The sequence below is a fragment of the Pseudomonas sp. P65(2024) genome (genome assembly GCF_057480955.1).
Window position 1 is genome coordinate 1 of record NZ_JBLIYX010000023.1, and the last position, 57,671, is coordinate 57,671.

The 57,671-nt window shown below is 66.1% G+C and carries 47 protein-coding genes and 1 pseudogene (1 of these 48 running past the window's edge); 29 read left to right on the forward strand and 19 right to left on the reverse strand.

The annotated features are described in order from the left end of the window. Positions 1-258 precede the first annotated feature (258 nt). The 5 genes from AC25MA_RS23520 to AC25MA_RS23540 all read left to right on the forward strand — a co-directional run bounded on the left by AC25MA_RS23520 (position 259) and on the right by AC25MA_RS23540 (position 6,753). Positions 259-1,485: an MFS transporter gene (locus AC25MA_RS23520; protein ID WP_186595759.1), complete on the forward strand. Its 1,227-nt coding sequence runs from the start codon at positions 259-261 to the stop codon at positions 1,483-1,485. A gap of 326 nt (positions 1,486-1,811) precedes the next feature. After that, a complete protein-coding gene (locus AC25MA_RS23525) occupies positions 1,812-3,419 on the forward strand; it encodes an ATP-binding cassette domain-containing protein (protein WP_486972445.1) in 1,608 nt (535 codons plus the stop codon). Between the two features lie 117 nt (positions 3,420-3,536). Continuing rightward, entirely contained in the window at positions 3,537-4,556 is a 1,020-nt protein-coding gene (locus AC25MA_RS23530) for a branched-chain amino acid aminotransferase (RefSeq protein WP_028690746.1), read from the forward strand. Between the two features lie 156 nt (positions 4,557-4,712). Further along, entirely contained in the window at positions 4,713-5,393 is a 681-nt protein-coding gene (locus tag AC25MA_RS23535) for a response regulator transcription factor (RefSeq protein WP_028690745.1), read from the forward strand. Beyond that, entirely contained in the window at positions 5,371-6,753 is a 1,383-nt protein-coding gene (locus tag AC25MA_RS23540; protein WP_028690744.1) for a sensor histidine kinase, read from the forward strand. The genes AC25MA_RS23535 and AC25MA_RS23540 overlap by 23 nt, the downstream gene beginning before the upstream one ends. A 70-nt stretch (positions 6,754-6,823) precedes the next feature. On the opposite strand, the gene cysS is transcribed toward AC25MA_RS23540, so the two are convergent. Both cysS and AC25MA_RS23550 read right to left on the reverse strand, forming a co-directional pair. Beyond that, positions 6,824-8,206, reverse strand: coding sequence for a cysteine--tRNA ligase (cysS, locus tag AC25MA_RS23545; protein WP_207851445.1), 1,383 nt, complete (start codon positions 8,204-8,206; stop codon positions 6,824-6,826). A gap of 9 nt (positions 8,207-8,215) precedes the next feature. Further along, positions 8,216-9,919: a glutamine--tRNA ligase/YqeY domain fusion protein gene (locus tag AC25MA_RS23550; protein ID WP_028690742.1), complete on the reverse strand. Its 1,704-nt coding sequence runs from the start codon at positions 9,917-9,919 to the stop codon at positions 8,216-8,218. Positions 9,920-10,167: 248 nt separating this feature from the next. Between AC25MA_RS23550 and AC25MA_RS23555 the strand changes: the two genes are divergently transcribed. Then, the gene (locus tag AC25MA_RS23555; protein ID WP_028690741.1) at positions 10,168-10,668 is read left to right on the forward strand and encodes a peptidylprolyl isomerase; all 501 of its coding nucleotides are present in this window, start codon (positions 10,168-10,170) and stop codon (positions 10,666-10,668) included. Continuing rightward, entirely contained in the window at positions 10,665-11,387 is a 723-nt protein-coding gene (locus AC25MA_RS23560; RefSeq protein ID WP_062360385.1) for a UDP-2,3-diacylglucosamine diphosphatase, read from the forward strand. The genes AC25MA_RS23555 and AC25MA_RS23560 overlap by 4 nt, the downstream gene beginning before the upstream one ends. Positions 11,388-11,474: 87 nt before the next feature. Here the strand turns inward: AC25MA_RS23560 and pvdQ are convergent, their stop codons facing one another. Beyond that, positions 11,475-13,781, reverse strand: coding sequence for a bifunctional acylase PvdQ (pvdQ, locus tag AC25MA_RS23565; protein ID WP_486972446.1), 2,307 nt, complete (start codon positions 13,779-13,781; stop codon positions 11,475-11,477). Between the two features lie 198 nt (positions 13,782-13,979). Here pvdQ and AC25MA_RS23570 point away from each other — a divergent pair, with 198 nt between their 5' ends. After that, positions 13,980-14,342, forward strand: a complete 363-nt coding sequence (locus tag AC25MA_RS23570) for a hypothetical protein (RefSeq protein WP_062363250.1) — start codon at positions 13,980-13,982, stop codon at positions 14,340-14,342. Between the two features lie 36 nt (positions 14,343-14,378). On the opposite strand, the gene AC25MA_RS23575 is transcribed toward AC25MA_RS23570, so the two are convergent. After that, positions 14,379-14,567, reverse strand: a complete 189-nt coding sequence (locus tag AC25MA_RS23575; RefSeq protein ID WP_011533313.1) for a hypothetical protein — start codon at positions 14,565-14,567, stop codon at positions 14,379-14,381. Positions 14,568-14,998: 431 nt separating this feature from the next. Between AC25MA_RS23575 and AC25MA_RS23580 the strand changes: the two genes are divergently transcribed. Then, the gene (locus AC25MA_RS23580; protein ID WP_069017617.1) at positions 14,999-15,379 is read left to right on the forward strand and encodes a Mor transcription activator family protein; all 381 of its coding nucleotides are present in this window, start codon (positions 14,999-15,001) and stop codon (positions 15,377-15,379) included. Positions 15,380-15,397: 18 nt separating this feature from the next. Here the strand turns inward: AC25MA_RS23580 and AC25MA_RS23585 are convergent, their stop codons facing one another. The 3 genes from AC25MA_RS23585 to AC25MA_RS23595 are packed head-to-tail and all read right to left on the reverse strand — an operon-like array spanning position 15,398 to position 21,515. After that, positions 15,398-19,072 carry a translocation/assembly module TamB domain-containing protein gene (locus AC25MA_RS23585; RefSeq protein WP_486972447.1) on the reverse strand — a complete coding sequence of 1,225 codons (3,675 nt, stop codon included), beginning with the start codon at positions 19,070-19,072 and terminating at the stop codon, positions 15,398-15,400. Beyond that, entirely contained in the window at positions 19,069-20,811 is a 1,743-nt protein-coding gene (locus AC25MA_RS23590; protein ID WP_486972448.1) for an autotransporter assembly complex protein TamA, read from the reverse strand. Before AC25MA_RS23590 ends, AC25MA_RS23585 begins: the two co-directional genes overlap by 4 nt. A 53-nt stretch (positions 20,812-20,864) precedes the next feature. Continuing rightward, positions 20,865-21,515, reverse strand: a complete 651-nt coding sequence (locus tag AC25MA_RS23595; RefSeq protein WP_028690734.1) for a GNAT family N-acetyltransferase — start codon at positions 21,513-21,515, stop codon at positions 20,865-20,867. Positions 21,516-21,679: 164 nt separating this feature from the next. On the opposite strand from AC25MA_RS23595, the gene xthA reads away from it, so the two are divergent. The 5 genes from xthA (at position 21,680) to AC25MA_RS23620 (ending at position 29,174) form a co-directional block, all read left to right on the forward strand. After that, the gene (gene xthA, locus AC25MA_RS23600) at positions 21,680-22,492 is read left to right on the forward strand and encodes an exodeoxyribonuclease III (protein ID WP_062363258.1); all 813 of its coding nucleotides are present in this window, start codon (positions 21,680-21,682) and stop codon (positions 22,490-22,492) included. 199 nt (positions 22,493-22,691) lie between these two features. Beyond that, a complete protein-coding gene (locus AC25MA_RS23605; protein ID WP_062363260.1) occupies positions 22,692-23,570 on the forward strand; it encodes a formylglycine-generating enzyme family protein in 879 nt (292 codons plus the stop codon). A gap of 130 nt (positions 23,571-23,700) precedes the next feature. Beyond that, positions 23,701-25,365 carry a cyclic peptide export ABC transporter gene (locus tag AC25MA_RS23610; protein WP_028690731.1) on the forward strand — a complete coding sequence of 555 codons (1,665 nt, stop codon included), beginning with the start codon at positions 23,701-23,703 and terminating at the stop codon, positions 25,363-25,365. Between the two features lie 226 nt (positions 25,366-25,591). Then, the gene (locus AC25MA_RS23615) at positions 25,592-28,036 is read left to right on the forward strand and encodes a TonB-dependent siderophore receptor (protein WP_486972449.1); all 2,445 of its coding nucleotides are present in this window, start codon (positions 25,592-25,594) and stop codon (positions 28,034-28,036) included. 130 nt (positions 28,037-28,166) lie between these two features. Then, positions 28,167-29,174, forward strand: a complete 1,008-nt coding sequence (locus AC25MA_RS23620; RefSeq protein WP_028690729.1) for a GlxA family transcriptional regulator — start codon at positions 28,167-28,169, stop codon at positions 29,172-29,174. Positions 29,175-29,209: 35 nt separating this feature from the next. Here AC25MA_RS23620 and AC25MA_RS23625 read toward each other — a convergent pair whose 3' ends face one another. Together AC25MA_RS23625 and AC25MA_RS23630 are read right to left on the reverse strand one after the other, a co-directional pair. Continuing rightward, entirely contained in the window at positions 29,210-29,725 is a 516-nt protein-coding gene (locus tag AC25MA_RS23625) for a thioredoxin family protein (protein WP_028690728.1), read from the reverse strand. Between the two features lie 19 nt (positions 29,726-29,744). After that, complete coding sequence (locus tag AC25MA_RS23630) at positions 29,745-30,020, reverse strand: DUF2790 domain-containing protein (RefSeq protein WP_028690727.1); 276 nt, start codon at positions 30,018-30,020, stop codon at positions 29,745-29,747. A 219-nt stretch (positions 30,021-30,239) separates the two neighbouring features. Between AC25MA_RS23630 and AC25MA_RS23635 the strand changes: the two genes are divergently transcribed. The 5 genes from AC25MA_RS23635 to AC25MA_RS23655 all read left to right on the forward strand — a co-directional run bounded on the left by AC25MA_RS23635 (position 30,240) and on the right by AC25MA_RS23655 (position 34,233). After that, positions 30,240-30,980 carry a response regulator gene (locus AC25MA_RS23635; protein WP_062363268.1) on the forward strand — a complete coding sequence of 247 codons (741 nt, stop codon included), beginning with the start codon at positions 30,240-30,242 and terminating at the stop codon, positions 30,978-30,980. Continuing rightward, positions 30,977-32,263 (forward strand): sensor histidine kinase, encoded by a 1,287-nt coding sequence (locus AC25MA_RS23640; protein WP_028690725.1) that lies wholly within the window; start codon positions 30,977-30,979, stop codon positions 32,261-32,263. The genes AC25MA_RS23635 and AC25MA_RS23640 overlap by 4 nt, the downstream gene beginning before the upstream one ends. A gap of 130 nt (positions 32,264-32,393) precedes the next feature. Next, positions 32,394-33,092, forward strand: a complete 699-nt coding sequence (locus AC25MA_RS23645; RefSeq protein ID WP_028690724.1) for an AzlC family ABC transporter permease — start codon at positions 32,394-32,396, stop codon at positions 33,090-33,092. Continuing rightward, the gene (locus tag AC25MA_RS23650; RefSeq protein WP_062363273.1) at positions 33,089-33,403 is read left to right on the forward strand and encodes an AzlD domain-containing protein; all 315 of its coding nucleotides are present in this window, start codon (positions 33,089-33,091) and stop codon (positions 33,401-33,403) included. The genes AC25MA_RS23645 and AC25MA_RS23650 overlap by 4 nt, the downstream gene beginning before the upstream one ends. Next, the gene (locus tag AC25MA_RS23655) at positions 33,400-34,233 is read left to right on the forward strand and encodes an AraC family transcriptional regulator (protein ID WP_028690722.1); all 834 of its coding nucleotides are present in this window, start codon (positions 33,400-33,402) and stop codon (positions 34,231-34,233) included. The genes AC25MA_RS23650 and AC25MA_RS23655 overlap by 4 nt, the downstream gene beginning before the upstream one ends. Here AC25MA_RS23655 and AC25MA_RS23660 read toward each other — a convergent pair. Next, a complete protein-coding gene (locus tag AC25MA_RS23660) occupies positions 34,193-35,002 on the reverse strand; it encodes an AraC family transcriptional regulator (protein WP_486972450.1) in 810 nt (269 codons plus the stop codon). The two genes, AC25MA_RS23655 and AC25MA_RS23660, sit on opposite strands and share 41 nt — an antisense overlap. 108 nt (positions 35,003-35,110) lie before the next feature. Here AC25MA_RS23660 and AC25MA_RS23665 point away from each other — a divergent pair, with 108 nt between their 5' ends. Together AC25MA_RS23665 and AC25MA_RS23670 are read left to right on the forward strand one after the other, a co-directional pair. Further along, positions 35,111-36,262, forward strand: coding sequence for an MFS transporter (locus AC25MA_RS23665; RefSeq protein WP_236179846.1), 1,152 nt, complete (start codon positions 35,111-35,113; stop codon positions 36,260-36,262). Positions 36,263-36,277: 15 nt separating this feature from the next. After that, positions 36,278-36,505 (forward strand): hypothetical protein, encoded by a 228-nt coding sequence (locus tag AC25MA_RS23670; protein ID WP_023630605.1) that lies wholly within the window; start codon positions 36,278-36,280, stop codon positions 36,503-36,505. A 77-nt stretch (positions 36,506-36,582) separates the two neighbouring features. On the opposite strand, the gene AC25MA_RS23675 is transcribed toward AC25MA_RS23670, so the two are convergent. From AC25MA_RS23675 to AC25MA_RS23695, 5 genes are all read right to left on the reverse strand, one after another. Continuing rightward, positions 36,583-37,065: a copper chaperone PCu(A)C gene (locus AC25MA_RS23675; RefSeq protein WP_028690720.1), complete on the reverse strand. Its 483-nt coding sequence runs from the start codon at positions 37,063-37,065 to the stop codon at positions 36,583-36,585. Further along, the gene (locus AC25MA_RS23680; protein ID WP_028690719.1) at positions 37,066-37,674 is read right to left on the reverse strand and encodes an SCO family protein; all 609 of its coding nucleotides are present in this window, start codon (positions 37,672-37,674) and stop codon (positions 37,066-37,068) included. 290 nt (positions 37,675-37,964) lie between these two features. Continuing rightward, positions 37,965-38,549: a Fe-S biogenesis protein NfuA gene (gene nfuA, locus AC25MA_RS23685; protein WP_023630602.1), complete on the reverse strand. Its 585-nt coding sequence runs from the start codon at positions 38,547-38,549 to the stop codon at positions 37,965-37,967. A 57-nt stretch (positions 38,550-38,606) separates the two neighbouring features. Further along, the gene (locus AC25MA_RS23690; protein WP_069017623.1) at positions 38,607-39,641 is read right to left on the reverse strand and encodes an acyltransferase family protein; all 1,035 of its coding nucleotides are present in this window, start codon (positions 39,639-39,641) and stop codon (positions 38,607-38,609) included. Between the two features lie 190 nt (positions 39,642-39,831). Then, positions 39,832-42,132 carry a fatty acid cis/trans isomerase gene (locus AC25MA_RS23695; RefSeq protein ID WP_486972451.1) on the reverse strand — a complete coding sequence of 767 codons (2,301 nt, stop codon included), beginning with the start codon at positions 42,130-42,132 and terminating at the stop codon, positions 39,832-39,834. Between the two features lie 174 nt (positions 42,133-42,306). Between AC25MA_RS23695 and metH the strand changes: the two genes are divergently transcribed. From metH to AC25MA_RS23715, 4 genes and pseudogenes are all read left to right on the forward strand, one after another. Further along, positions 42,307-46,014: a methionine synthase gene (metH, locus tag AC25MA_RS23700; protein ID WP_062363285.1), complete on the forward strand. Its 3,708-nt coding sequence runs from the start codon at positions 42,307-42,309 to the stop codon at positions 46,012-46,014. A gap of 44 nt (positions 46,015-46,058) precedes the next feature. Further along, a pseudogene (locus AC25MA_RS23705) lies at positions 46,059-46,247 on the forward strand (saccharopine dehydrogenase); the annotation flags it as partial. Positions 46,248-46,451: 204 nt separating this feature from the next. After that, positions 46,452-47,606, forward strand: a complete 1,155-nt coding sequence (locus tag AC25MA_RS23710; RefSeq protein WP_263157295.1) for a cysteine desulfurase family protein — start codon at positions 46,452-46,454, stop codon at positions 47,604-47,606. A gap of 276 nt (positions 47,607-47,882) precedes the next feature. Further along, positions 47,883-48,740, forward strand: coding sequence for a CAP domain-containing protein (locus AC25MA_RS23715; protein WP_088851617.1), 858 nt, complete (start codon positions 47,883-47,885; stop codon positions 48,738-48,740). 38 nt (positions 48,741-48,778) lie between these two features. On the opposite strand, the gene AC25MA_RS23720 is transcribed toward AC25MA_RS23715, so the two are convergent. Next, on the reverse strand, positions 48,779-49,780 hold the full coding sequence (locus tag AC25MA_RS23720; RefSeq protein ID WP_486972452.1) for a GlxA family transcriptional regulator: 1,002 nt from the start codon (positions 49,778-49,780) through the stop codon (positions 48,779-48,781). Positions 49,781-49,880: 100 nt separating this feature from the next. On the opposite strand from AC25MA_RS23720, the gene AC25MA_RS23725 reads away from it, so the two are divergent. Further along, positions 49,881-50,492: a LysE family translocator gene (locus AC25MA_RS23725; protein ID WP_280092936.1), complete on the forward strand. Its 612-nt coding sequence runs from the start codon at positions 49,881-49,883 to the stop codon at positions 50,490-50,492. Between the two features lie 12 nt (positions 50,493-50,504). Here AC25MA_RS23725 and AC25MA_RS23730 read toward each other — a convergent pair whose 3' ends face one another. Together AC25MA_RS23730 and AC25MA_RS23735 are read right to left on the reverse strand one after the other, a co-directional pair. Then, the gene (locus AC25MA_RS23730) at positions 50,505-51,701 is read right to left on the reverse strand and encodes an MFS transporter (protein ID WP_486972453.1); all 1,197 of its coding nucleotides are present in this window, start codon (positions 51,699-51,701) and stop codon (positions 50,505-50,507) included. A gap of 107 nt (positions 51,702-51,808) precedes the next feature. Continuing rightward, positions 51,809-52,708, reverse strand: coding sequence for a LysR family transcriptional regulator (locus AC25MA_RS23735; RefSeq protein ID WP_028690709.1), 900 nt, complete (start codon positions 52,706-52,708; stop codon positions 51,809-51,811). Between the two features lie 73 nt (positions 52,709-52,781). On the opposite strand from AC25MA_RS23735, the gene AC25MA_RS23740 reads away from it, so the two are divergent. Next, positions 52,782-53,111, forward strand: a complete 330-nt coding sequence (locus AC25MA_RS23740) for a cupin domain-containing protein (RefSeq protein ID WP_486972454.1) — start codon at positions 52,782-52,784, stop codon at positions 53,109-53,111. Here AC25MA_RS23740 and AC25MA_RS23745 read toward each other — a convergent pair. Further along, entirely contained in the window at positions 53,102-54,469 is a 1,368-nt protein-coding gene (locus tag AC25MA_RS23745; RefSeq protein WP_186595726.1) for an MATE family efflux transporter, read from the reverse strand. The genes AC25MA_RS23740 and AC25MA_RS23745 overlap by 10 nt on opposite strands. A 103-nt stretch (positions 54,470-54,572) precedes the next feature. Here AC25MA_RS23745 and AC25MA_RS23750 point away from each other — a divergent pair, with 103 nt between their 5' ends. Beyond that, positions 54,573-55,166: a TetR/AcrR family transcriptional regulator gene (locus AC25MA_RS23750; RefSeq protein WP_197866330.1), complete on the forward strand. Its 594-nt coding sequence runs from the start codon at positions 54,573-54,575 to the stop codon at positions 55,164-55,166. Positions 55,167-55,398: 232 nt separating this feature from the next. Further along, a protein-coding gene (locus AC25MA_RS23755) for a glucose/quinate/shikimate family membrane-bound PQQ-dependent dehydrogenase (RefSeq protein ID WP_069017630.1) crosses the window boundary here: on the forward strand, positions 55,399-57,671 show its 5' portion. 133 nt of this gene lie beyond the right edge of the window; only the first 2,273 of its 2,406 coding nucleotides appear in the window; it begins with the start codon at positions 55,399-55,401; its stop codon lies off the right edge, out of view.

Sequence of the window (57,671 nt, forward strand, 5' to 3'; positions counted from 1 at the left end):
TGGGGATTTTGGGCAGGTCACGCAAGGGTTTCTTTTTGGTTGGCATACATGCACCTCTTACTCATGTTATGCCCGAACACAAAATTTCTGACACCCTCGCCAAACGCTCTATCCCAGGCCACCCATCGATCCCACTGATGATTACTATCAAGCCGCCCGCCTGTCGAGCTGCAAAATCCACCCCCTATAATCGCCTCCCCGTTTTCCCCTCGCTGCAGCGCCTGTCCCAGGCGACAGTCCCCTATGGAATCCCGCACCATGCCAAGCCCCAATGCGTACCCCCACAGCCCACCCGAACACAGCCAGCAGAGCGTCCGTCAGCAGTGGCTGGCGATTCTCTCGGTCGCCGTGGGCGCCTTCGCCCTGGTGACCAGCGAGTTCCTGCCGGTGGGCGTGCTCAACGATGTCGCCTCTGATCTTGGCATCAGCGCCGGCCAGGCCGGCCTGATGGTGACCCTGCCCGGCATCATGGCGGCCCTGGCCGCGCCCTTGCTGTCGGTGGGCATCGGCGCCCTCGACAGACGCTACCTGCTGATCGCCCTGACCCTGATCATGATCGTCGCCAACGCGGTGGTGGCCTACGCCACCGACTTCGGCCTGCTGCTGTTCGGCCGGGTGCTGCTAGGCATCAGCATCGGTGGTTTCTGGGCGACCGCGATCGCCCTGAGCGGCCGCCTGGCGCCCAAGGGCGTGGGCGTGGCCCAGGCCACCTCGATCATCATGGTCGGCGTGACGTTGGCCACCGTGCTCGGTGTGCCCGTGGGCACCTGGTTGAGCGGGCTCATGGGCTGGCGCATGACCTTCCTGGTCACCGCACTGGTGGGCGTGCCGGTGCTGCTGGCGCAGGTCCTGCTGCTGCCGCGGCTCAACCCGGAGAAGGCCATCCGCATCAGCGACCTGCCGGCGCTGTTTATCAATCCGCAGGCGCGGGTCGGCCTGATCGCGGTGTTGCTGATCGGCCTGGCGCACTTTGCCGCCTACACCTACGTCGCGCCGTTCTTCAAGCACAACGCCGGCTTCGACGGGCCGATGATCGGCTCGCTGTTGCTGCTCTACGGCGTGGCCGGGGTGCTGGGCAATGTCTTCGCCGGTTTCGCCGCCAACCAGAGCGTGCGCTACACCCTGATGCTGGTTGCCTTGATGATCGGCGTCGGCACCGCGCTGTTCCCCTACTTCGCCACCAGCCTCACCGGCGCGGCGATGCTGATCGCGCTCTGGGGCTTCGCCTTCGGCGCCTTCCCCGCCTGCGCCAGCATCTGGATGTTCGTCGTGGCACCCAAGGATGTGGAACGCGGCATGCCGCTGTTCGTCGCCATGTTCCAGGTGATCATCGCCCTGGGCTCGTTCTTCGGTGGGCGGATCGTCGACCAGATGGGCAGCGCGGTGCTGTTCAGCCTGGCCACGGCGCTGGTGGGCTGCGGCTTTGTCACGGTGCTGGTGCTGGGACGCAGCGTCAGCAATCGCCTGGCGGCCCAACCTTCCTGAAATACCGATGTCGCGTGGGAGCGGGCCGGCGGTGTCCGCCCCACGTTTTATCAACTCTTTACACCGACGAGCCGCGAACCGGCAGCAACTTGATACGCAACTCAATTTCCTTGGCCGCATCTGCGGCGTATCGACCTGTTGCCGACGAAGAATTCCCTGCACGCTTGCGCAGGTGTTGCCCAGCGCTTTCTGCTGGGCTAGCCTTTACACCCAACTCCCCCTGCGAGGTGTTCGTCCAATGCGCCATTGATGCCGCCGTCTACCTGACGGCCAGTCTTCAGCCTCCGGCCCGTACCGGAGATGTCGCGGCATGAGTGGAGTTGTGCATGACGAGTTCGTCGATCCTGACGCTGGACAGCGTCACCCTGGTCCTGCCCGATGGCAGACCGCTTTTCACCGACCTCAACGAATCCTTCGACCTGCGCCACACCGGGCTGGTCGGGCGCAACGGCGTGGGCAAGAGCCTGCTTGGGCAACTGCTGGCCGGTCTGCGCAAGCCCAGTGAGGGATACTGCCTGCGCCTTGGCCGAGTCCATCATCTCGACCAGGAGGTGATCGCCAATAGCACCACCGTCGCTGACCTGGCCCAGGTGGGTAGTACGCTGCGCGCCCTCGAGCGGATCGAACGTGGCAGCCTCGACCCGGAGGACTTCGACGCGGTCGGCGAGCGCTGGGACATTCGGGCGCGATTACAGGCGCAACTGCAACACCATGGCCTGGGCCATCTCGACCCACACTACCCGGTAGAGCACCTGAGCGGCGGCCAGGCCATGCGCGTCGCGCTGCTCGGTGCCTGGCTGAGCGAGGCCGACTACCTGATTCTTGACGAGCCGAGCAACCACCTGGACAGCAGCGCCAGGACCCTGCTGCTGGACATGCTCCAGGGCTGGGACAAGGGCCTGCTGGTGATCAGCCACGACCGGGCGCTGCTCGGGCACATGGCACGTATCGTCGAACTGTCGCCCCTTGGCTTGCGCGCCTATGGCGGCGATTTCGGCTTCTACCGTCAGCAAAGCACCGCACAGGCCGAACGGGCCGCGCAGGCACTGCTGCGCCTCAAGCAGCAGCGCCAACGCCAGGTTCAGGCATTGCAACGTCAGCGTGAGAACTTCGAGCGGCACCAGGCCTGCGCCGGGCACCGGGCCAAGCAAGCGAACCAGGCGCAGATTCTGCTCGACCGACAGCAGCAGCGCAGCCAGGCCACCGCCGGGCGCCAGCGCCGCGAACTGCGGGATGCCAAGGCGGCCCTGGACGAACAAGTACGCCAGGCGGCGCGTCAGGTCGAACGCGAGGTGCCGATCGTGCTGCACGCCCCCACGCCGCAACGAAATGCCGGACGCGAGGTACTGGCGCTGGAAAGGTTGTACCTGCCACGGGGCACGACCACGGCGCTGGACCTGCGCCTGTGCCTGGGCCAGCGGCTGGGGGTGGTGGGCGACAACGGCAGCGGCAAGTCCACCCTGTTGCGGGTGCTGGCCGGTGAACTGGCGCCGCGCGCGGGCAGCCTGCGGTTGACCGGCGAAGTCGCCCTGCTCGACCAGCATGGCAGTTGCCTGGGGCCACGGCAGAGCGCCCTGGAACATCTGCGCGCCGCCAATCCACGCCTGCCGAGCGACGAACTGCGTCGTCGGCTGGCGCAGCTGGGCATCGACGCGGCACGCATCACCCTGCCCGGCGCCCTGCTCAGTGGTGGCGAACGGCTCAAGGTCGCGTTGGCTGCCGTGCTGTACCGGGAACGGCCATTGGACCTGCTGCTGCTCGACGAGCCGAACAACCACCTCGACCTGCCGTCACTCGAGGCGCTGGAGCACTTGTTGCACCAGTTCAAGGGGGCGTTGCTGGTGGTCTCGCATGACCAAGTGTTTCTTCAGTCCCTGGTACTGGAAGGCTGCCTGCATTTAAGTCCAGATAGTTTGTCGCCCACCACGCCCTGATGCTCGCCCGGCGGATTGTGTGACTGGCCGTTCCCGATCCGCGCCGGATGTATTATGGTGGCGGGGTGCGCATATAAAAGCAGCCCGCCGTGTTCGGGCCAGAGCAATGAGGGTGTCATGAGTAACGAAAGCATTAACTGGGACAAGCTGGGTTTCGACTACATCAAGACCGACAAGCGTTACCTGTCCGTATGGCGTAACGGCGAGTGGGACAAGGGCACCCTGACCGAAGACAACGTACTGCACATCAGTGAAGGCTCCACCGCCCTGCACTATGGCCAGCAGTGCTTCGAAGGCCTGAAGGCCTACCGCTGCAAGGACGGTTCGATCAACCTGTTCCGCCCCGACCAGAACGCCGCGCGCATGCAGCGCAGCTGCGACCGCCTGCTGATGCCACGGGTCTCGACCGAACAGTTCATCGAAGCCTGCAAGCAAGTGGTCAAGGCCAACGAAAAATTCGTTCCGCCGCACGGCAAGGGTGCGCTGTACCTGCGTCCGTTCGTGATCGGCACCGGTGACAACATCGGCGTGCGCACCGCCCCCGAGTTCATCTTCTCGGTCTTCGCCATCCCGGTTGGCTCCTACTTCAAAGGCGGCATGACCCCGCACAAGTTCCTGATCTCCGACTACGACCGTGCAGCCCCGCAAGGCACCGGCGCAGCCAAGGTCGGCGGCAACTACGCGGCCAGCCTGCAACCAGGCTACGAGGCCAAGAAAGCCGGCTTCGCCGACTGCATCTACCTCGATCCGTTGACCCACAAGAAGATCGAGGAAGTCGGCTCGGCCAACTTCTTCGGTATCACCGCCAACAACGAATTCGTCACGCCGAAATCGATCTCGGTATTGCCGGGCATCACCCGCCTGTCGCTGATGGAACTGGCCGAATCGCGCCTGGGCCTGAAAGTGATCGAAGGCGACGTGGAAATCGACAAGCTCGACCGCTTCGTCGAAGCCGGCGCCTGTGGCACTGCCGCGGTGATCACGCCGATCGGCGGCATCCAGTACAACGGCAAGCTGCACGTGTTCCACAGTGAAACCGAAGTCGGCCCGGTCACCCAGAAGCTCTACGCCGAGCTGACCGGCATCCAGAGCGGTGACGTCGAAGCCCCGGCGGGCTGGATCGTCAAGGTCGCCTGAGGCTTCAGCCTGCAGTGAAAACGGGGCATGCCAGCAATGGCATGCCCCGTTTTTCTTGGCTTTCACGGCCCTGGGCAGCCAGATGAATTTTTCTTAAATCGCCGGTTGTCTATTCTTTGGCACAATCAGGTCTCCACTCGCCGCCCAGGAACCAGCATGCCTCGCGTACTGACCATCGAAGACGACGCCGTCACCGCCCAGGAAATCGTCGCCGAACTGTCCAGCCACGGCCTGGAAGTCGACTGGGCCGACAATGGCCGCGAAGGTCTGGCCAAGGCCATCGCCGGCGGCTACGACCTGATCACCCTCGACCGCATGCTGCCCGAGGTCGATGGCCTGACCATCGTCACCACCCTGCGCAACCTGAAGATCGCAACGCCGATCCTGATGATCAGCGCCCTGTCGGACGTCGACGAACGCGTGCGCGGTCTGCGCGCCGGCGGCGACGACTACCTGACCAAGCCGTTCGCCTCCGACGAGATGGCCGCTCGGGTCGAGGTGCTGCTGCGCCGTAACAGCGTGCCGATGACCCAGACCCGCCTGCAGGTCGCCGACCTCGAGCTGGACCTGATCAGCCACGAGGCGCGCCGCGGCGAACAGGCGCTGAACCTGCTGCCCACCGAATACAAGCTGCTCGAGTACCTGATGCGCCACTCCGGCCAGGTGATCACCCGGATGATGATCTTCGAGGAGGTCTGGGGTTACCACTTCGACCCCGGCACCAACCTGATCGACGTGCACATCGGCCGCTTGCGCAAGAAGATCGACTCGCCCGGCCAGAGCCCGCTGATCCGTACCGTGCGGGGCTCCGGCTATGCCATTGCCGAACCCGTCTAAGGGCTGGAGCTCCTCCACCAGCCGCCTGCTGGCGCTGTACAGCTTCCTGTTCGTGGCCTGGAGCAGCATCCTCATGGGGGTGCTGTACTTCGAGGTCACCAGCTACCTGAACAAGCTCACCCGCCACTCCATGCTGCAGCGCCAGCACCTGTTCGCCCACATGAGCGGCAAGCAGCTGGACGACGCGCTGATCGCAAGCCAGGCCTTCGAGGAGCGCAGCTTCGACGCCTACGGCCTCTTCGACCCCCAGCTGAACCCGATTGGCGGACGCATCCGCACCATCCCGCCGGAGCTGGGCCTGGACGGCACGGTGCATGAGCTCAAGCGCTGCCTGGACGCCGACGATCCGCACCTGCCCCGCGATAGCTGCGATGCCGTGGCGATCAAGGTCCAGGACGGCCGCTGGCTGGTGCTGGTGCGCGACAACGGCTCGCTGTTCGTGGTCACCCGGATCATTCTCGACGCGCTGCTTTGGGGCATTTCCCTGACCCTGATTCCAGGCTTTGCCGGCTGGTACCTGCTGCGCCGCCGACCGCTCAAACGCATCCGGGCGATCCAGGCCCAAGCCGAACTTATCGTCGCCGGCGACCTGACCCACCGCCTGCCGGTGTCGGTGCGCCGCGATGAACTGGACATGCTGGCCGCCATCGTCAACGCGATGCTCGACCGCATCGAAAGGCTGATGCATGAGGTCAAGGGGGTCTGTGACAACATCGCCCACGACCTGCGCACGCCCCTGACCCGCCTGCGCGCGCAGCTCTATCGCATTCGCCAGCAGAGCGGCGCCGATTCTGCCGAAGGCGCGGCGCTGGACCAGGCGATCGGCGAGACCGACACGCTGATGGCTCGCTTCCGAGGCCTGCTGCGTATCAGCGAACTGGAAGACCGCCAACGCCGAGCCGGCTTCGTGCAACTCGACCCACAAGGCTTGCTGGTTGAACTGCACGACTTCTACCTGCCACTGGCCGAGGATGGCGGCATCCATCTGCAACTGAGCCAGCCCGCGCAACTGGCGGCCCTGCATGGCGATCGAGAATTGCTGTTCGAGGCCCTGGCCAACCTGGTGGGCAATGCGATCAAGTTCACCCCGCAAGGCGGCCAGGTGCGCATGGTCGCCAGCGAGGACGATCAAGGCGTGCACATTGCAGTCGAGGACAGCGGGCCGGGGATTCCGGCGGATGAGCGTGAGGCGGTGTTGAAGCGTTTCTACCGCAGCGAGGAAGGCCATCGCCACCCGGGGTTCGGGCTTGGGCTGTCGATCGTCGCGGCGATCGTCGACCTGCATGGGTTCGGCCTGGAGGTGGGGGCCAGTGAGCTGGGTGGGGCGAGATTGGTTCTGCACTGCACCAGCGCGGCCTGAAAAGCATCGCGGGGCAAGTCGTATCGGCGCTGCGCCGATGCGACTTGCCCCGCGACAGGGCTTGAGCCGATCAGTCAGCCAGGCGCCAGGTGGTGGTGCCCTTGCTGTCTTCCAGTACCACGCCCATGGCGGTCAGCTGGTCGCGGATGCGGTCGGACTCGGCCCAGTTCTTGTCGGTGCGCGCCTGCAGACGCGCCTGGATCAGCGCCTCCACTTCGGCAGCATCGACCTTGCCCTCGGCACCGGCACGCAGGAAGTCATCGGCCTCCAGCTGCAGCACGCCCAGCACATCCCCCAGCTCGCGCAGACGACCCGCCAGGCCAGCGGCGGCCTCAGGGTCGCTGTCGCGCAGTCGGTTGATCTCGCGCACCAGGTCGAACAGCACGGCGCAGGCTTCCGGCGTGCCGAAGTCGTCGTTCATCGCCACGGTGAAGCGCTCGACGAATGCCTCGCCGCCCTTGGCCTCGACCCGAGGGAGGCCGCGCAGCGCGTGGTAGAAGCGCTCGAGCGCGCCCTTGGCATCGCGCAGGCTGTCCTCGGAGTAGTTGATCGCGCTGCGGTAGTGGCTGGCCACCAGCAGGTAGCGCACCACTTCCGGGTGGTACTTGTCGAGCACGTCGCGGATGGTGAAGAAGTTGTTCAACGACTTGGACATCTTCTCGCCATTGATGCGGATCATGCCGCAGTGCATCCAGGCGTTGGCATACTGCTTGCCGGTAGCCGCCTCGCTCTGGGCAATCTCGTTCTCGTGGTGCGGGAACTCCAGGTCGCTGCCGCCGCCATGGATGTCGAAGCTCTCACCCAGGCAGCAGGTGGACATCACCGAGCACTCGATGTGCCAGCCCGGGCGGCCCGGGCCCCACGGCGAATCCCAGTAAGGCTCGCCGGGCTTGACGCCCTTCCACAAGACGAAGTCCAGCGGGTCCTGCTTGGCCTCGTCGACCTCGATGCGGGCACCGATGCGCAGGTCTTCGATCTTCTTGCGCGACAGCTTGCCGTAGCCGACGAACTTACCGACGCGGTAGTACACGTCGCCGTTGCCCGGCGCGTAGGCATAGCCCTTGTCGATCAGGGTCTGGATCATCGCGTGCATGCCGGGGATATGGTCGGTGGCACGGGGTTCCAGGTCCGGCGGCAGGATGCTCAGGCGGCGCTCGTCCTCGTGCATCGCGTCGATCATGCGGGCCGTCAGCGCGTCGAACGACTCGCCGTTTTCGTTGGCCCGGTTGATGATCTTGTCGTCGATGTCGGTGATGTTGCGCACATAGGTCAGCTCATAGCCGCTCTTGCGCAGCCAGCGGGTGACCAGGTCGAAGGCCACCATGCTGCGGCCGTGGCCCAGGTGGCAGTAGTCGTACACGGTCATGCCGCACACGTACATGCGCACCTTGTTGCCGTCCAGCGGCTTGAAAACTTCCTTGGTCTTGCTCAGCGTGTTGTAGATGGTAAGCACGAAGGTTCCTCAGCTGCCCCACGAATCGCGCAGGGTCACGGTCCGGTTGAATACCGGGCGACCCGGCTGGGAGTCTTTCAGGTCGGCGCAGAAGTAGCCTTCGCGCTCGAACTGGAAGCGGTCTTCTGGCTGGGCCTGGCCCAGGGAAGGTTCCGCGCGACAACCGCTGAGTACCTGCAGCGAATCGGGGTTGATGTTGTCGAGGAAGCTGCCGCCGTCTTCGGTCTTCTCCGGGTTGGCGGAGCGGAACAGGCGGTCGTACAGACGCACTTCGCACTCGACGCTGCCTTGCGCCGGCACCCAGTGGATCACACCCTTGACCTTGCGGCCCTCGGGGTTCTTGCCCAGGGTGTCCGGATCGTACGAGCAGCGCAGCTCGACGATGTTGCCGTCGGCATCCTTGATCGCCTCGTCGGCGCGGATCACGTAGCTGCCACGCAGGCGCACTTCACCGGCCGGCTCCAGGCGCTTGTAGCCCTTGGGCGGCGCTTCCATGAAGTCGTCGCGGTCGATGTACAGCTCGCGGGCGAACGGCAGCACGCGCACACCCATGTCTTCCTTCGGATGGCGCGGCAGTTCGAGTTGCTCGACCTGGTCCTCGGGATAGTTGGTGATCACCACCTTCAGCGGGCGCAGCACGCACATGGCGCGTGGCGCGGTACGGTCGAGGTCGTCGCGGATGCTGAATTCGAGCATCGCCATGTCGACCACGCCGTCGGAACGGTTGGTGCCGATCATCTCGCAGAAGTTGCGGATCGAGGCCGGGGTGTAGCCACGGCGGCGGTAGCCCGACAGGGTCGACATGCGCGGATCGTCCCAGGCCTCGACATGACCTTCGTCCACCAGCTGCTTGAGCTTGCGCTTGGACGTGATGGTGTAGTTCAGGTTCAGGCGGCTGAACTCGTACTGGCGCGGGTGCGCCGGCACCGGCAGCTTGTCCAGGAACCAGTCGTACAGCGGACGGTGGCTTTCGAACTCCAGGGTGCAGATCGAGTGGGTGATGCCTTCGATGGCGTCCGACTGACCGTGGGTGAAGTCGTAGTTGGGGTAGATGCACCACTTGTCACCGGTCTGGTGATGGTGGGCATGGCGAATGCGGTACAGGATCGGGTCGCGCAGGTTCATGTTCGGCGAAGCCATGTCGATCTTGGCGCGCAACACGCGCTCGCCGTCCTTGAACTCGCCGGCCTTCATGCGCGCGAACAGGTCCAGGTTCTCCTCGACGCTGCGCTCGCGGAACGGGCTGTTCTTGCCCGCCTCGGTCAGGCTGCCACGGTATTCCTTGGCCTGCTCGGGGGTCAGGTCGCAGACATAGGCGTTGCCGGACTTGATCAGCTCCACCGCCCAGGCATGCAGCTGCTCGAAGTAGTCCGAGGCATAGCGCACCGGGCCCGCCCACTCGAAGCCCAGCCACTTGACGTCACGCTGGATGGAGTCGATGTACTCCTGGTCTTCCTTGGCCGGGTTGGTGTCGTCGAAACGCAGGTGGCAGACGCCGCCGAACTCCTTGGCCAGGCCGAAGTTGACGCAGATCGACTTGGCGTGGCCGATGTGCAGGTAACCGTTGGGCTCCGGCGGGAAACGGGTGACGATGCTCTGGTGCTTGCCCGAGTCCAGGTCGGCCTGGACGATTGGCCGCAGGAAGTTCACAGGGACGGCGGGTGCGCCTTTGGCAGCGGCGTTTGGCGCGTTGTCGGCAGTGGGCTTGCTCATAGTGTCCTTGAATGCAGGTAGCCGGCCCGGGTAGGCCGATTGAATCAAAGGGCCTATCATAGCCGAAGCAGTCAAGCTGCTGACAGCCGGAGCACCGACAAAGTGGCGCGTTTTGTCGCCGCAGCGGTCTACAATCCGGCAGAATGTCGACCCAGTGGCGTGTGCCGCGGCTGCCTGATCCTGCGTCAGGTTATCCGAGCGCACCGCGCACCCTATTTCCCGAATGCCTTGAAAGAGCGAGTTTCAGCATGTCCAAAGTCAAACTGAGCACCAACCACGGCGATATCATCCTGCAATTGAATGCCGAAAAAGCCCCGCTGACCACTGAGAACTTCGTTCAATACGTCAAGGATGGCCACTACAATGGCACCGTGTTCCACCGCGTGATCAAGGGCTTCATGATCCAGGGTGGCGGCTTCGAGCCAGGCATGAGCCAGAAGAAGACCCGCGCCAGCATCCAGAACGAAGCCGACAATGGCCTGAAGAACGCCAAGTACAGCATCGCCATGGCCCGTACCATGGAGCCGCACTCGGCCTCCGCGCAGTTCTTCATCAACGCCTCCGACAACGACTTCCTCAACCACAGCGGCAAGAACGTTCAGGGCTGGGGCTACGCCGTGTTCGGTGAAGTGATCGAAGGCAAGGAAATCGTCGACGCCATCGAGAAAGTCGCCACCGGTTCCAAGGCCGGCCACCAGGACGTGCCGAAAGACGACGTGATCATCGAGAAAGCCGAGATCATTGAGTGATCCTGCTGATCTCCGATCTGCACCTGCAAGAAGAACGCCCGGACATCACCCGGGCGTTTCTTGATCTGCTCGACGGCCGCGCCCGTCACGCCAAGGCGCTGTACATCCTCGGCGACTTCTTCGAGGCCTGGATCGGCGACGATGCGATGACACCGTTCCAGCAGTCGATCTGCCAGGCCCTGCGCCGGCTGAGCGACAGCGGCACGGCGATCTACCTGATGCACGGCAACCGCGACTTCCTCATCGGCCAGGCGTTCTGCGACGCAGCCGGCTGCACCCTGCTGGCCGACCCCAGCGTGGTCGAGCTGGGTGGCGAGGCGGTGCTGCTGATGCACGGCGACACCCTGTGCACCCGCGACGTGGCCTACATGAAGCTGCGCCGTTACCTGCGCAACCCGCTGACCCTGTGGATCCTTCGGCACCTGCCGCTGGGCACGCGGCACAAGCTGGCGCGCAAGCTGCGCAGCGAAAGCAGTACCCAGGTGCGCATGAAGAGCACCGAGATCGTCGACGTCACTCCCGAGGAAGTGCCCAAGGTGATGGCCGCCCACGGCGTGCGCACCCTGGTCCACGGCCACACCCACCGGCCGGCGTTGCACAAGCTGGTGGTCGATGGCCAGCCGGCGCGGCGTATCGTGCTAGGGGACTGGGACCGCCGGGGCTGGGCGTTGCAGGTGGACGAACAGGGCTTCCAGCTGGCGCCGTTCGAGTTTTCCTGAGCGACCGCCCATGCGCGCTCCCTGTAGGAGCGGCCTTTCCGACCGGTCCGACGCCTCGGCAAGGCCGCTCCTACAAAGAGCCCGCAGTTACTGGGCGCTGACCACCCGCCCCTTATCCCGCTCACTGATCACATACCGTCGATACTGCGGATCAGCCTTGATCTGTGCCTCGGTGAACGGGATCGGCGCCAGTTGCTTGGCCGCGAAGGCCCGCGTCTGATCGGCGGCATGCGCCGATGCCTGCTCGCTCGACTGGGAGAACGCCAGCAATCCCTGAGCCTTTGGCCCCTGCTCGGTGAAGCTGACCACCTGCAGATAGCTCGAACCACTGACCACCAGGCGCTTGCCCGGCCCCACCGGCACACTGACCATCGCGTTGTAGACGCCCAGGCCCTGCGGACCACCAGGCACCGGCGTGCCATCGGCAGCCTGCTGGATCTGCCCCCAACGCTGATCAGCGGTGATGCCCGCCTCGCCCACCTTCGCCAGGGACGCCAACGCCGCCTCGCGCAGCAGCTTGCCTACCGCGGCCTGCTCCACCGCCAGGCCACGCGGCGTGTGCTGCGGGTCGGCCGGGTCGAACGGCACGCGCCAGCTTTGCGGGTGCTCGGCCAACGCGTCGGCAATGTTCATGAAATGGAGCAAACCGACTCCGCTGTCCAGATCGGCCTTGCCGTTCCAGTCGCGCAGGCTGGCGCACACTGATTCCAGATCCGCCTCCACGCCCTTGCACCACTGCAGCAGGTCCGGCAGCAGCAGGCTGGCCTGGTACACCTCGTCATCGAACACCATGCGCCGCAGCTCGGCGACACCCAGCTTGCCCCGGCCCTGCAGGCGCTGCAGGGCAAAACGGCTGCGCATGCCCAGGGGCTGGTCAGCACGACTCACCAGCGGCGAGAAGCCGGTCAACGGTTGGGCTGGGTTGGCCATCCATGCCGAATCGTTGGCGTGCTGCACATAGTCACGCCGCTCCAGGCTCGGCAGCAGGCTCGCCGGGAAGATCCCCGGTTGGGCGGCCTGCGCATCGACCTTCCACTGGCAGGCGCTGCGTGAGCCATCGAGCACCACCAGCGGGCCGGAAGCAGCCGGATTGCTGCACTGCGCCAGCAGCGCCTGGTCGACATAGGGCACCACCGACTGATTCAGGTACAGGGCCTGGCCAGCGGCATCCACCGCCAGGGTGTTGACCCAGGGGATACCCTGCAACCGCCCCACCGAGGCCTTGAGCGTTTCCAGGCTATCGGCGCGGTTGATCCGGTACCACTGCTGCAGGACCCGGGTATTGTCCAGGTTGGCGTCACGCAGGCTGTAGGCCGCCTGGTTGTCCCAGTCCAGCCGCCCTGGCCACTGCACCACCGGGCCGAACTTCGACAGGTGGATCGTGCGCTCCACCTCGCTCAGCGTGCCGTCCTTGCCCTTTACCATGACCTTGAGCTGTTTACGTTCGAGCGGCAGCGACTGGCCGTCAACCAGGTAACGGGTGGCGTCCTTGGGGTCCAGCTGCAGGCGGTAGAGGGTGAAATGCTTCGAGGTGTCGACAGTGTGGGTCCAGGCCAGGTGTCGGTTGAAGCCGATATTGACCACCGGCAGCCCCGGCAGGGCCGCGCCCATCACATCCAGCTGCCCGGGGATGGTCAGTTGCATCTGGTAGAAGCGCATCCCGCCGACCCAGGGGAAATGCGGGTTGGCCAGCAGCAGTCCGCGACCATTGGCCGAACGCTCGCTGCCCACCGCCACGGCGTTGCTGCCACGCTCGGCGGCGAACTGAGCCTGGCGCGCCAGGGCCACGCTGTAGTCGGCCACCGGGCGTTGCGCCGCCAGCTTCGGCGGGGTCGCGGCCACCACCGCCTCGACAAACTGACCGACACCGCCTTCGGCCAGCAGGCGCCGGGTCAGCTTGACCAAGTCACGGCTGCTGATAGGCCGCACCCAGTCTCCTGCCCCGCACTCGGCCGGCAGGCCTTCGGCGCGCCGCTCGCCCAGGGCACGGTTGTAGCCGCTGGCATAGCCGTCGAGCAGGTCGCGTACCGCCACCGGCTGCGCCTGCAGGAAGTCGTCCACTGCCTCTGGCTCGTTGAGCCAGGTGAAGAACAGATCGCTGGACAGGTTGTCGCGCTGCTCGACGGTTTTACCGTCGCCACCGAAATAACGCGAGCGCTCGCCATTGACCGTCAGCACCTCGCTGGCCAGCAGGCACAGGTTGTCCTGGGCGTACGCGTAGCCGATGCCGTAGCCCAAGCCGCGTTCGTCCTTGGCCAGGATATGCGGCACGCCAAAGCTGGTGCGGCGGATCTGCGCAGAGGCCTCATTGGCGACCTCCCGTGCCTGGACGGCCAGGCTGGAGGCAACCAGGGCGGCGGCAAGGCCCAGGCGAAACAGGGGAAGAGGGATCACAGGCACTCCTCGTGCTATCGGGGTCATCCCGAACAGACGAATGGCCAGATGAAAATTTTACGGTCGAAGCAAGGCTGCAACGTTCTCAACAGAACGTGTCAGATTTTTTCACCGAGGGTTGCAGTTTTGTCGATCTCATTCGTCTTTAGATGTGAGGCAACCATGATTTCGGGACAGTCCACGAAAAGGAGCATTCACATGTACAACCCGCAACAGTCGCTATCGGCGCCGCCCGCCCCTGGCCAGGCCGCCGCCCACCAGGAGGAACGCGTGGGCAACGAACAGATCCGCGAGCTGCTGCGCGCCTACGGCCTGCGCACCAGCCTGATCCGCCTGAAGGTCATCGACGCGCTGCACACCGCCGGGCGCAATGGCCGCAGCATCGGCGTGCGCGGGGTGCATGCGCAACTTGAGCAACTGGATATTCCACTTTCGTTCCTGAGTGTGCGCGAGGTGCTCAAGCGCCTGTGCAGCGAAGGCGTCATCAGCCTGGGCAGCGACAAGTGCTACAGCCTGAACCCCCAGGCCTGGGCCGTGCTCGAGCAACCCGCCTCGCGTTGAGCGCCTGGCCGGCAAGGATATGCCGGCCCGCCCGTTTCAGGGCTTGACCTTGCGCCGCAGGATACCGTTGATCACCACCACGACCACCGCGATGGCGATAGCGATGTACTGGAATGTCTGCTCGCTGATAGTGCCCTGCTTCTGCAGGTAGCTTAGGCCGAGCATGATCCCCAGGACCACCAGGATGATCAGGATCGAGTATTTGAGGCGCTGCACGTGGGTCATCGGTAATTCCTTGCGACATCGGGGACATGAGGCTCCAGCGGAGCCGACGCCATGATACCTCGCCCGCTTTACCCGCGCTGAAGTTCCTGCCCGCCGCCATTCCCGGCACGCCCCTCCTCCAGGCCCAACCGCATCGCCCCGGGATATGCCTTTGCGCCTACGCTTGGGTCATCCACCCAAACCGCCATCATGGAACCCCTTCACTAGACGGTTTGGGGCCTGCAGCCAAAGGGCGGAGGCGTTTCCTACTTCACGCTATCAGGTTACCTGCAAACAACAGGCAGCTGCGACTACAAGCTCCGGTCCGCTTCGCACCTAGCGACCCTTTCCGCTGCTGTTCGAAAATCGGACCACGCCACCCGTGGCCCACCACGCCGCAGCCATTCGGGCCTCGGCGCCTGCCAAACCTACATGACGGAAGGAACCATTTCGTGGAACAGCCAGACCTGAGCAATATCGACATCACCCAACTGCCTCAATCGCTGCAGGCGCTGATCGAGTGCGTAGGCCTGGACAGCGCCTACCGCCTGACCTGCGTATTCGGCGGCCGCCCCAAGTACATTCCCAAGCATCGTGACCGCAGCAAGCTGGCCGACGTGCTGCCAGCCAAAGCACTCGATGCGCTGATCGAGCGCTACGCCGGCCTGGCCCTGGAAATCCCCAAGCCCGATCACTTCCAGCGCCAGTTGCGCAACCAGCAGATCCAGAAGGAAAGCGCCAGCGGGCTGTCGCGCAGCCTGCTGGCCAACAAGTATGGTTTGAGCCTGCGGCAGATCGGCAACATTCGTCGCCAGGAGTGCCATGCCCGCTGAGCAGGCACTCCACCTGGTTTAGAAATCGCGCTTGTAGAAGATATCCAGCGAACTGGCCAGGCCGCTGGCGGCCTCGAGGTAGACCTTCTTGCTGAGTTTGTAGCGCAAGGCGATGGTGTTGGCGGGCTCGAACACGCCGACGCCATAGCGCAGGCTGAGCCGCTCGGTGAGGTTGCCGCTGGCCACCACGCTGGTCTTGTTGCCCGTGCCCTGGGTGTCGAGTTGGAAGTCGTCGATGCCCAGATTGGAAGCCAGGCCGCCGGTGAGGCCGGCACTGCCCATCAGGCCCAGGCCCAGCGCCGCCTCGGCGAGCATGTTGTTGTCCTCGCCGGAGCTGTTCAACGGACGGCCCAGCACCAGGTAGGACAATGCCTGCTCCTGGCTCATCGCCGGCTCCGAGAACACCTTGGTGGTCGGCTGCTCGGCACTGCCGCTCAGGCGGATGCCGGCAATCACGTCATCGACCTGGCGGATGGCCTCGATGTCCAGGTACGGCTGGTCGATGGGCCCGGCGAACAGTAAGCGAGCGCGGCGGATGGTCAGGTTCTGCCCGTATTGCCGGTAGCGCCCGTCAGCCAGGCTCAGTTCACCGCGCGTGTCGAGGTTATCGCCGATATGCACATGCCCCAGCAGGTTGGCGGTGAGGCCGAAGCCCTTGAACGACAGTTTTTCGCTGCCGACCTCGACATCGATGTCCATGGCCACCGCCATCGGCGGCGTGCCCTGTTCGGTCTGGTGACCGACGATCACCGTGTCATCCGAGACCTTGACCGTCGACGGCGGCAGTTCGCGCACGGTGATCTTGCCTTTGGGCACCAGCACCTTGCCGGTCACCGCCAGGCGCTCGTCCAGCAGACGGATGGTCAGGTCGGGCGCCACTTCCAGCGCTGCGTACGGCTCGACGCTGACCGGCAGCTGCTGGCCCTGCAGGCGCAGGTCCATGCCCAGCGCCTGTCCCCAGGTGAGGTGACCGGCCAATTGCCCACGGCCAGCGGCGCCGCTGCGCCAGTTGCCGTTCAACTGCACCTGCTCGCCGGCGATCAGTGCCTGCAGCGACAGGTCCTCGAGACTGATCGGCAGTTCCGCGCCGCTGACTTCGCCGCCGCTCAAGGCCAGGTTGCCATTGACCTGGGGTGCGAGCAGGCTGCCCGACAGGCGCCCGCTGCCGTTGAGCTGGCCGGCCAGACGCTCGACCATGGGCAGGAACGGGCGGATGACCGAGAGATCGAGCCCGGCCAGGCGGAAGTCGCCGGACAACGGCTTGTTGCGGCCCAGCGGGTCGATGCGGGCACTCAGGTTCACCTCGCCCAGGCGCTCGCCACGGAAATCCACGCGGGTGTCGACCCGGCGCGGCGCCAGGGTGCTGTCCAGGCGCAACACCTGGTAGGGGAAATCGATCCAGCGGTCCTTGTCGCGCACGCGCAGGGTACCGCCGCCGGCATCGATGCGGATGCTGCCCTTGGGTCCGCTGGCCGGGATATCGAGGTTGATGTCGGCGTTGAGCAGGCCCTGCCAGGCGAAGTCCTTGGGCAGCCACTGCGCCAGGCTATCCAGCGGGAACTGCTTGAGGTGGTAACGCAGGCGCGGCTCCGGCGCCAGGCGCTGGTCTTCGCCGCACAGGCTGGCCTGGCCGGAACGCCAGCAGTGGGCGCCAAAGTCGAGCTGGCCGCTGGCCAGGCGCTGCAGACGCGCCGGCGCCTGCAGCTGCCAATCCTGGCCGCCGGCCTGGATGCGACCGCTGGCCAGGCGACCCCGCCAGTCGCCCTTGCTCAAGGCGCCGTCCAGCGCCAGGTCGAGCTTGAGTTGCGGGCCGTCGAGCGCCAGCGTCGCAGCCTGCTGGCGGATATCGCCCTTGCCTTGCACGTCGAGGCTGCCCAGGGCGGTGTCCCCCAAACGGATCCCGCCGGCCTTGAGCGCCAGTTGGCCACGCTGGGCGTTGTCCAGCCGTGCGTCCAGGTCCACGCGCTGCACACGGTTGTCGGCCTGGCCCAGTTGCTGCCCCTGCAGGGCCAGGGTGCCCTGGGGCGCAGCCAGGGTTCCGGCCAAGTCCAGGCGGCCCTTGGCCTGCCCTTGCAGTTGAGGCCAGAGCTGACCCAGGCGCGGCAGGTCGAGGTCGATGCGCCCGGATAGGCGTTGCTGCAGACTGGCGCTGCCGGTGATGCGGTTGTCTCCCAGCTGTACCGCCAGTCTACCCAGGGTCCAGCGCTCGCCGGCGCCCTCGGCGTCTACCTTGACCAGCGCCGGCTGGCCACGCAAGCGGCCCTTGAGGTCCAGTTGCGCCTTGAGCGCCAACTGCTCGTGCTTGAGCTCGCCCTGGCTGCGCAGCGGACCGGCCAGGGTGCCCGGCAGCTCCGCCAGCCAATAGGCCGGATCCAGCGCCGACAATTGCAGGTCGACATCCCAGGCCAGGGTGTCGGCAAAGCGCAAGGCGACACTGCCCGCGGCCTTGCCCTGCCCCGCGCTGAGCAGCAGCTGCGGCAGGCGTACCTGGCCCAGGTCGCCCTCGAACGGGCTGGCCAGGGTGAAGGCCCCCGCCGGGCCGTCCAGATCGCCGTTGAACGCGCCCTTGTAGTTACCGCCGCGGTACTGCACCTGGGCGTTGAAACGCTTGAGGGTGACCTGGGGCGCCTGCTCCAGCGGATACAGGCGCAACCAGGGGAAGTCCAGCCAGTCGAGGCTGGCGTCGGCGCTCAGGTCCTGCTGCCAGTCGGCGCTGGCCTGCAGCTTGAGGCGCTGCGTGTCACTGGCATTGAGGTCAAGGGCATCGATTCGGGCGCCCTTGGCGTCCACCTTGCCGGCCAGCACCAGGCCCACCGGCCCTTGCTCGGCGGGCAAGGTGGCGGAGCCTGAGAGTTGATAACCCTTGAGCAGGTCGCCCTGGGCGTCAAGCTTGAGCTGGTCCAATTGCAGGGTGTCGGGCAACTCGCCGGCCGGCTTGAAAGCCTGCGAACGGATGCTCAGGCGGGCCGGCAAATGCTCGGCCAGGGCCTGCAATTCGCCGTTCAGCCGGGCGTCCAGGTAGCCGCTGCTGGTGGCCTCGATGACGAGGGTCTTCTGCAGCTCGCCCTTGGCGTTCAAGGCCAGTTGCCACGGCTTGCCATCCACCGTCGGCAGTTGCAGCGTGCCCTGCAGCTGCAGTGGCCAGTCACCCCGTGGCGTCAGGTCACCTTGAACGTCCAGGTGCAGATCGTCTCGGCGCAGTTGCAGGCTGTCCACCCGCAGCCCGCTGGCGGTCCAGTGGGCCGCCAGGCTCAGGTCGCCCAGCAGGTCGCTGCCATCCAGGCGCAACTGGCCAACCTTGACCTCGCCCAGCTCGATGGCCAGCGGCAGGTTCAATGCTGGCAATTGCAGCGGACCGCTGTCGGGCTGGTCTTCGCCCGGCGCAAAGGCCATGTCGATGCGCTCGGCCTGCAAGCGTTCGACGCACAGGGTCGCACGCAGCAGGCAGGCCGGCGACCAGGCCAACTGCGGCGCCAGCAGCTCGACCCGATCGTCGCCAGCAGACCAGCGCAACAGGCTGGCCTGCCAGTTGCCGCCAAGGCGGCCGGTAAAATCGCTGACCTCGAGCCCCGGCACCCGCGCCAGCGCCCAGCGGCTGCCCGCCTGGGTGCCGAGCACCAGCCCCAGCGCCAGGACGATCAGCACCAGCAGGCCCGCCAGTACCAGCAGGATCGGTTTGAACACACGCATCAAAGCTCGGGCCCCATGGAGAAGTGCAAGCGAAAACCACCGTCGTCATCCAGTGCGCGGGCCAGGTCCAGGCGCAGTGGCCCCACCGGCGACACCCAGCGCACGCCGATGCCGACGCCGGTCTTGAGGCTGGGAAACTCCAGCGAGTTGAACGAGTTGCCTTGGTCGACGAAGGTCGCCAGGCGCCACTTTTCCGCGATCGAGTACTGATACTCGGCACTGCCGGCCACCAGGTAGCGGCCGCCGATGCGGTCGCCCTGGTTGTTCTTCGGCGACAGCGACTGGTAGTCGTAGCCGCGCACGCTCTGGTCGCCACCGGCGAAGAAGCGCAGCGACGGCGGGATGTTCTGCTGGTAGCCGTTGGTGGCGCTGCCGCCGAACTGCACGCGACCCAGTAAACGATGGCGCTTGCCCAGCGTGGTCAGGCCCTTGAGCAGCACGTTGCCATGGATCAGGTTGGTATCCGAACCCAGGCCTTCCTTGGCCGCCTGCAGGTCGAACTGCAGGCGGTAGCCGTTGTGCGGATCGATGCGGTTGTCGCTGCGCAGGTACGAAAAGCTGACACCCGGCATCAACAGGTTGCTCAGCCCCGAGTCGTCGCCCAGGCGGTACTCCTCACGCTGGTACTTGAGCGAGATCACGCGCTGCCAGCCACTGGGCAGCTTGCTGTGCCACTCGGGGCCGACGGTGAGCAGCTTGCTCAAGGTGTCGGTACCGGAAATCTCCTCGTTCTGGTAGCCGCCAGCGAAGCGCAGCTTGTCGGTGAGCGGCGGATCCAGCGGGACGTCATACCACAGCCCGACGTTCTGCCGGGGCGCCGACAGTTCGGTTTCCCAGCCGTAGCTGTGGCCCTGCGGGTTCACCCAGTGACGGGTCCAGTTGGCCTTGCCACGCGGCCCGACGTCGGTGGAAAAGCCCAGGCCCAGGCCCAGGGTACGCGGCTTGCGGGTATCGAGGCGCACGTCCACCGGAATGTCCTCGCCCACCGCGGCGGTGGGCGCGGCATCCACCCGCACGCTGTCGAAGTAGCCGCTCGATTGCAGGTCGTTGTTGAGTTCGGCGATCAGCTCTGAGTCATAGGGGGTACCGGGCTTGAACGACACCATGCGCTGCAGCAGGTCGTTGTCCAGCGGCGCGTCGCCGCCGAAGGTCACCGCGCCGAGACGGTAGCGCGGGCCGCTCTGGTAGACCAGCTCGATGTCGGCCACGCCGGCCTGCGGGTCCACCGCCAGGCGCTGGCGCTCGAAGCGCCCGGCGAAGAAGCCGTAGCGCGACGCCTGGTTCTGGATCAGCCGCTTGGCATCCTCGTAGGTGCCGTGGTTGAGCTGCTCGCCCGGGCGCAGCGCCTTGCTGTCGGGGATGCGAAAGACCTTGAGCTCGCTGGCCGGCCCGTCGATGCGCACGGTCACGTTGCGCAGACGCACAGGCTCGCCGGGCTCGACCCGGATGATCAATTGCGCGGGTTTGTCCTTGTCGCCTGCGGGCTTGACCTCGGTCTCGACCCGCGCCTGGTAGTAGCCAAGGGCCTGGGCCGCCTTGCGCGTCTGCTCCTCGGCGCCCCGGCTGAAACGCAGCAGCGCTTCTTCGTCGCGGTCGCCCAGGCTGCCGATATACCCTTCGATATTGGACTTGAGCGCCTTGTTGGCGGGTTTGACCCGCACCAGCAATTCGCTCTGCGCCCATGCCATGGAGCTGGCGGCCAGCAACAGCAGGCCCCAGCCAAGTCTTCCTGAATACGTCATGCGCGGCATGCTACCAGAGCAAAGGGGTCAAGAGGGCTGTCGGCAAACGCCTGTCACAGGTTCGTCACCCTCGACGAGCGCGGATTGGGATGGAAGAACACCCGTTCGCGGATCGGCCCTACGGCGATCTCGCCGATCTCCTCATAGCCCTGGCGCTGGTAGAACGCCAGGTAGTGCGCATTGCCGGTGTCCAGCACCACACCCTCGGTGCTGGCGTCCTCCGCGCACCAGTCGTGCACGGCCTGCAGCAGTTGCTCCCCATAATGCTGGCCCTGGAACTGCGGGTGCACGCCCAGCAACGGCAGGACGTGGACATTGTCGCCCGGCAGGCAGCCGGCCAGCGCGGCCTGGTAGTCCAGGTAGCGCCGGGTACAGCGCAGGCCGGTACCGAGGATCATGCGCAGGCGCCAAGCCCAGCTGTCGGCCACGCCCAAGCGCCGCTGCGGCGGCACGATCAGCGCCAGGCCGATCAGGCGGTCCTCCAGCAGCAGGCCGATCGCCGGCAGTTGCAGATAGAAGTGCTGGCGCACCCACTCGCGCACCATCACCCGCAGGCGGCGCTCGTAGCCGGGACGCTGGCCCTCGAACAGCCAGGCAAAGGTCGGCTCGTGACGATAGGCATGGTAGAGCAGCGAACGCGCCTCACGGGCGTAGCCGGCGTCGAGCAGGCAGGTCCGGGCCGGGGCGGCGATGACGTCGGGCATTGCGGGCAGTCCTCCTGGAATGGGCGTACAGTGCCTTGGAGCCAGATTCCGGCGCTGGGTTCACCTCCTCCAGCACGTTAGCAGCGCCCGCCGCGCGGCGCCATGCTGGCCGTGGCCGGCGATGTCGGCTAGCATCCGTGGCTTTTTACCAGGATCATCTTTCCATGAAGATCGTCTCGTTCAACATCAATGGCCTGCGCGCCCGTCCGCACCAGCTGGCGGCGCTGATCGACAAACACCAGCCGGACGTGATCGGCCTGCAGGAAACCAAGGTCAGCGACGATCAGTTCCCGTTGGCCGACGTCGAGGCGCTCGGCTACCACGTGCATTACCACGGCCAGAAAGGCCACTATGGCGTCGCCCTGCTCTCGCGACAGGCGCCGCTGTCGTTGTCCAAGGGCTTCGCCGGCGATGAAGAGGACGCCCAGCGCCGCTTCATCTGGGGCACCTTCGCCGATGCCGACGGCACGCCGATCACCATCATGAACGGCTACTTCCCACAAGGCGAAAGCCGCGACCACCCCACCAAGTTCCCGGCCAAGCAGCGCTTCTACAGCGACCTGCAGGCCCTGCTCGAAGGGCAGTTCAAGAATGACCAGCCCGTCGTGGTGATGGGCGATCTGAATATCTCGCCCCAGGACTGCGACATCGGTATCGGCGCGGACAATGCCAAGCGCTGGCTGAAGACCGGCAAGTGCAGCTTCCTGCCCGAGGAGCGCGAGTGGATGGAGCGGCTCAAGGGCTGGGGTCTGGTCGACAGCTTCCGCCACCTGCACCCGGAAGTGGCCGACCGCTTCAGTTGGTTCGACTACCGCAGCCGCGGCTTCGAGGACGAGCCCAAGCGCGGCCTGCGCATCGACCTGATCATGGCCTCCCAGGGCTTGCTGCCACGGGTCAAGGCCGCCGGGGTCGACTATGAACTGCGGGGGATGGAGAAGCCTTCGGACCATGCGCCGATCTGGCTTGAGTTGGCTTGAGTTCAGCCGTTAGCGCTTTACCGTAGCCTTGCAGCGCTCTCGAGATCGAGCGCCGCCCGCGCGGCACTCGATCTCATAGGCGCCACACCTATCCCGTCAGACACTTGTTACAAAACCACCCTTAAACATCGCCTCGTTCATTTCGTCCATCAGCACGAACTCCCGCTGTCTGCCCAGCAACCCTGAACAAGGCTTCCCCATGACCGCCCCCCTGAACCGCCTCACCCTGGCCGCCCTGCTGGTCGCCTGCAGCCTGCCGGCCCTGGCCGCGGCGCCCGCGCACAAACCCGGCACGGTGTTCCGTGACTGCGCCAAGACCTGCCCGGAAATGGTGGTGCTGCCCGCCGGCAGTTTCATGATGGGCACCCCGGATGACGAAAAAGGTCGCCAGGACGACGAGGGCCCACTGCACGAAGTGACGTTCAAGAACGCCTTTGCCGTCAGCCGCTACCAGATCACCAACGGGGAATGGAAGGCCTACCTCAAGGCCAGCGGCTACAAGGTCCCCAACGGCGACACCCGCCCGGGCCGCGAGTGCATCGCCGGCGTGCCGCGCTACCAGCAGGGCGACCGCCAGCCCGCCGTGTGCCTGAACTTCCACGAGGCCGAGGCCTACGCCTCGTGGCTGTCGAAGAAGACCGGCAAGGTCTACAAGGTGCTCAGCGAATCCCAGCGCGAATACGCCGTACGCGGCGGCAGCACCGGGCCGTTCCCCTTCCCGCTCGATGACAACGACGAGCAGAAGTACCAGATCTCCAAGCACGCCAACACCTACGGTCCCACGGACGGCTTCTCCTTCACCTCGCCCGTCGGCAGCTTCCCGCCCAACGCCTACGGCGTCTACGACGGTCACGGCAATGTCTACGAGTGGACCCGCGACTGCTACGTCGACAGCTACGCCACCGCCCCCACCGACGGCAGCCCGCAGACCAACAGCAGCGAATGCGAGGACCGCCGGGTGATCCGCGGCAACGACTACACCGAGGCACCGATTTTCTCCCGTTCGGGCAACCGCAACGAGCGCAGCTCCACCTTGCGCGGCGACTGGATCGGTTTCCGTGTCGCCCGCGAGCTGTAACGCCCGCCCTGCCTCCGGCGCCCCGGCGCCGGATCCGCCTCGCCACTAAATCCGCGCAAAACCCTCTCGTCTACCAAGATCAGGGCCTGGTCCGCCGCCCTGCGCCAACGAATACTCACGAGATGACTCCATGACGTCCACGACCCCCAGCCTCGCCCAGGAAACCCTGCGGATACTCAAGCCGTTCTGGATGCTGGTCGCGCTTTCGGCGGCCCTCGGCGTGGTCAGCGGCCTGAGCGTCACCGCCCTGCTGGCCACCATCAACAGCGCGATGAACGCCGCTGGCGGGCCGGACACCCGCACCGCCCTGCTGTTCGGCGGCCTGTGCCTGCTGACCCTGGCCTGCTCCACCGGCTCGAACCTGCTGACCAACTACGTCGGTCAGAAGGTGGTGGCGCGCCTGCGCCGCGAGCTGGCCGCCAAGGTGCTGGTGGCGCCGATCGCGCAACTGGAGCGCTACCGCGCCCACCGCCTGATCCCGGTGCTGCTCAACGACGTCAGCACCATCAGTGCCTTCGCCCTGTCGGTGGCGCCGATGGTCATCGCCTTCACCGTCACCCTCGGTTGCCTGTCCTACCTGGCGCTGTTGTCCTGGCAAATCCTGCTGGTCACCGTGCTGACCGTGGTGATCGGCACCGGCGCGCAGTTCCTCGCCCACCGTTACGGCATGAAGAACATCCTTACCGCGCGCAACAACGAGGACGAGCTGCAGAAGCACTACCAGGCCCTCTCTGGCGGCGCCAAGGAACTGCGTATCCAGCGCAAACGCCGCCAGCACATGCACGACCAGCTGATCCACGGTGCCACCGAGCGCATCAGCAAGGCCAACATCCGCGCGGCGAACATCTTTGTCAGCGCCGAGACCTTCGGCTCGATGCTGTTCTTCGCCGTGATCGGCATCGCCATCGCCTTCCAGGCCCTGTGGCCGAGCACCGACCGCACCGTGCTGGGCGGCTTTGTGCTGGTGATGCTGTATATGAAGGGACCACTGGAACAACTGATCAACAACCTGCCGAGCATCAGCCGGGCGCAGATCGCCCTGCGCCGCATCGCCGAGTTGTCCCAGCGTTTCTCATCGCCCGAGCCGCACCTGCTGGTCAGCGACCGCGTACCGCAAGTGACCGAGGTCGCCTCCATCGAACTGCGCCAGCTGCGCTACGACTATCCCCAAGTCGAGGGCAGCCAGCCGTTCCATCTCGGCCCGGTGGACCTGACCATCCGCCAGGGCGACATCGTCTTCATCGTCGGCGAGAACGGTTGCGGCAAGACCACCCTGATCAAGCTACTGCTGGGCCTGTACACCCCACAGCAGGGCGAGGTCCGCCTCAACGGCGAGACGGTCACGCCGCAGCACCTGGACGACTACCGCCAGCTGTTCACCACCATCTTCGCCGACTACTACCTGTTCGACGAACCCTTGCCGGGCCTCGCCGAGCTGCCACCGGAGGCCGCCAAGTACCTCGAACGCCTGGACATCGCGCACAAGGTCGGGATCCGCGACGGCAGCTTCACCACCACCGACCTGTCCACCGGCCAGCGCAAGCGCCTGGCGCTGATCAACGCCTGGCTCGACCAGCGTCCGGTGCTGGTATTCGACGAGTGGGCCGCCGACCAGGACCCGGCCTTCCGCCGGGTGTTTTACACCGAGCTGCTGCCGGAGCTGAAGCAGCAGGGCAAGACCATCATCGTCATCTCCCATGACGACCGCTACTTCCCGGTGGCCGACCAGCTGGTGCGCATGCACAGCGGCAAGATCCTGGTGGAGCGCAACCAGGAACCCGCCCTGCCCGCCTGACGCCCTCTCACGGGCGGCGCCCTGGCGCCGCCCGCCGCTTAAATTCCCCGTCGCACCGCTCGTTCCCCTATTGCCGCACGCCGAATCAACCCTGCCCACAGGGAAGTCGCAGGTCACGCCTCTACCAACCGTAATAATTATTTTTCCGGTTTTGGCATTCGCATGCGTCCTACTCGCAACGGAATAATTTTCATTTACTTTGCGTACCTTGAGCCAGAGCATAAAAATGCCAATACCAGCCAACACCCTGACCCCTTTGAGCAAAGCGTTGATGCTGCGCCGGATGCTGCGCTCTTCCCCGGCCATGGCCACCCTCGGCCTGGCCTTGTCCCTGCCGCTGGCCGCCCAGGTGCAGGCCCAGGAGCAGGACTTCGACATCCCGGCCCAGTCGCTGGCCAGTGCCCTGCAAGAGCTGGGTCGCCAGGGCAACCTGCAGGTGCTGTTCAGCCCCGAGACCGTCCAGGGTCTGCGCAGCAGCCCGGTCAAGGGCCGCTTCTCGCCAACCCGGGCAGCTGGGGAGCTGCTCCGGAACAGCGGGATTCGCTACAGCGTGCAGGACAACACACTGATCATCAGCGGTGCGGCGGAGTCCGGCTCGGCCATGACCCTGGACGCTACCACCATCAACGGCCAGGTGCTGGGTGCCACCACTGAAGGTACCAACTCCTATACCACCGGTGCAGTGACTATTGGTAAGACCGCGCAGTCGCTGCGTGAAACGCCGCAGTCGGTGACAGTGGTCACCCGCAAGCTGATGGACGACAAGAACCTTGTGTCTCTGGACCAGGTGATGGCCCAGACCCCTGGCATCACCCGTGCTAATCGTGGTTATGGTAACCATCACTTCAGCTCTCGCGGGTTCGACCTCACCGACGAAAGCTATATGGTCGATGGCGTGCCCGGACAGGCTTATGCCTACACCGGCTGGATGACTCCGGATATGGCGATGTTTGATCGGGTCGAGGTCTTGCGCGGCGCTTCGGGACTGCTGGTGGGCGCGGGTAACCCTGGAGGAGCGGTCAACCTGGTACGTAAGCGTCCTACCAACGACCCACGCTTTTCGGTCATTACCCGCGCCGGATCATGGGACAACTATCGTCTGGACCTGGATGCCAGCGGCCGGCTAAACCCGGAAGGTACCTTACGCGGCCGTATGGTCGCCTCCTATGAAGACCGTGGCTACTTTACCGATGTCACCACGTCCAAGCGTCCTCTGCTGTACGGCATTGTCGAGGCGGATCTGAACGATGCCACCACCCTTGGAGTGGGGCTGCGCCGCCAGACTTCACGCATCGACGGCTACAGCGTGCTGGGCTTACCAAACAACCCCGATGGCAGTAACCCGCACCTCAAGCGCTCGACGTTTTTGGGCCAGGATTGGGCAAAGCTGCAAACCCGGACCGACGAAGTTTTTGCCGACCTCACCCACCGCTTCAACGAAAACTGGAGCGGCAAACTGGCGCTGTCCCACACCGAGAGCAGCTACAACCGCAGTGCCATCGAGTGGAGCGCGCGCGACACGCTTGAGTACGGCAGCCCAACAGGGCCTATGGTCAACGACGTCAACTATCACAAGTTCGACGCCACCTCCAACGCCGTTGATGGCCACCTGGACGGTGAATTCGAGGCTTTTGGCCTAAACCACACAGTGACCCTGGGCGCCAACTGGTCCAAGCGCAAGATGAACGACAAGGAAGCAGCCATCTATCTGGATAGCTCTATCCCGCTTGATGTTTACAACCCCGACCACAGCAACATACCTCAGCTCCCGCGTCAGGGCTGGGACTATAAAGACGATACCATCGACACCCGCTACGGCACCTACCTGAGCACGCGTCTGCGCATGACAAAGGACCTGAGCTTTGTACTGGGTGGGCGCCTGAGCTGGTACAAGACCGACGCATGGAACGGTCCACAGGTAACGACCAACCGCCAGGATCACGAATTCACGCCCTTTGTCGGCGCCATCTATGACCTGAACGACCAATGGTCTTGGTATGCCAGCTATGCGGATATCTTCCTGCCACAAGCAGGTTACCGCACAGTCGGTGGAAGCATGCTGGACCCTTCGGTTGGCTCAAACTATGAAACAGGTATCAAGGGAGAATTGTTCGACAAGCGCCTGAACGTGTCCTTCGCTGTGTTCTACATCGAGCAGGAGGACGTTGCGGTACAAGATGAACCAAACCGCGGCAATTGCCCAACAGATCCGGGCCTGCGCTGCTGGCTCAACAGCGACGGCATCAACCGCAGCAAGGGCTTCGAAGCGGAGGCCAGCGGTGAACTGCTGCCAGGCCTGCAGGTGGCTGCAGGCTACACCTACAACACCACCAGCTCCTCCGACGGCGGCCCGATCTCCGCGCAGACGCCGAAACACATGCTGCGCCTGAACACCAACTACACCCTGCCGGGCGAGTGGAGCCGCCTGAGCATCGGTGGCGGCGTCTCGGCGCAGAACTCCTACGTCGACAAGGGCAACGAAGCCTACAACAGCGGCCGGGCGATCTTCGACGCGCGCGCCGCCTACAAGCTCGACGAGCACTGGACCGTGGGCGTGGACGTCGAGAACCTGTTCGACCGCAAGTACTTCGACTCGATGGGCTACTGGACCCGCGGCACCACCTACGGTACACCGCGCAGCTACATGTTCACCCTGCGCGGCGACTTCTAAGTCCCGCGTTGCATGACCGGCGCCCCCTCCGGAGGGGGCGCTGTGCTTTCGGCGCCAGCCAGCGCCCCTGTTGTCTTTCCCCGCGCCTCACCGCACACTCGTCCCCGCCAGCCAGGAAGCGGAGTCCGCAGTGCCCACGCCACGCCAGTTCAGCAAGAAGACCAGCACCAGCAACATGCTGCGGCTCAAGTCCGGTGACGCCGGCAGCCAGCGTCCCTATCGCGTGGACTTCGTCCTGCTCGAGCACTTCTCCATGGCCAGCTTCACCGTGGCGATGGACGTGCTGGTCACCGCCAACCTGCTGCGCGCCGACAGTTTCACCTCCACCCCGCTGTCGCTGGCGGGCGATCGCGTGCTCAGCGACCTGGGCCTGGAGCTGGTGGCCAGCCCGCTCGAACCGCGCAGCCTGCAGGACCTCGACCTGCTGGTGATCTGCGGCGGCCTGCGCACACCGCTGAAATACCCCGACCTCGACCGCCTGCTGGCCGACTGCGCCAGCCACGGCATGACCCTCGCCGGGCTATGGAACGGCGCCTGGTTCCTCGGGCGTGCCGGGGTGCTCGACGACTACGGCTGCAGCGTGCACCCCGAGCAGCGCGCCAGCCTGGCCGAGATCAGCCCGCAGACGCGCATCACCCCGGCCAGCTTCACCCTCGACCGCGACCGCCTGAGCGCCGCCAGCCCCAACGGCGCCATGGAGCTGATGCTCGGCCTGGTGCGGCGGCTGTACGGCGATGCCCTGGCCGAAGGCGTCGAGGAGATCCTGTCGTTCTCCGGAGCGCGCTATCGCCAGGTCGGGCCCGGGGCGAAGAAGTCCATGAGCCTGCACCTGCGCACCATCGTCGAGCTGATGGAGAACAACCTCGAGGAAACCCTGAGCCTCGATCAGCTGGCCGTCTACTCCGGGCGCTCGCGGCGGCAGATCGACCGGCTGTTCCAGGCCCAGCTGGGCACCTCGCCCCGGCGTTACTACATGGAACTGCGCATCACCAAGAGCCGGCGGCTGCTGCAGTATTCGGACCTATCGGTGATGGAGGTGGCGGTGGCCTGCGGGTTCGTCTCGGTGTCGCACTTCAGCAAGTGCTATGCGGCGTATTTTGGTTATCCGCCGTCGCGGGAGCAGCGGCTGGGCGAGTGATCCGGCCCCGCGACAGGGCCGGAGCAGGCAACGGATCACCCCTGCTCATCCAGCAACGCCTGAATCACCCGCTCCTGCCCCGCGTAATCCCCCTCGCCAAAGTGCACATGACGCACCTGCCCCTTGCGATCGACAAAGTAATGCGCCGGCCAGAACTGGTTGCCCCAGGCGTTCCAGATCCGATAGCCATTGTCCACCGCCACCGGGTACCCGATCCCCAACTGCTGCACCTGTGCCCGTACATTGCCCACATCGCGCTCATAGTCGTACTCCGGCGTGTGCACCCCGACCACCACCAGGCCCTGCTCGCCGTAGCGCCGCGCCCAGTCGTTGACATGGGGCAGGCTGCGCCGGCAGTTGATGCAGTCGTAGGTCCAGAAGTCCACCAGCACCACTTTGCCCTTGAGCGCCGGACCATCCAGCGGCGGCGAGTTGAGCCATTGCTCGGCCCCCGCCAGCGACGGCATGGGACCGTAGCTGTCGCGGGCCAGCAGGTGGCCAGCCAGGCCCAGTCCGAGCAGGGCCAGGGCCACGCCGCCGGCCTTGAGCAGGCGGCGCTTGTCGCGCGCCTTAGTTGTCATGGCAACCACTGGTGGCGTAGGAGCGATACTCGACACTCTGCGGCTTGCCTTGGGAATCGAGGTAGTCCATGCGGGTCTGCACCGGTCCGCAGGCATTGCTGCGCTCGTCCTTGACCGACAGCACCTTCTTGACGTCCAGCCGGTCGCCGTAGCGGTATTGCATCACGCTGGCGTCATTGAGCGAGCTGCTGCTGGCCTGGGCAGCCAGGGAGCCAAGGCCGAGCACGGCGAACAGGGCGGCGCTGGCGAGGGTCTTGATAGTCATGGCGTGTCTCCTGATACGAGGTCTTGTGTGGGGAGGCTTCACTCCCCGGTCGAGAGCCATTTCACGCCTGCCAGGTATCCCGCTTGTGTCCGCCCAGTGCCCTTCGTGCTTCTTCCTGTATCTGTGCCGCCAACAGATACACTGCAATACAAACCTGGGCAGGCAAGTCCGGATCCGCTCGGTACACTGCGCCCATTCCCCACGTACAAGGACATCCCGATGGAACACGCCGATCACATCCTGGTCGTCGACGACGACCGCGAGATCCGCGAACTGGTCGGCAACTACCTGAAGAAGAACGGCCTGCGCACCAGCATCGTTGCCGATGGCCGGCAGATGCGCGCCTTCCTGGAAAACAACGCCGTCGACCTGATCGTCCTCGACATCATGATGCCCGGCGACGACGGCCTGCTGCTGTGCCGCGAACTGCGCGCCGGCAAGCACCGCAACACGCCGGTGCTGATGCTCACCGCGCGCAACGACGAGACCGACCGCATCATCGGCCTGGAGATGGGCGCCGACGACTACCTGACCAAGCCGTTCTCCGCCCGCGAGCTGCTGGCGCGGATCAACGCCGTGCTGCGCCGCACGCGCATGCTGCCGCCGAACCTCACCATCAGCGAAAGCAGCCGGCTGATCGCCTTCGGCCAATGGCGCCTGGACACCACCGCCCGCCACCTGCTCGACAACGAAGGCACCCTGGTGGCGCTGTCGGGCGCCGAGTACCGCCTGCTGCGGGTATTCCTCGACCATCCGCAGCGGGTGCTCAGCCGCGAACAGTTGCTCAACCTCACCCAGGGACGCGAGGCGGACATTTTCGACCGCTCCATCGACCTGCTGGTCAGCCGCCTGCGCCAGCGCCTGGGTGACGACGCCCGCGAACCCACCTGCATCAAGACCGTGCGCAGCGAGGGCTACGTGTTCTCGCTGCCGGTACAGCTGCTGGGGTCGCCGGCATGAAATGGCCGCGCACCCTGGCCTCGCGCCTGGCCCTGATCTTCTTCACCGGGCTGGTGCTGGCCTACGGCCTGTCGTTCAGCCTGCAAGCCTACGAACGTTTTATCAGCAGCCGCTCGATGATGCTCAGCAACCTGGAGCTGGACGTCTCGACCTCGGTGGCCATCCTCGACCGCCTGCCCGCCGCCGAACGGCCGGCCTGGCTGTCGCGCCTGGAGCGGCGCACCTACCGCTACCGCCTGGACGGCGGCCTGCCCGGCGAAGCCATGCCCAGCGCGGACCCACCCATGGCCGCCGAATCCATCGTCAAGGCCATCGGCGACCGCTACGCCCTGACCTTCCAGGAGATTCCCGGCCCCAACGCGCACTTCCAGGCCCACCTGCGCCTGGCCGACGGCGCGCCGCTGACCATCGACGTCACCCCCGCCCCGGTACCGGTGGCCACCTGGCTGCCGGTGGTGCTGCTGATCCAGCTGGCGGTGCTGCTGGCCTGTACCTGGCTGGCGGTGCGCCTGGCCATCGGCCCGCTGACCCGCCTGGTCCAGGCGGTGGACAACCTCGATCCGAATAGCCCCGGCCCGCAGTTGGACGAAAGCGGCCCACGCGAGGTGCGCTACGCCGCCGTGGCCTTCAACGCGCTGCAGGCGCGCATCGGCGCCTACCTCAAGGAACGCATGCAGCTGCTCGCTGCCATCTCCCATGACCTGCAGACGCCGATCACGCGCATGAAGCTGCGCGTCGAGCAGATGGACGACGGCCACGAGAAGGACAAGCTGGCGCACGACCTGGACGCCATGGAGCACCTGGTGCGCGAAGGCGTGGCCTATGCCCGCAGCATGGACAGCGGCACCGAGGCGCCATGCCGGGTCAACCTCGACGCCTTCCTCGACAGCCTGGTGTTCGACTACCAGGACAGCGGCGCCCGGGTGGACCGCCACGGCAGCGCCCAGGCTACCCTGCAAACCCGCCCCCATGCCCTGCGCCGGGTACTGGTTAACCTGGTGGACAATGCCCTCAAGTTCGCCGGCGCCGCGCAGCTCGAGGTGGGCTGCGAGAACGGCGTGACACTGATCCGTGTGCTCGATGATGGCCCGGGGATTCCCGAGGCGGAGCTCGACGACGTGCTCAAACCGTTCTACCGGGTCGAAGGCTCGCGCAACCGCAGCACTGGCGGCACCGGACTGGGACTGGCGATCGCCCAGCAACTGACCCAGGCCATGGGCGGCAGCCTGACCTTGCGCAACCGCGCCGAAGGCGGGCTGTGCGCGCAGGTCGAGCTGCGCTGAAGCCACAACCGCGGTCTCATACAGGGATTGCGCAAAGCTTGGGGAGCGGCGACAACAAAGCAAGATCGTTCAAGCCACCCTCGGAGCTGTCTGTCATGCTGGCCTGCCCTGTCGATTCGTTGTCGTTCCCATGTCCAGCCCTCCGCTCGCCCGCCACGCCTTTCTCCATGGTGCCATCGCCATCCTGCCGCTGTCCCTGGCCGTCGCGCCCTGGGGCCTGCTGGCCGGCTCCATGGCCATCGAAGCCAACCTCAGCGCCTGGCAAGGCCAGGGCCTGTCGGCCATTGTCTTCGCCGGTGCCGCGCAACTGGTGGCCATCGGCATGCTCAAGGGCGGCGCCAACCTGCTGTCGATCCTGCTCACCACCCTGCTGCTGACCTCGCAGCACCTGCTCTACGGGCTGTCCATGCGCCCGGTGATGTCCGGCTTGCCGACCCGCTGGCGCCTGGGCCTGGGCTTTCTGCTTACCGACGAGTTCTTCGCCCTGACCAGCCACCACGACCAGCAGCAGTTCAACCGCTGGTACGCCCTTGGGGTCGGCCTGACCTTCTACGTGGCCTGGAACCTGTTCACCCTCGCCGGCATCATCCTCGGCCAGAACATTCCACATCTGGACCAGCTGGGCCTGGACTTCTCCATCGTCGCCACCTTCGTTGCGCTGATCGCGCCGCTGGTGCGCAACCTGCCGACCGTGGTGTGCGTGGCGGTGTCGCTGTTCTGCTCGGTGCTGTTCAGCTACTGGCACTGGGAAACTGCCCTGGTGGCAGCCGGCCTGCTGGGCATGGCCGCCGGGTTCGTCTGCCAGAAATTCTCCGGAGGCCGCTCATGATCTGGCTGCTGATCGTCGCCATGGGCGCGGTGGTGTTTCTCAACCGCTACGCCTTCCTCGAACCACGCCTGCCGCTGCGCCTGAGCTCCAACGCGCGGCAGTTCCTCGGCTTCGCCGTGCCCGGCATGCTCACCGCGATCTGCGGGCCGATCATCTTCCTGCCCGGCCACCAGCTTGAGTTGAGCCCGCTCAACCCTTACCTGCTCGGCTCGGTGGTGGCGATCGCCCTGGTGCTGTTGACCCGCAGCGTATTGCTGAGCATGCTGGCGAGCATGCTGATCTTCTTCCTTCTGCGCAGCTGGCTGGCATGAGCACGCCCCTGCGCGAACAGGCCCACCTGTGGCAGGCGCCCGCCCTCGGCGACGTCGAGATGCTGCACGCCCGCTACATCCAGCAGCGCTTCGCCCCACATGTGCACGAAGGCTACGTGTTCACCGTGATCGAGTCCGGCGCCCAGCGTTTCTGGCACCGCGGCAGCGAGCATTTGGCGCCGGTGGGCAGCATGGTGCTGATCAATCCCGACGAACTGCACACCGGCGCCACCGCCCACGAGGCCGGCTGGCGCTACCGTGGCTTCTACCCCGAGCACGAGCGGGTCAGCGGCGTGCTCGACGAACTGGAACTGGGCCGCCACGGCCTGCCCCGGTTCAAGGACAGCGTGATCCAGGACCCGGCCCTGGCCGCCGCCTTCAGCCAGCTGCACAAGCTGTCCGAGTCCTGCGCCAGCGCCCTGGAGCAGCAGACCGCCTGGCGCCAGGCGGTACTGGCGCTGGTGCAACGCCACGGCCACTGCGCCGAACCCGCCGCCCCCGGTAACGAGCCACTGGCCGTGGCTCGTGCCCGCGAGCTGCTGGAGAGCCAACTGGCCGAGCCGCCCTCGCTGGAAGCCCTGGCGGCGGCGGTGAACCTGTCGCCGTTCCACTTCGCCCGGGTGTTCCGCCAGGCCACCGGCCTGCCGCCCCACGCCTGGCTCAAGCAGCGCCGCCTGGCCCGTGCCCGCGAGCTGCTGCGCAGCGGCCTGCCGGCACTGGAGGTCGCCGTGACCCTGGGCTTCGCCGACCAGAGCCACCTCAGCCGCCAGTTCAAGCAGGCCTATGGCGTTACGCCGGGGGCCTATCGCCAGGCCTGTCTGGGCCTGTAGCCGCGCCACGGTTCCAGGCCCCTGGCGTGGTGCCGGTCATGCCGCGGAAGAAGGCAATGAACGCACTGTCGCTGGCGAACCCCAGGTCGTCGGCGATAGCGCCCAGTGGCCGCTGCAATGCCAGCTGCTCCAGCGCACGCAACAGCCGCCACTGCTGGCGCCATTGCTGATAGGACATGCCAGTGTCCCGGCGCAGCAGGCGGCTGATGGTCTTCTCGCTGGCACCGACTTGTTGCGCCAGTTCACCCAACGCCGGCGGCAGGCGCTCGAGTCGCTCGACCAGTCCGGCCAGGCGCCGATCGCCAGGCAATGGCAGGAACATCGGTTGGTGAGGTGCAAGGCGCAACTCACCCAGACACAGCGCCAGCAAATGCGTTTGGTCGCCTTGGTCCCAGGCCGTGTCGAACGGCGCCTGGGCGATGCGTTCGAGCAGTTCGCGCAGCATCGGGTTGACGCTGATGATCGTCACCTCGCCGGGCAGCCCCACGCTGAGCGCGGTGCTGAAGTAGAGCGAGCGATAGTCCACCGTTTCGCGCATGCGCGCGCGGTGCTCCAGCCCTGCCGGAATCCACGCTGCCTGGGTCGGCGGCAACAGGCACAGGCGCCCGGGCGTCTGGATACGCACGCAGCCCTGACGGGTGAACAGCAGCTGTCCGCGGCCATGCCGGTGGCGCCCGGAGTCGTGGTCGCCCAGGGCCGAGCAGATGCCCACTACCGACGCATCGAATGCATCGGGATCGAAGTGGGCGTCGGGGGCTAACCAGGCCATGGCAGTAATTGTCCGATTTCAACGATAGATCAGCAGAGTCGCGATAATAGCCCACGGCACAACGTCCCTACCATGACCATTCGTTTGTGCTGCAAGGCGTTCACTCCCATGCTTTCCCGTTCCTGGTTGGCCCTGGCCACCGCCCTGCTGATGTTTCCTCAGGTTGCCGAAACCCTCTACAGCCCTGCCCTGGTCTCCTTGGCCGAAGCATTCGCCGTCAGCCCTGCCCAGGCTTCGCTGACCCTGTCGCTGTATTTTTTCGCCTTTGCCGCCGGGGTGCTAGCCTGGGGGCGTGCCTGCGACCTGTGGGGGCGGCGCCCGACCATGCTTGCCGGGCTGCTGCTCTACGCTGGTGCAGCACTGGCAGCGCTGCTGGCGACCGACTTCAGCCAACTGCTGCTGGCGCGGATCGTGGCGGCGTTCGCCGCAGCGGTGGGCTCCGTGGTGACCCAGACCGTCCTGCGCGATCGCCATGCCGGCCCTGATCTGGCCCGGGTGTTCTCGCTGATCGGCGTATGCCTGGCGCTCAGCCCGGCGCTGGGGCTGGTCAGCGGTGCCTGGCTGGACCGGCTGTTCGGCTATCACGGCGTACTCGCCAGCCAGTTGCTGATGGCCGCGCTGCTGCTGGGCTGGAGCTGGCGTGGCCTGCCCGAGACACGCCCCGCCACGCAGGCAACGCCCGCGTTCGGTCAGGTGCTGCGGCGCCTGCTGCGTGACCGTCGTGTGCTGTTGGCCAGCGCCCTGGTGGCGGTGTTCAACATCAGTGTGTTCAGTTGGTACAGCTTGGCGCCGTTTGTTTTCGAGCGCCTCGGTGCCAGCCCGTGGATGGGCTACTCCGGCGCGGCGCTGGCGCTCGGCTCGCTGCTGGGCGCGCGCCTCAATGCATGGTTGCTGCAACGCGGGGTGGCCATGGCGTGCCTGATGCGCCTGGCGTGCCTGCTCGACCTGCTGGCGGCGCTGGCACTGTTGGGGCTGGGCGACAGCCTGTGGACGGTGCTGGCCATGGCCTTGGTGATGTTCGCCTTCGCCATGGCGATTCCGCTGGTGCTGGGCTCGGCGCTGGTCGACTACGCCGACTGCCGTGGCACGGCGGGTGCGTTGTTCGGCTTGTTCTACTACCTGCAGATCGGAGCGGGACTGCTGCTGGCGGGTGCTTGCCAGGCTATGGGGGGGACGCTGTTTGTCTGTGCGATGGCGGCCTGGGCACTGGCCATCGGCTACGAGCAGCCTGGCCGGGCGCTGCTACACTCAAGGGGCTGAATGGAGGATCGCGTCATGTCCGAACGAGAAATCACCACGCTCCTGTCGCTGATGAGCCAGCGCCAGGCCTGCCTGAGCAGTGCCTGCAAGGAGATCGCCGACTGGATCGACCGCCAGGGCGATGTGCCTGCCGCCGGGAAGATCCGCGCCAGCCTGAAGGCGCTGGAGGCCGAGGATGCGCAAGTGCGCAAGACCCTGACTTCGCTGAACATCGAGCGGCCGCTGCCACGTTTTCGTAGCTGACCGCCGAAAACCATCGCGGGTCAAGCCCGCTCCCACCGATCGCGTGGAAGCGGGCTTGACCCGCGATGGTGGCTGTATCAGTGGTTCATGTGCATATGGTCATGCCCGCCGCCAGCCTCGGCGTTGAGCGCACGCACCGGCGCCTGCACCTGCAGGGTTTCCTTGGCGCCCTTGGCATCCTCGATGGTCAGGGTCAGCGGCACCTGCTCGCCTTCCTTCACCTGCTGGTTCAGGCCCATCAGCATCACGTGGTAGCCGTTCGGGTCCAACTTCACCGCCTTGCCCGCCGGCAGATCGACCGCCTTCACTTCACGCATGCCCATCACATCGCCGTTCATGGTCATCTCGTGCACCTGCACGGTCTTGGCCACGGGCGAGGCGACGCTCACCAGCTTGCTGTCGCTGCTGGCGGTCAGGGTCATGAAGGCGCCGGTCGACTGCTGGTGCGGCACGCTGGCGCGGACCCAGGCGTCGCTCACGGTGGTCTGGGCGAAAGCCGGCAGGGCCATGCCCAGCAGGGCCAGGGCGGCCAGGCCGCGTTTGATCGGTTGCATCGACATTCAGCAGATCTCCATCAGGGTGACCAGGTCTTCGGCGCATTCCTTGGCATTCAGGGAATGGCCCAGGCTCAGGCGCAGGGTGCCACGCGTATCGTAGACGTAGCTGGTGGATGAGTGAGAGATGGTATAGGTGTCGCCGGCCGGGACCTTTTCGTAGAACACCTTGAACTCGCGGGCCACCTCGGCGATTTCCTCGGGGGTGCCGGTCAGGGCGACGATCGACGGGTCGAAGGCCTTGGCGTAGGCGTCGAGCACCTCGGGGGTGTCGCGCTCCGGGTCCAGGGTGATGAATACCGGCTGGAACAGCTCGCGGTCACGGCCCCTGAGGATCTTCCTGATCTGGACGATCCGCGCCAGCGCGGTCGGGCAGACCGCCGGGCACTGGGTGAAGCCGAAGAAGATCATCGGCATCGAGCCGTAGAAGCTCGACAGGGTGCGCTCGTTGCCTTGAGTGTCCTTGAGCTTGAATTTGCGCCCTAGGATCTCGTTGCTCATGTTCTTGCCGTACTTGAAATCCAGACCCCGGGCCGGGTTGCAACCCGCCAGCAGGCCAAGCCCCAGTACGCCCATCCCGGCGACAACCGCGCGCCGGGTCAACAGATCATTCATGGAACCATCCTTTACAGGGAAGGTGCCGACCCCTGGGATGGGCCGGCCAGAAAACCGGGGCATTCTGTCACGCTCCCCCCGCACCATCCACCCGACATCCGACCAATCGGGCTGCAGCCCTTTGTTTACGGGGCGCGACCGGTTGTCGCAGGGGTTGAATCCGTAACACTTTGTTGCTAGGGGTCAATGCACACACCTGAAAAGCATCGCGGGGCAAGCCCGCTCCCACGCTGTGCCCCAGGTATGCCCTAGGCGTGGGAGCGGGCTTGCCCCGCGATTGGAAAGACGCCTTAGTAGTAGGCGTTTTCCTTCTGGCTGTGGTCGGTCACGTCACGTACGCCCTTGAGCTCCGGAATGCGCTCGAGCAGGGTGCGCTCGATGCCTTCCTTCAACGTCACGTCGGCCTGGCCGCAGCCCTGGCAGCCACCGCCGAACTGCAGCACGGCGATGCCGTCGTCGACCACGTCCACCAGGCTCACGGCGCCGCCGTGGCTGGCCAGGCCGGGGTTGATCTCGGTCTGCAGGTAGTAGTTGATACGCTCGTTGATCGGGCTGTCTTCGTTGACCATCGGCACCTTGGCGTTCGGCGCCTTGATGGTCAGCTGGCCGCCCATGCGGTCGGTGGCGTAATCGACCAGCGCGTCCTCAAGGAACGGCACGCTGACCGCGTCGAGGTAGGCGGTGAAGCTCTTCAGGCCCACCGGCTGGTCGTCGGGCTTCTCCTCGCCTGGCTTGCAGTAGGCGATGCAGGTCTCGGCGTAGGTGGTGCCCGGCTGGGTGATGAAGATACGGATGCCGATGCCAGGCGTGTTCTGCTTGGAGAGCAGATCGGCCAGGTAATCATGGGCGGCGTCGGTAATGGTTATAGCGCTCATGGAAGTTCCTCACAGACTTGCCGGCAGTGTACGCCAACCCGGCCCTCGAACAAAGTCCTAGTATTTGACTCGGGATAGCACCAGCGCAGGCTCCACGGCGCCACGCCCCGCGAATCCGGCCTTGAGCCGCCCGTACAGGCCACGCTCCAGCCAGTGGTAACTAAGCCACGACATTAGTCCGATTGACGGTACACACAAGGCGAATACCAGGTACGGGTTCAAGTGCAGGTGTTCGCTGGCGAATAGCCCGCCGTACAGCACCAGCACATGCACCAGGTACACCGAATAGGAGCAATCGCCCAGCGCCTTGAGCACTCGGTTGCCCTTGAAGTAGCGCTCCAGGGCGATGAACGCCAGTACCACCAGGGCGCTGGGCAGGCCCCAGTGCAACAGGCGTTGCGAGGCGTCCAGGTGATACAGCGCATACCCCGCCACACCCAGCAGCCCCAATGGCAGCCACAGGCCCTGGCGAATCAGCCCGCGGCGGTACAGCACGCCCAGGCCGATGCCCAGCAGGAACTCGTAGACGATGTCGTTGCTGTAGAAGCGGCTGAGCACGCCGAGGCGGGCCAGCACCTCGCTGACCAGCAGCAGCGCCCCCGTCACCAGCAGCAGGTGATGGCGCTGGCGCACCAGGAACGCCAGGCCGAACAGCAGGTAGAAGAACATCTCGAAGTTCAGCGTCCAGCCGACGTTGAGGGTCGGGTACAGGCCGTAGCCGCCCGGATTCTCTGCCGGGATGAACAGCAGCGACAGCAGCAGGTGCTGCCATTCGAACACCTGGTGCGGCATCCAGCGGCTGGCGACCAGCATCAGCGCGGCCATCAGCAGGGTGTAGAACCAGTAGGCAGGCACGATGCGCAGGACGCGATTGAGCAGGAACTGCGCGGGCGCGATGTCCTTGTCGCGGGTCGAAAGGTAGATCACCAGGCCGCTGATGACGAAGAAAATGTCCACCCCTACCGCGCCGCGATCGGCGAGCAGTTGGCCGACAGGGCCGGTAGCGTTGAAGTCGAAGAAGATCTGCATGAAGTGGTGGCAGACCACCACCCAGGCGGCGAATGCCCGGAGAGCCTGAAGCGAGTACAGCATGAAAAACCCTGCGATCGTCGATGCATTGAGGCCCGGCGAGCGCTTCGCGCTCGTTTCGCCGGCAAGTCGGCTCCCACTGGGATAGCGCACGTCTGTGGGAGCCGGCTTGCCGGCGATGGGCTGCAAAGCAGCGCCAGGGCCTACCCATCGATTCCGACCGCATGGGTGCCGAAAAGATCAGGCCAACCGATCAGAGGTTCTCGTAGCGGTTCATGTCCAGCACGCCGGCCTCTACCGGCTCGGTTTCCTTGATGTAGCTGTTCAGGTCATGGAAGTAGCGCCAGAACTCGGGGTGGCTGCGGCGAACGCCCCAGCGCATGACGATGCGCTCGAACTTGGCCGTGTCGTCCCGCGCCGCCTCCATGTCCTCGACGAACTCCGGCACATCGGCCACCGGGATGTTGAAGATGAAGTTGGGATAGCTGCTGAGCACGCCCGGGTACAGGGTCAACGTGTCCAGCCCCGGCTGGTAACGGTAGGCCTCGCCAAGCAGGAACGCCACGTTGCTGTGCGCGCGATTGCGCAGCAGGCTGTAGACCTGGCGCTGGCCGCCCTGCCCTTCGATGCGCAGCATGGTCGCCTCGGGCAGTTGCCCGATCACCTTGAGCCCTGCCGCCGGGCGCGACACCAGGCGGCTCAGCGACTGCTCGGCGTCACGGAACTCCGTGGGCAGGCCGGACCGCGAGCAATAGGCGCCCTGGCAGCGGTTGATCGGATCCGGCGCGGCGTTCAGGCTGCCGGTGCGTTGCAGCAGCTTGAGGCCGAAGTCGCGCTTGGGATCGTGCTTGTCCAATTTCAGCGCGCTCGGAGTGCTGGTGTCGATGTCCTCGTAGTCCATCCACATCTTCACCTTGCCGCTGTTCTGGTACCAGTCGCCGAGGATCTCGCCACGCTTGCCCGCAGGCATCAGGCGCAGGAAGTTGATCTCGGCGCCGTTGCGGATCAGGTCGAAGTACAGCCGTGTCTGCAACTGGTGCGAGACATTGCCGAACACATCGAAGTTCACCGCCAGCTGGTAGTAGGTGCGCTCGAACAGCGGGTAGTCGAACAGCCACATGGTCAGCGGCACGTCACCGATCAGGCCCTTGGTCACCGAGGCGCTGTCGAAGTGGCGGAAAATGCTCAGCAGTGCGTTGTCGTTGCCGGCCCACAGGGTCGACCAGCTTGGCGCCGGCTGCTCGGCATAGGCTTCGCGACGCAGCGCCTCGTACTCGTTGCGCTTGTCGCGGTAGGCGTGCCACAGGCTCAGCACGCTGCCAACGTCATCGATCTGCCCGGGCATCGCAAGCAACGGCGTGGCCTCGCCCCGGTACTTGGCGTCGGTGATGTACAGGTCGTGGGCCGGCTCCTGGAACAGCGCCCAGAAGTTGTCGCGGATCACGTCGGTGGCGATCTGCCCGCGGCACACCGGGCCGCGAATGAAGGTGCGGACGAAGTACTCGGCGTTGTCCAGCATGAACTGGTAGCGGGCCACCGCCGGGATCGCCTCGAAGGTCTCGAACGGGTTGGCGCGGTGGCGCGGGCCATAGCCGGGCAGCGACGAGGCATGCCAGTCGCCGCTGTAGAACAGCTGCTTGATCCGCTTGAGCTTCTGCGGCCCCATCGGGTAAGTGATGTGGGTCTTGTGGACGATCACGCCCTGCACCGGAATCAGCCGGTAGTAGAAATCGGTGCCCGGCGGGTCGTTGGGCCGGCGGGTGGCGATCAGGTCCACCGGCTGGCCGCTCGGCGTGCGCGAGCGCACCCATTGGAAGAAGTGTCCGGGCTCACCGCCGACGAAGTGGATGTGCGCGAGGAACAGGTGCTCGTACAGCCAGCGGCCGACCAGCGCCTCGGTAGAGCCCGGGCGGTTGAGCAGCTCTTCCCAGTCGGCGATCTGCTTCGCCTCGACCGCGCTGGGCTGGATTGGCGTCTTTTCGACCGGAGCCCCGGCTGCCAACCAACGCTGCAGGGTCTGATACTCCTGGTCGGTCAGGCCGGTGACCGCCAGCGGCATGCCCTCTTTCGGGTGGGCGCCGGCGTAGGCGTCGAACTCGTGGGGCAGCGGGCACATGTTGTTGCGGTTGAGCCCCAGGACGATTTCTTCGGGCAGCTTGGCATTGGGCGTGAGCGGGGTCTTGTGGCCCAGTTCGAGCATGCGCGCCATCAACGCCGCCTGGCTGCCCTGCTTGTCCAGCACCGAGTAGAAACCCTGCTTGCGCCAGCCGGCTTCGTCGCGGGCATCGTAGAACAGCCGCGTGGTGGGCACCGCCTGGCTGCGTTCGCCTTGGTAGACCGGCACCTTGGAAGCGCCGCGCTCGGCGCCCTCAGCGCTGCCCAGGTTGAGTTGGCAGGCTGCATCGTTGCAGGCGTGGCAGGCCACGCACTTCTCGGTGAAGATCGGTTGGATATCCCGGGTGTATGAAATCGTCGGGCTCGATTGGGGGGCCTGCCCGAACGCCGCGCCACTGAGGAGCAGGGCGAAGGCGCTGGCAAGTATGCGATGCAACATGTGCCGAATGTCCTGGTTCTTGAAAGCCATCACGATGTGCCTGGCGGGTCCTGAGGTGTTGGGGGCGCCGCGCCAACATGAGGGAAATTCATGCAAATGGGCGGTACGCCTAAAATCCGTGCAGCTTTGTTATTATTCGGCACCTTCTGATATTCGCCCGACCAGGTAGTTCCTATGTCCGACCGCAGCGCTCGTTACCAAGCACTCCAGAAAGCACTCAAAGAGCGCATCCTGATCCTCGACGGCGGCATGGGTACTATGATCCAGAGTTACCGCCTCGAGGAACACGACTATCGTGGCACGCGCTTCGCCGATTGGCCAAGCGATGTTAAGGGCAACAACGACTTGCTGCTGCTCAGCCGCCCGGATGTCATCGCCGCAATCGAGAAGGCCTACCTGGACGCCGGCGCCGATATCCTCGAGACCAACACCTTCAACGCCACGCAGATATCCCAGGCCGACTACGGCATGGAGGCGCTGGTCTATGAGCTCAACGTCGAGGGCGCGCGCGTCGCCCGCCAGGTGGCCGACGCCAAGACCCTCGAGACCCCGGACAAGCCACGCTTCGTCGCCGGCGTGCTCGGCCCGACCAGCCGCACCTGCTCGATCTCCCCCGACGTTAACGACCCGGGCTATCGCAACGTCACCTTCGACGAACTGGTAGCGAACTACATCGAGGCCACCCGGGGCCTGATCGAGGGCGGCGCCGACCTGATCCTGATCGAGACCATCTTCGACACCCTCAACGCCAAGGCGGCGATCTTCGCCGTGCAGCAGGTGTTCGAAGAGGACGACGTCGAACTGCCGATCATGATCTCCGGCACCATCACCGACGCCTCCGGCCGCACCCTGTCGGGCCAGACCACCGAAGCCTTCTGGAACTCGGTACGCCACGCCAAGCCGATCTCCGTCGGCCTGAACTGCGCCCTCGGCGCCAAGGACCTGCGTCCTTACCTGGAAGAGCTGGCGACCAAGGCCGACACCCATGTGTCCGCCCACCCCAACGCCGGCCTGCCCAACGCCTTCGGCGAGTACGACGAGACCCCGGCGGAAATGGCCGCGGTGGTCGAGGAGTTCGCCGCCAGCGGCTTCCTCAACATCATCGGCGGCTGCTGCGGCACCACCCCGCCGCACATCCAGGCCATCGCCGAGGCGGTCGCCAAGTACAAGCCGCGCGCGATTCCGGACATCCCCAAGGCCTGCCGCCTGTCGGGCCTGGAGCCGTTCACCATCGATCGCCAGTCGCTGTTCGTCAACGTCGGCGAGCGCACCAACATCACCGGCTCCGCCAAGTTCGCCCGGCTGATTCGCGAGGAGAACTACACCGAGGCCCTGGAAGTCGCCCTGCAGCAGGTCGAGGCCGGGGCCCAGGTGATCGACATCAACATGGACGAAGGGATGCTCGACTCCCAGGCCGCCATGGTCCGCTTCCTCAACCTGATCGCCGGCGAGCCGGACATCTCCCGGGTGCCGATCATGATCGACTCCTCCAAGTGGGAGGTGATCGAGGCGGGCCTGAAGTGCATTCAGGGCAAGGGCATCGTCAACTCGATCTCGATGAAGGAAGGCGTCGAGCAGTTCAAGCACCACGCCCGCCTGTGCAAGCGCTACGGCGCCGCCGTGGTGGTGATGGCCTTCGATGAGGTCGGCCAGGCCGACACCGCCGCGCGCAAGAAAGAGATCTGCCAGCGCAGCTACGACATCCTGGTCAACGAGGTGGGCTTCCCGCCGGAAGACATCATCTTCGACCCGAACATCTTCGCCGTCGCCACCGGCATCGACGAGCACAACAACTACGCCGTCGACTTCATCGAGGCCTGCGCCTACATCCGCGACCACCTGCCGTATGCCCTGAGTTCGGGCGGCGTGTCCAACGTGTCGTTCTCGTTCCGCGGCAACAACCCGGTGCGCGAGGCGATCCACTCGGTGTTCCTCTACCACGCGATCCAGAACGGCCTGACCATGGGTATCGTCAACGCCGGCCAGCTGGAGATCTACGACGAAATCCCCGCCGCCCTGCGCGAGAAGGTCGAGGACGTGGTGCTCAACCGCACCCCGCACGGCACCGACGCCCTGCTGGCGATTGCCGACGACTACAAGGGCGGCGGCGCCACCAAGGAAGTCGAGAACGAAGAATGGCGCTCGATGCCGGTGGACAAGCGCCTCGAGCATGCGCTGGTCAAGGGCATCACCGCCTACATCGTCGAAGACACCGAAGAGTGCCGCCAACAGTCGGCGCGCCCGATCGAAGTCATCGAAGGCCCGCTGATGAGCGGCATGAACGTGGTCGGCGACCTGTTCGGCGCCGGCAAGATGTTCCTGCCCCAGGTGGTGAAATCCGCCCGGGTGATGAAGCAGGCCGTGGCCCACCTGATCCCGTTCATCGAGGCCGAGAAAGGCGACAAGCCCGAGGCCAAGGGCAAGATCCTCATGGCCACGGTCAAGGGCGACGTGCATGACATCGGCAAGAACATCGTCGGCGTGGTGCTCGGTTGCAACGGCTATGACATCGTCGACATGGGCGTGATGGTCCCGGCCGAGAAGATCCTGCAAACCGCCCGCGAGCAGAAATGCGACATCATCGGCCTGTCCGGCCTGATCACCCCGTCGCTGGACGAGATGGTCCACGTCGCCCGCGAGATGCAGCGCCAGGACTTCCACCTGCCGCTGATGATCGGTGGTGCCACCACCTCCAAGGCGCACACCGCGGTGAAGATCGAGCCCAAGTACGCCAACGACGCCGTGGTCTATGTCACCGACGCCTCGCGCGCGGTGGGCGTGGCCACCCAGTTGCTGTCCAAGGAACTCAAGAGCGGCTTCGTCGAGAAGACCCGCCAGGAATACGTCGAGGTGCGCGAGCGCACCGCCAACCGCAGCGCCCGCACAGAGCGCCTGAGCTACGCCCAGGCCATCGCCGCCAAGCCACAGTACGACTGGGCCGCCTACCAGGCCGCGGTGCCCTCCTTCACCGGCGTCAAGGTGCTGGAAGACATCGACCTGCGCACCCTGGCCGAATACATCGACTGGACGCCGTTCTTCATCTCCTGGGACCTGGCCGGCAAGTTCCCACGCATCCTCACCGACGAAGTGGTCGGCGAGGCCGCCACGGCGCTGTACAAGGACGCCCGCGAGATGCTTGACAAGCTGATCGACGAAAAGCTGATCAGCGCCCGCGCGGTGTTCGGCTTCTGGCCGGCCAACCAGGTCGAACACGACGACATCGAAGTGTACGGCGACAACGGTGACACCCTGGCCACCCTGCACCACCTGCGCCAGCAGACCATCAAGCCCGACGGCAAGCCGAACTGGTCCCTGGCCGACTTCGTCGCGCCGAAGGACAGCGGCGTGACCGACTATGTCGGCGGTTTCATCACCACCGCCGGCATCGGCGCCGAGGAAGTGGCCAAGGCCTACCAGGACAAGGGCGACGACTACAGCTCGATCATGGTCAAGGCCCTGGCCGACCGCCTGGCCGAGGCCTGCGCCGAGTGGCTGCACGAGCAGGTGCGCAAGGAGCACTGGGGTTATGCCAAGGACGAGCACCTGGACAACGAGGCGCTGATCAAGGAGCAGTACAGCGGCATCCGCCCGGCACCTGGCTACCCGGCCTGCCCGGACCACACCGAGAAGGAAACCCTGTTCCGCCTGCTCGACGGCACCGCCATCGGCGAGACTGGTCCGAGCGGCGTGTTCCTCACCGAGCACTTCGCCATGTTCCCGGCGGCGGCAGTCAGCGGCTGGTACTTCGCCCACCCGCAGGCGCAGTACTTCGCCGTGGGCAAGGTGGACAAGGACCAGATCGAGCAGTACAGCGCCCGCAAGGGCCAGGACATCAGCGTCAGCGAGCGCTGGCTGGCGCCGAACCTGGGCTACGAGGGCTGAATCCGGGTCTCATGGAAACAAACGTATGTAACTGATTTAACCGGTACAGCGTGGCCGAAGCCTGCATCGAGGCGGGCGCCAGCTATTGCGACCTCTCCGACTGCCGGGTGTTCGTCAACGGCATTGAGCGCCTGGACGCCCGCGCCCGGGCGGCCAATGTCGCGCTGCTCAGCGGCTGTAGCTCGGTACCCAGTCTGTCGTCGGCGATCCTCGACGAGCAGCGCCATCACTTTGGTGATGATCACCAAGCAGGCACCGTGGCAATGGCTCTGACCCTCGCAAGAAAAATATTCTAAGTACATAGCGAAAAAGCATAGAATTTTTTTCGAGTATCGCCTTGATACGGGAAAAAGGAAAAACATTCATATCGGCAATTGCCTAGGATGATGTCCATGGATGCCGACAGGCGGCGTCCACGCACGGACCCGCCCGCGATCATGCCCAGCACCCCGCTCTACTTCGATTACGCCGCCACCACTCCGGTCGATGACCAGGTCATCGCTGCCATGCTCACCTGCCTGGGCCGCGAAGCCAACTTCGGCAACCCCGCCTCCAGCGGCCACTTCCATGGCCAGGCCGCCCGCGAGGCCGTCGAGCAGGCCCGCCGCCAGGTGGCCGAGCGCGTAGGCGCCCAGCCCGACGATCTGGTCTGGACCTCCGGCGCCACCGAATCCAACAACCTGGCACTCAAGGGTATCGCCCAGGGCTTCGCGCAGCCGGGCCACCTGCTGACCAGCCAGCTCGAACACAAGGCCATCCTCGACACCGCCGCCGAACTGGAGCGCCAGGGCTGGACGGTGACCCGCCTGGCGCCGGACGCCCATGGCCTGATCCAGGCCGAGGCCGTGCAGGCCGCGCTGCGCCCTGACACGCGGCTGGTTTCGCTGATGGCGGTGAACAACGAACTGGGCACGCTGACCGACTTCGCCCGCATCGGCGAGCTGGTCCGCGACCATGGCGCCCTGTTGCATGTGGACGCGGCGCAGGCGGTGGGCAAGGTCCGCATCGACCTGGCGCACCAGGCCGTCGACCTGATGTCGTTCTCGGCGCACAAGGTCTATGGCCCCAAGGGCATCGGCGCCCTCTACGTCGGCGCCCGCGCCCGCCCGGCCATGCGTGCGCAGATGCACGGTGGCGGCCATGAGCGCGGCCTGCGCTCCGGCACCCTGGCCACCCACCAGATCGTCGGCATGGGCAGCGCGTTCGAGTTGGCCGGCCAACCCGGCGAGGCCGAATACCAGCGCCTGGAGCAGCTCGCCCGACGCCTGCGCGACGGTCTGCTGGCCCTGCCTGGGGTCACGCTCAACGGCTGCGCGGTGCAGCGCATTCCCCACACCCTCAACCTGTGCATCGACGCCAAGGGCTTCAACAGCCTGGCCCTGGCCGGCGAGTTGGCGCTGTCCACCACCTCGGCCTGCAACTCGGCAAGCAACGCGGCGTCCCACGTGCTGCTGGCCCTCGGCCTCGACGAGCGCCAGGCGCGCAACAGCGTGCGCCTGAGCCTCGGGCGCTACACCAGCGAGGCGGACGTGGACACGGCGCTGGCGGTGTTCGGCCGGGTTGTTGGAGCAGCCGCGGTGGCACTCTGGTAGGCACGCCGCACCCCCTGCTGGTCAACAGGGTGCCGGTGATACGGCCGGTTCTCCCTGTTGACCGCAGGGTCACAACCTTCTTCCGTACCTTCAAGCGATAGCGCGCCAACAACGATCGCACTTTTTTGCCGACCGGCGGTCTACTCCCTCTTTTGCCAACCGCATTCGATTGCCAAGGCCCGCTTTTTCACGCTGCACATGGCCAGGCCAAAAGCCTTGCCGTTGTGTAGGATGGGCAGCGCAGATCCAGACGCTGCCAGTTACAGGGAGATCCACATGCGCGTCCCATCCGTTGCCTGCCTCATCGGCCTGACGCTGGGCCTGCTCGCCGCGACCAGCGCGCAGGCCTTCACCGGTGAAGAGGCGCAACTGATCGATACGATCAACGTCTACCGCAGCCAAGCCCAGCGCTGTGGTGGCGAAGCCTCGCTGGAGCTGCCGCCGCTCAACAGCGACACCCGCCTGGCGCTGTCGCCCGAAGGCACCCGCGACCTGCAGCAGGCCATGACCCGCGCCGCCTACCCGATGGTCAATGTCCAGGCCATCAGCCTGTCCGGCCCGCGGGACGCCCAGGCGGCGATGAAGGCCATCGAGGAGAGCTTCTGCCAAGTGGTGCTCGACCCGCAGTTCGTCGACATCGGCGTCAGCCAGGAGGGCCGAGACTGGCGCATCGTCCTGGCCCGGCCGCTGCTCAGTGCCCGCCTGGGCGACTGGCAGGCCGAAGGCCAGAAGCTGCTGCAGGAGATCAACGCCGCACGCCAGTTGCCCCGCCAGTGCGGCGGCCAGCCGTTCGCCGCCGCCCCCGCGCTGGCCTGGAACGCCACCCTGGCGGGTGTGGCCGCCAACCACACCCGGGCCATGGCCAACCAGAATTTCTTCGATCATCTCGACCGCGATGGTCGTACTCCGGGCGACCGGGCTGAGCTGGCCGGCTACCTGTACCGGCAGATCGGCGAAAACATCGCCGCCGGGCGCGACACCGCGCGCAAGGTGGTCGATGGCTGGCTGGCCAGCCCAGGGCACTGCGCCACGCTGATGAACCCGGACTTCCGTGAACTGGGAGCGGCGTATGCGGTGGATCCGAAGAGCGATGCCGGGATCTACTGGACGGGGTTGTTCGGCACGCCGCAGTAAACCTGCATCGCGGGGCTAGCCCGCTCCCACGCTGCGGGTCAAGGCGTGGGAGCGGGCTTGCCCCGCGATGAGTCCAGCTCGGACCTGCGTAACGCCAGCGCCGAGCAACCAAACCGCCGTCGCACCCACTTGCCCAGGTAGCTGGCATCCCCCATCCCCACTTCATCGGCGATCTGCGCCAGGCTGTGGCTGGAGTTGAGCAAGCGCCAGCGCGCCTGCTGCAGGCGTAGCTCCTGCCACCAGGCCTTGGCGCTCATGCCATGACAAGCCTGGAACTGGCGGTCGAGCTGGCGCCGGCTGATGCCCAGTTCTGCCGCCAATACCTCCACCGGCAGCTGCGTCGCCAGGTGATGGCGCATCAGCGCCGTGGCCCGCTGCACCTGGCGTGCCTGCCCGGCGCCGGCCTCCAGCGAACGCAAGGCGTGCTGGCTGTCCCGGCTTTCGTCCACCAGCATGTCGGCCAGGCCCTTCAGCGCCCGGGCACGGCCACTGGCGCGGGCGATCAGCTCCACCGCCAGGTCGATGGCCGCCGTGCCGCCGGCACAGGTGATGCGCTCACCGTCGAAGCAGAACAGTTGCCCGGTCAACAGGCGCACGCGGGGAAAGGCCAGGCGAAACTCCGCTTCATGGCGCCAGTGCACCACCACCTGATGACCGTCCAGCAGGCCGCAGGCCGCCAACAGGAAGGCCGCGTTGTCGACACACACCAGCTTCACCCCGACCTTGCTCGCCTGCTTCAAAAGGGCCTTGTAGCGCGGTGCCAAGGCCGCCGTGGCACTGGCGTTGCGCCCGCCGAACAGCACCAGGTGGTCGTAGTCGCCCCAGCGGATCTGCGCAGGGGTTGCCTCGACCTGGACAATCGCTGCGCTGCTGGAAACCACCGGCTCCCGGTCCAGCCCGAGCACGGTCCAACGGCAATAGCGCTGACGGCTGTAGTCCTCGTCGTCGGCGGAGAAGCGCAGCTTGTCGAGGAACGCGCCGAACGGCAGCAAGGCGAACTCCGGTAAAGGCAGGATCAGCAGACGCAGGTCGGGTGTCATTCAGGAATGTCCAGATATAACCATTCAATGACCAGATACTACCCTGTATTTCCACTGCCCTGCCCTACACTGGCGCCCTGCACTTCCACAAGGCTCCCCCATGGCACTCGACACCTGGCTCATCTACCTGCTCGCCAGCATCGGACTGTCGCTGACCCCAGGTCCGAACAGCCTGCTGGCCCTGACCCATGGCGCGCTGTACGGCGCCCGCCGCACGCTGTTCACCATCCTCGGCGGCGTGCTGGGCTTCAGTCTCCTGATCGCCCTGACCATGTTCGGCCTGAGCGCCCTGCTGCAGGCCTCGGCCTCGTTGCTGACGGTGCTCAAGTGGATCGGCGGGGCCTACCTGGTCTGGCTTGGGATCCAGCTGTGGCGAACACCGGCGCTGCACCTGGAACAACCGCGCGGCGGTGTGGCGCTGAGCAATGCCGGGTTGTTCCGCCAGGGCTGCCTTTCGGCTGTGGCCAACCCCAAGGTGCTGCTGTTCTATGGCGCGTTCCTGCCCCAGTTCATCGACCCGCAGCGTGGCCTGCTGGTGCAGTTCGTGGCGATGGCGGCGACCTTCGCCTGTGTCGAATGCCTGGTGGAGTACCTGCTGGCACGTCTGGCGTTTCGCATCCGCCCGTGGCTGGCCAAGGGTGGCCGGGGGTTCAATCGCTGTTGCGGGAGCCTGTTCGCACTGATCGGCGTGGCCCTGCCGCTGGGACGATAGAAGCCCCGGGGATCATCGCCGGGAAACAACCAGGAACACCCCCAGCGCAACCGCCGGCAATCCCGCCCCCAGCAACGCCACGCCGCTCCAGCCGTACTGCGCGTACACCCCGCTGGCCAGTGCCGAGCCCAGCGCCCCGCCGAGGAAGATGCTGGTCATGTACAGGGCATTGAGCCGGCCACGGCTGGCCGGATCCAGCGCGTAAACCTCACGCTGGCCGATGACCATGTTCATCTGCACGGCGAAATCCAGCAGCACCCCGGTCAACCCCAGGCCGATCACGCTGGCGCCCGGTGCGCTCAGGCCCAGCAGCAACGCCAGCGGCGCCAGGGCCATCGCCAGCAGCGAAGCGCGTCGCGCATGCCCGGCATCGGCCAGGCGCCCGGCCAGCGGCGCCGCCACCGCGCCCACCGCGCCCACCAGGGCGAACAGCGCGATCTGGCTCTGCGACAGGCCGTGCTCGCCGGCCAGCGCCAGCGGCACTGCGGTCCAATACAGACTGAACGCCGCAAACATCAGCGCCTGGTACAGCGCCCGCTGGCGCAACGTCGGATGGCGGCGCAACAGCACCAGCAACGAAGCCATCAGCCCAGCATAACTGGCCTTGTGCTCCGGCAGCCGGCGCGGCAAGGTCAACGCCAGCAGCAGGATGATCGCCACCATCACCCCGGCGGCGCCGACAAACACCGCGCGCCAGCCGAAGTGATCGGCCACCAGGCTCGCCAGCGGCCGCGCCAGCAGGATGCCCAGCAGCAACCCACCCATGATGTTGCCGACCACCCGGCCACGCTCGCGCTCCGGCGCCAGGTGCGCCGCCAGTGGTATCAGCATCTGCACCGCCACCGAGCTGAAGCCGATCAGCAGCGCGTACAGCAGGAACACCTCGCCCTGCCCGTGACCACTGGTGCCGGCCAGCAACAGGCTGCCGGTGGCCAGCACCGCCGTGGCGATCATCAGCCAGCGGTTCTCCAGCAGGTCGGCCAGCGGCACCAGGAACAACAAGCCCAGGGCATAGCCGATCTGGGTCAGGGACACGATCAGGCTGGCCCGCTCGGTGGACAGCCCCAGGTCCGGCGCGATCAGGCCGACGATGGGCTGGGCGTAGTAGATGTTGGCGACGATGGCGCCGCAGCAGAACGCCAGCAGCGTCACCAGGGCCCGGCTCAGGCCCGGGGCCGTTGCCTGGGCGACGGCGAGGGAGGGATTCATTCGAGGGTACCTCGGCTTGCGAAAGGATGTGCGCGAAGGGTGACGGACATCCGCCCCGCCGAGAATCCATCGCCCGCGCAACGAGCCTTTGCGCGGCGCGCAACGCATCAGCCAGCCAGCAACCCCTCGCAGAAGGCGACGAACGCCATCACCCGGCGCGAGCCACGGTGGTTGGGCAGGTACAGGGCGTTGATGCTGGCGCTGGCCGCCCCCGGGCTCACCGTCCAGTCGGCGAACAGCCGCTGCAGGCGCCCGGCCTCGACATCCTCGCGCACCAGCCAGTCGGCCAGCAGCGCCACGCCGCTGCCGGCAATGGCCGCCTCACGCAAGAGGTCGGCGTTGGCGCTGCGCAACGGGCCGCTGACGTCCAGTTCCAGGCGCTGCTCGCCCAGGCTTAGCCGCCACGGCCGCGCCGATTGGCCGTAGCGAAAACGCAGGCAGGCGCACGCGGCCAGTTGCTGCGGCTCGCTGAGCACCGGCTGCTGGCGCAGGTATGCCGGGCTGGCCACCAACCAGCGCTCGAAGCGCCCCAGCGGGCGACACACCAGTTCATCACTGGGCGCCGGCTCGCCAAGGCGGATGCTCAGGTCGTAGCGGCCATCGAGCAGGTCGTCAAAGCGGTCGCTCAGGTCGATGTCCAGCTCCAGTGCCGGGTAACGGGCGAGGAACGCGCCCAGGTGCGGAGCGATGACCCGGCGACCGAACTCCACCGGCAGGCACAGGCGCAACACGCCGACCGGCTCTTCGCCGCGGTCGGCGACACTGGCGTCGGCCTCGGCCAGGGCCTCGAGAATCTCGCGGGCCCGCTGGTAGTAGCTGGCGCCGGCTTCGGTCAGGCTGACCTGGCGGGTCGAGCGGTTGAGCAGGCTGGCCCCCAGCTCGAGTTCCAGGGCGTCGACCTGGCGGGTCACCGAGGAGGTCGCCACCCCGAGCCTGCGCGCGGCGGCGGAAAAGCCGCCGGCCTCGGCGGTGGCCATGAACACCTTCAGAGCCAGCAGCTTGTCCATCGTCAATCTTCCAGGGGGCAAAGGCCAAAACCTTCCTACAATCACCGACTGGAATCAACCACGCGAGACGCCCATGCCCGACAACCTGTTCAGCGCCCTGCCGCCGCTCGCGCCCGACGCCGACGAGCAGTTCACCGACCTGCTCCGGCGCCCGGGCCTGCGCATCGAGCGTATCGTCTCCAGCGGCCAGTACAGCCCGCCGGGGTTCTGGTACGACCAGGCCGAGGGCGAATGGGTGGTCGTGCTCAGCGGCAGCGCCGGGCTGCGCCTGGAGCACGAGCCACATACCCGCGTGCTGCGCCCCGGCGACCATCTGGGCATCCCGCCCGGTTGCCGCCACCGGGTGGAATGGACCGAGCCCGGCGTGGCGACGGTATGGCTGGCGGTGTTCTATCAGGGCTGAGCCAGTACCGCCGTGGCGGGCGTTGCCTGCAGGCGATAGAACCGCCACGGCAGCAGCACCGCCGCCACGGTCAGGCCGCAGGCGAAGCCGACCCAGACGCCCACCGCGCCCAGCGAGGAGTGCAAGGCCAGCCAGTAGCTCAGTGGCAGCGCCAGCAGCCAGTAGCTGACCAGGGTCACGCCCACCGGCCAGCGATAGTCCTGCAGGCCGCGCAAGGCGCCCAGCGCGGTGGACTGCAGACCATCGGCCACCTGCATGGCCGCGACCACCACGAACATCGGCACGGCGATGGCGATTACCTGCGGGTCGTCGCTCATGGCCTCGGCGATGGAGCGCCCGAACAGCGCCAGCAGCACGGTGGCCACCAGCATCCAGGCAGTGACGCTGGCAAAGGTGGCGCTGCCGATGGCGCGGATGCGTGCCGTCTCGCCGCGGCCCTGGGCCTGGCTGATGCGGATGCTGACCGCCGCCGCCATGCCCAGCGGCAGCATGTACAGCAGCGCGCCGATCGACTGCACCACCTGGTTGGCCGCCAGGGCCGCATTGCCCAGCCAGCCGAGCATCCAGGCAGCGATCACCACCGCGCCGGCCTCGGCAAGATACCCCAGGCCCAGCGGCCAACCCTCGCCCAACAGCGTGCGCCAGGTCAATCGTGCCCCTTGGGCAGCCTGACGGTAACTCGCCAGCGAGGGCGCCAGGCGCCAGTAAGCCAGGGCCAGCAGCACCGCCAGCGATTCGGCGATCACACTGGCGATACCCGCCCCCAGCAGGCCCAGCGCCGGCAAGCCGAAATGGCCGTGGATCAGCCCATAGCTCAGCGGAATGTTGAACAACACCGCGCTCATCACCAGCAGCACGCCCACCCAGGGCCGGCCGATGGCTTCCAGCACGTCCTTGAACACCACCGCCAGGCAGTACGGGATCAGGAATACCGCCATGGCCTGCCAGTACGGCGTCAGCAGCGCCACGTCGGGCAGCGGTACGCCCAACCATTGCACCAAGGGCAGGCAGGCCAGCATCGCCAGGCAGCCGAGGATACCCACCAGCAGGCCATAACCCAGCCCGGCACGCAGCGTGCGTGCCACGGCGCCGGGGTCGTCGGCGCCATGGGCATGGCCGACGCGCACGCTGAGGGTGGCGAGCATGCCGTACAGCCCGGCATGGAAGATCAGCCCGGCGCTGCTGGTCAGCGCGACACAGGCCAGTACCACGGTGCCCAGCGAGGCCAGCAGCACGGTATCGGTCAGGCTGATCAGTTCGGCCGCCGACAGGCCCAGCACCAGCGGCAGCGCCAGGCGCAACAGGCCAGGCAGCTCGCCCAGCCAGGCAACATTCTTGGGTGAAGCGAGGGCAGTCACGGTAGCCATCTCCAATTGACATACGCCGCGTATGCTAATGCCATTTATTGACATACGCAACGTATGCTAATTTGCAGCCATCGTTTTTTACCCGGAGCCCTCCATGCCCACCCCTCGCCGCAGCCGCGCCGCCATGAGCGCGGACACCACCGAACGGCTGATCGCCGTCGCCCGCCACCAGTTCGCCGAAAAGGGCTTTGCCGCCGTGGTGATGGATGAACTGTGCGCCGAGGCCGACCTCACCCGCGGGGCCTTGCACCACCATTTTGGCGGCAAGGCTGGGCTGTTCACCGCTGTGGTGCAGCACCTGCTCGAGGAGATCAACCAGGCGATCGATGCCCGCTACGCCACTCATGACGACCCGTGGGAGGGCTATATCGACACCTGCCTGTACTACTACGACCTGCTGCACGAGCCGGCCCTGCGCCGCATCCTGCTGCAAGACGCCCCCGGGGTGCTCGGCCCTCGGCTGCGCGAACTGGAGGAAGCCAGCTACATCGGGCCCATGGCCCAAGGGCTGGTGGAGTTGCAGCAGGCCGGCAGGCTGCGCGCCTTCGACGCCGTGGCCATGGCCCACCTGATCAATGGCGCGATGGGCGACAGCGGCATGTGGGTGATTGCCCAAGACGATCCGCAAGCGGCGGCGGAGCGGGTGAAGGGGGCGCTGCGCTGTTTGATGGAAGGGTTGCAGGCCTGAGTTCATTCTGGTTTTGGCGCGCGCTGCGTGGGAGCGGGCTTGGCCCGCGATGGCGTCCCCCAGCCAACCTGGTTGTAGCGACTGGCCTCATCGCGGGGCAAGCCCGCTCCCACGTGGACGGTTAATCGCCTGCTCTAATTGCGACAATCGGCCACAAATCAAAATGTACTAACTTGTTAATTAGCTTGCTAAGGGCTTAAACTTCTCGCATTCCACCTGCGAGATCCCTGGCATGAAAGACTCACCCCGCGCCTCCGGCGCCTCAACCTTCATCCTGGTCGGACTGGGCGTCGTCATCGCCCTGCTCGGCCTGCTCCTGGCCGCCGGCGGCGTCAAGCTGGCCGGCCTGGGCGGTTCCTGGTACTTCCTGGTCGGCGGCCTGGCCATGGCCATTGCCGGGATCCTCATCGCCCGTCGCAAGCCCGCTGGCGCCTGGCTGTACGCGCTGTTCCTCGCCGGCACCGCGATCTGGGCCGTGGCCGACACCGGGCTGGCGTTCTGGCCGTTGTTCTCGCGGCTGTTCATGTTTGCCGCCATCGGCCTGGTGGTGGCGCTGGTGTATCCGCAACTGGTCCGACGCCCGGCGCGTGGCGCCTATGGCGTCGCCGGCCTGCTGGGCGTGGCGCTGGTGATCGCCGCCGGCAACATGTTCGTCGCCCATCCCAGCGTCGCCCCCACCGGCAAGGGCCCAGGCCAGACGCCGGTGGAACCCGGCCAGCAGCAGAAGGACTGGGCCCACTACGGCAACACCGAGGGCGGCAGCCGCTTCGCCGCGCTGGACCAGATCAACCGAGGCAACGTCGACCAGCTCAAGGTGGCCTGGACCTACCACACCGGTGACGTCGCCCTCAGCGACGGCAACGGCGCCGAAGACCAGCTCACCCCACTGCAGGTAGGCGACAAGGTGTTCATCTGCACCCCGCACAACAACCTGATCGCCCTCGACGCCGACACCGGCAAGGAACTGTGGAAAAACGCCATCAACGCCCAGTCCAAGGTCTGGCAGCGCTGCCGCGGCCTGGCCTACTTCGACGCCAGCGCGCCGATCGCCCAGCCGACCCAGCCTGACAGCACGCCGGTCAGCGTGAGCAGCGTGCCGGCCGGCGCCAACTGCCAGCGCCGCCTGCTGACCAACACCATCGATGCCCGCCTGATCGCGGTCGATGCCGACACCGGCGCATTCTGCGAAGGCTTCGGCGACAACGGCCAGGTCGACCTCAAGGCCGGCCTGGGCAACGTACCGGACTCGTACTACCAGCTGTCCTCGGCACCGCTGATGGCCGGCACCACCGTGGTGGTCGGCGGCCGCGTCGCCGACAACGTACAGACCGACATGCCCGGCGGCGTGATCCGTGGCTTCGATGTGATCACCGGTGCCCAGCGCTGGGCCTTCGACCCGGGCAACCCGCAGGACCGCGAAGCCCCGCAAGGCGACCGGACCTACGTGCGCAGCACCCCCAACAGTTGGGCGCCGATGTCGTACGACCCGGCGATGAACACCCTGTTCCTGCCGATGGGTTCCTCGTCCACCGATATCTACGGTGTCGAGCGCAACAAGCTTGACCACACCTACGGCGCCTCGGTGCTGGCCCTGGACGCCACCACGGGCAACCAAAAGTGGGTGTACCAGACCGTGCATAACGATCTCTGGGACTTCGACCTGCCAATGCAGCCGAGCCTGATCGACTTCACCAAAGACGACGGCAGCACCGTGCCCGCCGTGGTGATCGGCACCAAGGCCGGGCAGATCTACGTGCTCGACCGCGCCACAGGCAAGCCGCTGACCCAGGTCGACGAAGTCCCGGTCAAGCCGGGCAACATCCCTAACGAACCGTACTCGCCGACCCAGCCAAAGTCGGTGGGCATGCCGCAGATCGGCGCGCAGACCCTGACCGAATCGGACATGTGGGGCGCCACCCCGTACGACCAACTGCTGTGCCGCATCGACTTCAAGAAGATGCGCTACGACGGCCTGTACACCGCGCCGGGCACCGACCTGTCGCTGAGCTTCCCCGGCTCGCTGGGCGGCATGAACTGGGGCAGCATTTCCACCGACCCGGTGCATGGCTTCATCTTCGTCAACGACATGCGCTTGGGCCTGTGGATCCAGATGATCCCGTCGCAGAACCAGGGCGCGGCGGCAGGCGGCGGCGAGGCGCTGAACACCGGCATGGGCGCGGTGCCGCTCAAGGGCACGCCGTACGCGGTGAACAAGAACCGCTTCCTGTCGGTGGCCGGTATTCCGTGCCAGGCGCCGCCGTTCGGCACCCTCACCGCCATCGACATGAAGACCCGGCAGATCGCCTGGCAGGTGCCGGTCGGCACCGTAGAGGACACCGGCCCTCTGGGCATCCGCATGCACCTGCCGATCAAGATCGGCCTGCCGACCTTGGGCGGCACCCTGTCCACCCAGGGCGGCCTGGTGTTCATCGCCGGCACCCAGGACTTCTACCTGCGCGCCTACGACAGCGGCAACGGCAACGAGATCTGGAAGGCCCGCCTGCC

Bases quoted from the DNA above. Each gene is read 5' to 3' on its own strand.
- AC25MA_RS23640 (WP_028690725.1), top strand. From the start codon at position 30,977: ATGAAATGGCCGCGCACCCTGGCCTCGCGCCTGGCCCTGATCTTCTTC.
- AC25MA_RS23540 (WP_028690744.1), top strand. From the start codon at position 5,371: ATGCCATTGCCGAACCCGTCTAAGGGCTGGAGCTCCTCCACCAGCCGC.
- AC25MA_RS23525 (WP_486972445.1), top strand. From the start codon at position 1,812: ATGACGAGTTCGTCGATCCTGACGCTGGACAGCGTCACCCTGGTCCTG.
- AC25MA_RS23660 (WP_486972450.1), bottom strand. From the start codon at position 35,002: ATGGCCTGGTTAGCCCCCGACGCCCACTTCGATCCCGATGCATTCGAT.
- AC25MA_RS23740 (WP_486972454.1), top strand. From the start codon at position 52,782: ATGCCCGACAACCTGTTCAGCGCCCTGCCGCCGCTCGCGCCCGACGCC.
- AC25MA_RS23615 (WP_486972449.1), top strand. From the start codon at position 25,592: ATGCCAATACCAGCCAACACCCTGACCCCTTTGAGCAAAGCGTTGATG.
- AC25MA_RS23595 (WP_028690734.1), bottom strand. From the start codon at position 21,515: ATGCCCGACGTCATCGCCGCCCCGGCCCGGACCTGCCTGCTCGACGCC.
- AC25MA_RS23665 (WP_236179846.1), top strand. From the start codon at position 35,111: ATGCTTTCCCGTTCCTGGTTGGCCCTGGCCACCGCCCTGCTGATGTTT.
- nfuA (WP_023630602.1), bottom strand. From the start codon at position 38,549: ATGAGCGCTATAACCATTACCGACGCCGCCCATGATTACCTGGCCGAT.
- AC25MA_RS23630 (WP_028690727.1), bottom strand. From the start codon at position 30,020: ATGACTATCAAGACCCTCGCCAGCGCCGCCCTGTTCGCCGTGCTCGGC.
- AC25MA_RS23735 (WP_028690709.1), bottom strand. From the start codon at position 52,708: ATGGACAAGCTGCTGGCTCTGAAGGTGTTCATGGCCACCGCCGAGGCC.
- AC25MA_RS23575 (WP_011533313.1), bottom strand. From the start codon at position 14,567: ATGACCCACGTGCAGCGCCTCAAATACTCGATCCTGATCATCCTGGTG.
- AC25MA_RS23635 (WP_062363268.1), top strand. From the start codon at position 30,240: ATGGAACACGCCGATCACATCCTGGTCGTCGACGACGACCGCGAGATC.
- AC25MA_RS23720 (WP_486972452.1), bottom strand. From the start codon at position 49,780: ATGACACCCGACCTGCGTCTGCTGATCCTGCCTTTACCGGAGTTCGCC.
- AC25MA_RS23675 (WP_028690720.1), bottom strand. From the start codon at position 37,065: ATGTCGATGCAACCGATCAAACGCGGCCTGGCCGCCCTGGCCCTGCTG.
- AC25MA_RS23715 (WP_088851617.1), top strand. From the start codon at position 47,883: ATGCGCGTCCCATCCGTTGCCTGCCTCATCGGCCTGACGCTGGGCCTG.
- AC25MA_RS23650 (WP_062363273.1), top strand. From the start codon at position 33,089: ATGATCTGGCTGCTGATCGTCGCCATGGGCGCGGTGGTGTTTCTCAAC.
- AC25MA_RS23655 (WP_028690722.1), top strand. From the start codon at position 33,400: ATGAGCACGCCCCTGCGCGAACAGGCCCACCTGTGGCAGGCGCCCGCC.
- AC25MA_RS23520 (WP_186595759.1), top strand. From the start codon at position 259: ATGCCAAGCCCCAATGCGTACCCCCACAGCCCACCCGAACACAGCCAG.
- metH (WP_062363285.1), top strand. From the start codon at position 42,307: ATGTCCGACCGCAGCGCTCGTTACCAAGCACTCCAGAAAGCACTCAAA.
- AC25MA_RS23680 (WP_028690719.1), bottom strand. From the start codon at position 37,674: ATGAATGATCTGTTGACCCGGCGCGCGGTTGTCGCCGGGATGGGCGTA.
- AC25MA_RS23695 (WP_486972451.1), bottom strand. From the start codon at position 42,132: ATGTTGCATCGCATACTTGCCAGCGCCTTCGCCCTGCTCCTCAGTGGC.
- AC25MA_RS23605 (WP_062363260.1), top strand. From the start codon at position 22,692: ATGACCGCCCCCCTGAACCGCCTCACCCTGGCCGCCCTGCTGGTCGCC.
- AC25MA_RS23610 (WP_028690731.1), top strand. From the start codon at position 23,701: ATGACGTCCACGACCCCCAGCCTCGCCCAGGAAACCCTGCGGATACTC.
- AC25MA_RS23710 (WP_263157295.1), top strand. From the start codon at position 46,452: ATGCCCAGCACCCCGCTCTACTTCGATTACGCCGCCACCACTCCGGTC.
- xthA (WP_062363258.1), top strand. From the start codon at position 21,680: ATGAAGATCGTCTCGTTCAACATCAATGGCCTGCGCGCCCGTCCGCAC.
- AC25MA_RS23530 (WP_028690746.1), top strand. From the start codon at position 3,537: ATGAGTAACGAAAGCATTAACTGGGACAAGCTGGGTTTCGACTACATC.
- AC25MA_RS23590 (WP_486972448.1), bottom strand. From the start codon at position 20,811: ATGACGTATTCAGGAAGACTTGGCTGGGGCCTGCTGTTGCTGGCCGCC.
- AC25MA_RS23535 (WP_028690745.1), top strand. From the start codon at position 4,713: ATGCCTCGCGTACTGACCATCGAAGACGACGCCGTCACCGCCCAGGAA.
- AC25MA_RS23555 (WP_028690741.1), top strand. From the start codon at position 10,168: ATGTCCAAAGTCAAACTGAGCACCAACCACGGCGATATCATCCTGCAA.
- AC25MA_RS23570 (WP_062363250.1), top strand. From the start codon at position 13,980: ATGTACAACCCGCAACAGTCGCTATCGGCGCCGCCCGCCCCTGGCCAG.
- AC25MA_RS23750 (WP_197866330.1), top strand. From the start codon at position 54,573: ATGCCCACCCCTCGCCGCAGCCGCGCCGCCATGAGCGCGGACACCACC.
- AC25MA_RS23690 (WP_069017623.1), bottom strand. From the start codon at position 39,641: ATGCTGTACTCGCTTCAGGCTCTCCGGGCATTCGCCGCCTGGGTGGTG.
- AC25MA_RS23645 (WP_028690724.1), top strand. From the start codon at position 32,394: ATGTCCAGCCCTCCGCTCGCCCGCCACGCCTTTCTCCATGGTGCCATC.
- AC25MA_RS23730 (WP_486972453.1), bottom strand. From the start codon at position 51,701: ATGAATCCCTCCCTCGCCGTCGCCCAGGCAACGGCCCCGGGCCTGAGC.
- AC25MA_RS23725 (WP_280092936.1), top strand. From the start codon at position 49,881: ATGGCACTCGACACCTGGCTCATCTACCTGCTCGCCAGCATCGGACTG.
- AC25MA_RS23550 (WP_028690742.1), bottom strand. From the start codon at position 9,919: ATGAGCAAGCCCACTGCCGACAACGCGCCAAACGCCGCTGCCAAAGGC.
- AC25MA_RS23670 (WP_023630605.1), top strand. From the start codon at position 36,278: ATGTCCGAACGAGAAATCACCACGCTCCTGTCGCTGATGAGCCAGCGC.